This window comes from Bacillus sp. J41TS8, from assembly GCF_018333035.1.
In the GTDB taxonomy this organism is placed as follows: domain Bacteria; phylum Bacillota; class Bacilli; order Bacillales; family Bacillaceae; genus Bacillus; species Bacillus paralicheniformis.
Genome location: NZ_BORF01000001.1, coordinates 519045 through 575783, shown reverse-complemented (window position 1 = coordinate 575783; position 56739 = coordinate 519045). Strand labels below are relative to the sequence as shown.

59 protein-coding genes, 1 pseudogene and 1 other annotated feature (1 of these 61 cut by a window edge) are annotated in these 56739 nt (G+C 46.4%); of the genes and pseudogenes, 46 read left to right on the top strand and 14 right to left on the bottom strand.

The genetic code is table 11. The features are described 5' to 3' along the window. Window positions 1-664, top strand: the 3' portion of a protein-coding gene (locus tag KI350_RS03030; protein ID WP_065643621.1) for an extracellular solute-binding protein. 842 nt of this gene lie to the left of the window's left edge; the window shows 664 of its 1506 coding nt (coding positions 843-1506); the start codon falls outside the window, past its left edge; its stop codon occupies window positions 662-664. A gap of 31 nt (window positions 665-695) precedes the next feature. Here the strand turns inward: KI350_RS03030 and KI350_RS03025 are convergent, their stop codons facing one another. After that, entirely contained in the window at window positions 696-3005 is a 2310-nt protein-coding gene (locus KI350_RS03025; RefSeq protein ID WP_059231735.1) for a helix-turn-helix domain-containing protein, read from the bottom strand. A gap of 215 nt (window positions 3006-3220) precedes the next feature. On the opposite strand from KI350_RS03025, the gene KI350_RS03020 reads away from it, so the two are divergent. The 11 genes from KI350_RS03020 (at window position 3221) to KI350_RS02980 (ending at window position 10277) form a co-directional block, all read left to right on the top strand. Then, entirely contained in the window at window positions 3221-4186 is a 966-nt protein-coding gene (locus KI350_RS03020; RefSeq protein ID WP_023855849.1) for an ABC transporter permease, read from the top strand. Window positions 4187-4214: 28 nt separating this feature from the next. Continuing rightward, window positions 4215-5336 (top strand): glycoside hydrolase family 88/105 protein, encoded by a 1122-nt coding sequence (locus KI350_RS03015; protein ID WP_059231737.1) that lies wholly within the window; start codon window positions 4215-4217, stop codon window positions 5334-5336. After that, window positions 5333-5821, top strand: a complete 489-nt coding sequence (locus KI350_RS03010; protein WP_059231740.1) for a hypothetical protein — start codon at window positions 5333-5335, stop codon at window positions 5819-5821. Before KI350_RS03015 ends, KI350_RS03010 begins: the two co-directional genes overlap by 4 nt. Before the next feature lie 21 nt (window positions 5822-5842). Next, entirely contained in the window at window positions 5843-7120 is a 1278-nt protein-coding gene (locus KI350_RS03005; RefSeq protein WP_059231742.1) for a Gfo/Idh/MocA family oxidoreductase, read from the top strand. Between the two features lie 13 nt (window positions 7121-7133). Further along, window positions 7134-7781 (top strand): YesL family protein, encoded by a 648-nt coding sequence (locus tag KI350_RS03000; protein WP_023855529.1) that lies wholly within the window; start codon window positions 7134-7136, stop codon window positions 7779-7781. Between the two features lie 37 nt (window positions 7782-7818). Then, window positions 7819-8178: a DnaJ family domain-containing protein gene (locus KI350_RS02995; protein ID WP_023855528.1), complete on the top strand. Its 360-nt coding sequence runs from the start codon at window positions 7819-7821 to the stop codon at window positions 8176-8178. A gap of 104 nt (window positions 8179-8282) precedes the next feature. Beyond that, window positions 8283-8777, top strand: coding sequence for a response regulator aspartate phosphatase (locus KI350_RS22920; RefSeq protein WP_223254769.1), 495 nt, complete (start codon window positions 8283-8285; stop codon window positions 8775-8777). Window positions 8778-8825: 48 nt separating this feature from the next. Next, window positions 8826-9401: a hypothetical protein gene (locus tag KI350_RS22915; protein ID WP_223254770.1), complete on the top strand. Its 576-nt coding sequence runs from the start codon at window positions 8826-8828 to the stop codon at window positions 9399-9401. Next, complete coding sequence (locus KI350_RS23165; protein ID WP_023855526.1) at window positions 9398-9532, top strand: hypothetical protein; 135 nt, start codon at window positions 9398-9400, stop codon at window positions 9530-9532. Before KI350_RS22915 ends, KI350_RS23165 begins: the two co-directional genes overlap by 4 nt. Window positions 9533-9614: 82 nt before the next feature. Further along, window positions 9615-9929 carry a rhodanese-like domain-containing protein gene (locus KI350_RS02985; RefSeq protein WP_020452637.1) on the top strand — a complete coding sequence of 105 codons (315 nt, stop codon included), beginning with the start codon at window positions 9615-9617 and terminating at the stop codon, window positions 9927-9929. Between the two features lie 165 nt (window positions 9930-10094). Next, the gene (locus tag KI350_RS02980; protein WP_003184510.1) at window positions 10095-10277 is read left to right on the top strand and encodes a sporulation protein Cse60; all 183 of its coding nucleotides are present in this window, start codon (window positions 10095-10097) and stop codon (window positions 10275-10277) included. Window positions 10278-10311: 34 nt separating this feature from the next. Here the strand turns inward: KI350_RS02980 and opuD are convergent, their stop codons facing one another. Both opuD and KI350_RS02970 read right to left on the bottom strand, forming a co-directional pair. Further along, complete coding sequence (gene opuD / locus KI350_RS02975; protein ID WP_106070689.1) at window positions 10312-11847, bottom strand: glycine betaine transporter OpuD; 1536 nt, start codon at window positions 11845-11847, stop codon at window positions 10312-10314. A 230-nt stretch (window positions 11848-12077) separates the two neighbouring features. Then, complete coding sequence (locus KI350_RS02970; RefSeq protein WP_059231747.1) at window positions 12078-13352, bottom strand: BaiN/RdsA family NAD(P)/FAD-dependent oxidoreductase; 1275 nt, start codon at window positions 13350-13352, stop codon at window positions 12078-12080. Between the two features lie 234 nt (window positions 13353-13586). Between KI350_RS02970 and KI350_RS02965 the strand changes: the two genes are divergently transcribed. Both KI350_RS02965 and KI350_RS02960 read left to right on the top strand, forming a co-directional pair. Further along, window positions 13587-15215, top strand: coding sequence for a putative polysaccharide biosynthesis protein (locus tag KI350_RS02965; protein ID WP_020452634.1), 1629 nt, complete (start codon window positions 13587-13589; stop codon window positions 15213-15215). Window positions 15216-15255: 40 nt separating this feature from the next. After that, a complete protein-coding gene (locus KI350_RS02960; protein WP_020452633.1) occupies window positions 15256-15978 on the top strand; it encodes a pseudouridine synthase in 723 nt (240 codons plus the stop codon). A gap of 122 nt (window positions 15979-16100) precedes the next feature. Here KI350_RS02960 and KI350_RS02955 read toward each other — a convergent pair whose 3' ends face one another. After that, on the bottom strand, window positions 16101-16322 hold the full coding sequence (locus tag KI350_RS02955) for a DeoR family transcriptional regulator (protein ID WP_003184500.1): 222 nt from the start codon (window positions 16320-16322) through the stop codon (window positions 16101-16103). A gap of 271 nt (window positions 16323-16593) precedes the next feature. Here KI350_RS02955 and KI350_RS02950 point away from each other — a divergent pair, with 271 nt between their 5' ends. Together KI350_RS02950 and KI350_RS02945 are read left to right on the top strand one after the other, a co-directional pair. Continuing rightward, window positions 16594-17301 carry an ABC transporter ATP-binding protein gene (locus KI350_RS02950; protein ID WP_020452632.1) on the top strand — a complete coding sequence of 236 codons (708 nt, stop codon included), beginning with the start codon at window positions 16594-16596 and terminating at the stop codon, window positions 17299-17301. Next, entirely contained in the window at window positions 17298-18458 is a 1161-nt protein-coding gene (locus KI350_RS02945; protein WP_059231750.1) for an ABC transporter permease, read from the top strand. The genes KI350_RS02950 and KI350_RS02945 overlap by 4 nt, the downstream gene beginning before the upstream one ends. A gap of 20 nt (window positions 18459-18478) precedes the next feature. On the opposite strand, the gene KI350_RS02940 is transcribed toward KI350_RS02945, so the two are convergent. Beyond that, window positions 18479-19786, bottom strand: coding sequence for an NCS2 family permease (locus tag KI350_RS02940; protein ID WP_025810983.1), 1308 nt, complete (start codon window positions 19784-19786; stop codon window positions 18479-18481). Window positions 19787-19893: 107 nt separating this feature from the next. On the opposite strand from KI350_RS02940, the gene pepV reads away from it, so the two are divergent. The 3 genes and pseudogenes from pepV (at window position 19894) to KI350_RS02925 (ending at window position 22114) form a co-directional block, all read left to right on the top strand. Next, a complete protein-coding gene (gene pepV, locus KI350_RS02935; RefSeq protein ID WP_059231752.1) occupies window positions 19894-21285 on the top strand; it encodes a dipeptidase PepV in 1392 nt (463 codons plus the stop codon). Window positions 21286-21301: 16 nt separating this feature from the next. After that, a pseudogene (locus KI350_RS23285) lies at window positions 21302-21774 on the top strand (DUF2691 family protein). 73 nt (window positions 21775-21847) lie between these two features. Then, window positions 21848-22114: a hypothetical protein gene (locus KI350_RS02925; protein WP_052252269.1), complete on the top strand. Its 267-nt coding sequence runs from the start codon at window positions 21848-21850 to the stop codon at window positions 22112-22114. Between the two features lie 91 nt (window positions 22115-22205). Here the strand turns inward: KI350_RS02925 and cysK are convergent, their stop codons facing one another. Continuing rightward, a complete protein-coding gene (gene cysK, locus KI350_RS02920) occupies window positions 22206-23138 on the bottom strand; it encodes a cysteine synthase A (RefSeq protein ID WP_020452626.1) in 933 nt (310 codons plus the stop codon). 139 nt (window positions 23139-23277) lie between these two features. Here cysK and thpR point away from each other — a divergent pair, with 139 nt between their 5' ends. The 5 genes from thpR (at window position 23278) to KI350_RS02895 (ending at window position 28932) form a co-directional block, all read left to right on the top strand. Beyond that, window positions 23278-23883, top strand: coding sequence for an RNA 2',3'-cyclic phosphodiesterase (gene thpR, locus KI350_RS02915; protein ID WP_039072923.1), 606 nt, complete (start codon window positions 23278-23280; stop codon window positions 23881-23883). Further along, complete coding sequence (locus KI350_RS02910) at window positions 23867-24808, top strand: hypothetical protein (RefSeq protein WP_039072922.1); 942 nt, start codon at window positions 23867-23869, stop codon at window positions 24806-24808. Before thpR ends, KI350_RS02910 begins: the two co-directional genes overlap by 17 nt. Window positions 24809-24860: 52 nt before the next feature. Beyond that, window positions 24861-25781: a YegS/Rv2252/BmrU family lipid kinase gene (locus tag KI350_RS02905; RefSeq protein ID WP_039072921.1), complete on the top strand. Its 921-nt coding sequence runs from the start codon at window positions 24861-24863 to the stop codon at window positions 25779-25781. Between the two features lie 26 nt (window positions 25782-25807). Next, on the top strand, window positions 25808-27940 hold the full coding sequence (gene pulA, locus KI350_RS02900; protein WP_059231754.1) for a type I pullulanase: 2133 nt from the start codon (window positions 25808-25810) through the stop codon (window positions 27938-27940). A gap of 188 nt (window positions 27941-28128) precedes the next feature. Further along, entirely contained in the window at window positions 28129-28932 is an 804-nt protein-coding gene (locus KI350_RS02895) for a phosphotransferase family protein (protein WP_020452621.1), read from the top strand. On the opposite strand, the gene KI350_RS02890 is transcribed toward KI350_RS02895, so the two are convergent. After that, on the bottom strand, window positions 28927-29205 hold the full coding sequence (locus KI350_RS02890; RefSeq protein WP_020452620.1) for a YtzH-like family protein: 279 nt from the start codon (window positions 29203-29205) through the stop codon (window positions 28927-28929). The genes KI350_RS02895 and KI350_RS02890 overlap by 6 nt on opposite strands. 180 nt (window positions 29206-29385) lie before the next feature. Between KI350_RS02890 and trmB the strand changes: the two genes are divergently transcribed. The 3 genes from trmB (at window position 29386) to KI350_RS02875 (ending at window position 32735) form a co-directional block, all read left to right on the top strand. After that, on the top strand, window positions 29386-30027 hold the full coding sequence (gene trmB, locus KI350_RS02885; protein WP_023855521.1) for a tRNA (guanosine(46)-N7)-methyltransferase TrmB: 642 nt from the start codon (window positions 29386-29388) through the stop codon (window positions 30025-30027). 91 nt (window positions 30028-30118) lie between these two features. Continuing rightward, complete coding sequence (locus tag KI350_RS02880; RefSeq protein WP_023855520.1) at window positions 30119-30964, top strand: YtnP family quorum-quenching lactonase; 846 nt, start codon at window positions 30119-30121, stop codon at window positions 30962-30964. Window positions 30965-31037: 73 nt separating this feature from the next. Next, window positions 31038-32735, top strand: a complete 1698-nt coding sequence (locus tag KI350_RS02875; protein WP_165395384.1) for an NAD-dependent malic enzyme — start codon at window positions 31038-31040, stop codon at window positions 32733-32735. A 36-nt stretch (window positions 32736-32771) separates the two neighbouring features. Here KI350_RS02875 and KI350_RS02870 read toward each other — a convergent pair whose 3' ends face one another. Beyond that, window positions 32772-33086, bottom strand: a complete 315-nt coding sequence (locus KI350_RS02870; protein WP_020452616.1) for a PepSY domain-containing protein — start codon at window positions 33084-33086, stop codon at window positions 32772-32774. Between the two features lie 136 nt (window positions 33087-33222). On the opposite strand from KI350_RS02870, the gene KI350_RS02865 reads away from it, so the two are divergent. Continuing rightward, window positions 33223-34296 (top strand): M42 family metallopeptidase, encoded by a 1074-nt coding sequence (locus tag KI350_RS02865; RefSeq protein WP_039072919.1) that lies wholly within the window; start codon window positions 33223-33225, stop codon window positions 34294-34296. Window positions 34297-34348: 52 nt separating this feature from the next. Here KI350_RS02865 and KI350_RS02860 read toward each other — a convergent pair whose 3' ends face one another. After that, window positions 34349-34795 carry a YtoQ family protein gene (locus tag KI350_RS02860; RefSeq protein WP_020452614.1) on the bottom strand — a complete coding sequence of 149 codons (447 nt, stop codon included), beginning with the start codon at window positions 34793-34795 and terminating at the stop codon, window positions 34349-34351. A gap of 290 nt (window positions 34796-35085) precedes the next feature. On the opposite strand from KI350_RS02860, the gene KI350_RS02855 reads away from it, so the two are divergent. The 13 genes from KI350_RS02855 (at window position 35086) to motS (ending at window position 47839) form a co-directional block, all read left to right on the top strand. Beyond that, window positions 35086-35406 (top strand): thioredoxin family protein, encoded by a 321-nt coding sequence (locus tag KI350_RS02855; RefSeq protein ID WP_003184462.1) that lies wholly within the window; start codon window positions 35086-35088, stop codon window positions 35404-35406. A 19-nt stretch (window positions 35407-35425) separates the two neighbouring features. Further along, complete coding sequence (locus tag KI350_RS02850; protein WP_020452613.1) at window positions 35426-36235, top strand: DUF1444 domain-containing protein; 810 nt, start codon at window positions 35426-35428, stop codon at window positions 36233-36235. An 18-nt stretch (window positions 36236-36253) separates the two neighbouring features. Further along, window positions 36254-36859: a YtpR family tRNA-binding protein gene (ytpR, locus tag KI350_RS02845; protein WP_039072918.1), complete on the top strand. Its 606-nt coding sequence runs from the start codon at window positions 36254-36256 to the stop codon at window positions 36857-36859. Between the two features lie 184 nt (window positions 36860-37043). Continuing rightward, entirely contained in the window at window positions 37044-39950 is a 2907-nt protein-coding gene (locus tag KI350_RS02840) for a DNA translocase FtsK (protein WP_039072917.1), read from the top strand. Between the two features lie 265 nt (window positions 39951-40215). Then, window positions 40216-41514: a UDP-N-acetylmuramate--L-alanine ligase gene (gene murC / locus KI350_RS02835; protein ID WP_023855512.1), complete on the top strand. Its 1299-nt coding sequence runs from the start codon at window positions 40216-40218 to the stop codon at window positions 41512-41514. 167 nt (window positions 41515-41681) lie between these two features. Next, the gene (locus tag KI350_RS02830) at window positions 41682-42104 is read left to right on the top strand and encodes a DUF948 domain-containing protein (RefSeq protein WP_059231756.1); all 423 of its coding nucleotides are present in this window, start codon (window positions 41682-41684) and stop codon (window positions 42102-42104) included. A gap of 3 nt (window positions 42105-42107) precedes the next feature. Further along, complete coding sequence (locus KI350_RS02825; protein ID WP_059231758.1) at window positions 42108-42524, top strand: YtxH domain-containing protein; 417 nt, start codon at window positions 42108-42110, stop codon at window positions 42522-42524. A 20-nt stretch (window positions 42525-42544) separates the two neighbouring features. Then, window positions 42545-42871 (top strand): bacillithiol system redox-active protein YtxJ, encoded by a 327-nt coding sequence (gene ytxJ, locus KI350_RS02820; RefSeq protein WP_059231772.1) that lies wholly within the window; start codon window positions 42545-42547, stop codon window positions 42869-42871. A 149-nt stretch (window positions 42872-43020) separates the two neighbouring features. Next, window positions 43021-43638, top strand: coding sequence for a hypothetical protein (locus tag KI350_RS22900; protein ID WP_020452606.1), 618 nt, complete (start codon window positions 43021-43023; stop codon window positions 43636-43638). A gap of 211 nt (window positions 43639-43849) precedes the next feature. Next, on the top strand, window positions 43850-44926 hold the full coding sequence (locus tag KI350_RS02810) for a bifunctional 3-deoxy-7-phosphoheptulonate synthase/chorismate mutase (protein ID WP_003184447.1): 1077 nt from the start codon (window positions 43850-43852) through the stop codon (window positions 44924-44926). A gap of 315 nt (window positions 44927-45241) precedes the next feature. Then, complete coding sequence (gene ccpA / locus KI350_RS02805; protein WP_020452605.1) at window positions 45242-46243, top strand: catabolite control protein A; 1002 nt, start codon at window positions 45242-45244, stop codon at window positions 46241-46243. Between the two features lie 95 nt (window positions 46244-46338). Further along, window positions 46339-47157: a flagellar motor protein MotP gene (gene motP / locus KI350_RS02800; RefSeq protein WP_020452604.1), complete on the top strand. Its 819-nt coding sequence runs from the start codon at window positions 46339-46341 to the stop codon at window positions 47155-47157. Next, entirely contained in the window at window positions 47147-47839 is a 693-nt protein-coding gene (gene motS, locus KI350_RS02795) for a flagellar motor protein MotS (protein ID WP_020452603.1), read from the top strand. Before motP ends, motS begins: the two co-directional genes overlap by 11 nt. 63 nt (window positions 47840-47902) lie before the next feature. Here the strand turns inward: motS and KI350_RS02790 are convergent, their stop codons facing one another. Genes KI350_RS02790 through KI350_RS02780 form a run of 3 tightly spaced genes read right to left on the bottom strand, consistent with a single transcriptional unit; the run spans window position 47903 to window position 50358 of the window. After that, entirely contained in the window at window positions 47903-49063 is a 1161-nt protein-coding gene (locus tag KI350_RS02790) for an acetoin utilization protein AcuC (RefSeq protein WP_026579066.1), read from the bottom strand. Next, window positions 49060-49704 (bottom strand): acetoin utilization AcuB family protein, encoded by a 645-nt coding sequence (locus KI350_RS02785; RefSeq protein WP_020452601.1) that lies wholly within the window; start codon window positions 49702-49704, stop codon window positions 49060-49062. Before KI350_RS02785 ends, KI350_RS02790 begins: the two co-directional genes overlap by 4 nt. A 21-nt stretch (window positions 49705-49725) precedes the next feature. Continuing rightward, window positions 49726-50358 (bottom strand): GNAT family N-acetyltransferase, encoded by a 633-nt coding sequence (locus tag KI350_RS02780; RefSeq protein ID WP_026579068.1) that lies wholly within the window; start codon window positions 50356-50358, stop codon window positions 49726-49728. Between the two features lie 155 nt (window positions 50359-50513). Between KI350_RS02780 and acsA the strand changes: the two genes are divergently transcribed. From acsA to KI350_RS02760, 4 genes are all read left to right on the top strand, one after another. Then, entirely contained in the window at window positions 50514-52232 is a 1719-nt protein-coding gene (gene acsA / locus KI350_RS02775) for an acetate--CoA ligase (RefSeq protein ID WP_026579069.1), read from the top strand. A 53-nt stretch (window positions 52233-52285) separates the two neighbouring features. Further along, window positions 52286-52526: a binding site (T-box leader), on the top strand. Window positions 52527-52574: 48 nt separating this feature from the next. Then, window positions 52575-53840, top strand: coding sequence for a tyrosine--tRNA ligase (gene tyrS, locus KI350_RS02770; protein WP_023855507.1), 1266 nt, complete (start codon window positions 52575-52577; stop codon window positions 53838-53840). Between the two features lie 131 nt (window positions 53841-53971). Continuing rightward, entirely contained in the window at window positions 53972-54118 is a 147-nt protein-coding gene (locus tag KI350_RS02765) for a hypothetical protein (RefSeq protein WP_165395385.1), read from the top strand. Window positions 54119-54847: 729 nt separating this feature from the next. Next, complete coding sequence (locus tag KI350_RS02760) at window positions 54848-55285, top strand: DUF805 domain-containing protein (RefSeq protein WP_026579070.1); 438 nt, start codon at window positions 54848-54850, stop codon at window positions 55283-55285. 275 nt (window positions 55286-55560) lie between these two features. Here the strand turns inward: KI350_RS02760 and KI350_RS02755 are convergent, their stop codons facing one another. Next, a complete protein-coding gene (locus KI350_RS02755; RefSeq protein ID WP_065643623.1) occupies window positions 55561-55791 on the bottom strand; it encodes a hypothetical protein in 231 nt (76 codons plus the stop codon). A 109-nt stretch (window positions 55792-55900) separates the two neighbouring features. Between KI350_RS02755 and KI350_RS23160 the strand changes: the two genes are divergently transcribed. Continuing rightward, window positions 55901-56035: a hypothetical protein gene (locus KI350_RS23160; RefSeq protein WP_261379622.1), complete on the top strand. Its 135-nt coding sequence runs from the start codon at window positions 55901-55903 to the stop codon at window positions 56033-56035. A 52-nt stretch (window positions 56036-56087) separates the two neighbouring features. Here the strand turns inward: KI350_RS23160 and rpsD are convergent, their stop codons facing one another. Further along, window positions 56088-56690, bottom strand: a complete 603-nt coding sequence (rpsD, locus tag KI350_RS02750; RefSeq protein ID WP_020452596.1) for a 30S ribosomal protein S4 — start codon at window positions 56688-56690, stop codon at window positions 56088-56090. Between the last annotated feature and the right edge of the window lie 49 nt (window positions 56691-56739).

The window sequence follows — 56739 nt, the reverse complement described above, 5'->3', positions numbered from 1 at the left end:
AGGGAAAGCCGGCATTTATGTAGGAAATATGGTCGATGCCGTCAATTTAAGAGACCAGTCTGTCGATGATAAAATGGAGCTTGAGATCATCAATCGGATCAAAGGACCGGACGGAGAGGAACGAGTCTGGGCATCAGGCGGGCATAACGGAATCTTTGCCTTTCCGAAAACAAGCGTCAAAACAGAAAAAGAGCTGAAGAGGATTCTGGCCTTTTTCGACCGGATCGCCGAAGAGGATGTTTACAGCCTGATGACTTACGGGATCGAAGGGGTTCACTATAAAAAAGAAGGGGAAAAACAATTCAAACGAATTGATGAAAAACTGAAAGACTGGCAGGCGGAAATTCAGCCGCTCGTCTCTCTCGTCGGCATTGATAAACAATATTTGAAAAATACGGGAGATCCGCTCCGCATAAAATATGAAGAGCTGACAGAGGACAATAATGAGATCATCGTCTCAAATCCGGCCGAAAGTTTGTACTCACCGGCCGCATCTGAAAGAGGCGATGAACTGCAAAAGATCATTGATGATGCCACATATCAATTCATCCTCGGCAAAACGGATGAAAGCCAGTTCGAGAAAGCGGTTGAAAAATGGCGGACGAACGGCGGAGATCAAGTAATAGAAGAATATGAAGAGTCATTTAAAAAAGCAGAAAAATAGAAGGCAATCCCGGGAAGCCGGGATTGTCTTTTTATGCCGAATGAGTTTTCAGCTCGCGGTATTTGCCGGGCGTGATTCCTTCCAGCTTTTTAAATGAGCGGATGAAATTCTGCGGATTTTTGTATTTCAGTTTTTCAGAAATTTCTTTTACGGACAGCGTCGTTTCTGTCAGCCAGTTTTTCGCGACATGATGCCTGTAGGATGACAAGTATTCGCTGAACGATATTTTCATTTCTTTCCTGAAGATGCTGCTTAAATAGTTGGGGTTGTAATGAAGCCTTCCTGCGATCGATTCGAGCGTCAAGTCCGTGTCGAATTCCTGCTGGATAATATGGACGATTTTTTCTGAGATGTTTTTGTATTGCGATTCTTCTCTGATGCTGAGGGTATCGATCATTTTGACGATGATCTGCGCGTTCAGCCAACTTTCGATCTCCTCGATGGTCGTCAGCTCAAAGACGTCGTCGTACAGCATCGTATTTTCGTTCGGTTCAAAAATTTCGATTCCAAGCAAATGCATAAATTCAATCAAGTTGTTCAAGAGCCTTGCAATCGCTACCTGGCAGTGATGCGGATTCATGTTTTCAGAACAAATCGATTCAAGGAGAAGGTGAAGCTGTTCGGCCGCTTGTTTACGGTTGCACGTTTTAATAGCTTCAAACAGTTCATTTTGGATCTGCTTTGGAAACTGGGTTAAAAACGCTTTGTTACGGTCAAGATGCTCATAGAAAATCACCGCGTGTTTTCCTGATTTCAGACGGTATGTCAGCGCTTCAAGCCCTTCCAAATAAGCGCGCTTCGACATTGCAAGGCTTGTAAACGGCTGGCTGATGCCGATGCTGACGAACAATCCAAGCTCCTCATGAATTTTATCCCTGATGGATGATGCTGTATGCTCCAAGTCCTCCTGAAACCTGTCCAGCGGCTGTCCGCGGTTCAGCATGATGATGGTCTGCGTTTTATCAATGACAACCGGCGGGAGGCGCTTATTCTTGGGCACAGATCGTTCGACAAGGCTGTTGATCGCAAACAGCAGGACATCAAGATCCTTTTTATCATATGATGTGTCTTTCAATGTATCAATTTGCAAGGCAAAAAGGGACAGGTGGCTCCAATCTTCAGGGAAGCCGAGCCCTGTAAAGCGGTCTTTGATTTCTTCTTCGCTCAGCTTGCCGAGCAAAAGCCTTGTTAAAAAATACTGCTTCAGCTGGGTGACCTGCTGTTCGACGCGCACCTTCAGATCATGGTTTTTATTTTTCATCTCTTTAATATTCCGTTCAATCAGTTCAAATTCGTTTTTCGGTTTCTCCTGGCCGGAAGCGGCCCCCGCAGAAAAGCCTGAGACGGATTCGTACAAAACCTTGATCGGCCTGTAAAAATGACGAGAACCAAACCAGGAAAATAGGTATGAAAGCGCTAACAAAATGACGCAGATCGTAAACGTAAACCAGCCGATTGATGCCGTCTGCTGATAGAGTTCCGGAATGGTCGTTAACGAAATATATATCCAATTATTGTAATCTGATTTCTGGTATGTAATGTTATAGGCGGTGTCGTTGACTGTTGTATCAAACTGGCCGTTTTTTTCCTGATGCCGGCGGATCGTTTTGAAATAATCGTCTTGTTTGATCGATTGTCCAATCATTGACGGGTCTGAGTGAAGGATGATCCGTCCGTTGTCATCAAGCACCATCATGCTGTTTGTTTTTGAATGATGCGGCATGCGCTTGACAAGCGAACAAGAAGGAATGCTTGCGATCGCAAGGCCTCTGTTTTCCATGCTGTTCAGCGGAAGCTGTTTGACCAGATTGACGTTGTACAGGCAGTTGCCCGAAGCCCCTTCTTTTGTGGCGACAAGGTCGTTGTTTTTTTCAAGCACCCAGCTGGAGCGGCTTTTTAAGGCGTTGTAAAGCGAGATCGTGATGGCTTGTTTTCCTTGATCTAAAGGATATAAACCGGAATTGTTGATATACCACTTTTTTTCTTGGCTGATCAGCGTGATATCCGACAGATCGGTATCGAATGTCTGCAGTTCGTTTAATTCCTTGTTGATTTGGTTATACAGCTGAAAGCGTTCTGGTGTAATGGTGCGGCTGAGTGTCTGAATTAAAGGATAGGAACGGACGTAATTGGTGAAGGAATGGTCAACCGTTTTTAAAATATGCTCGATATTTAGCTGTGTCTGGCCAACGGTTTGGAGCTTTTCGTTTGTAACGTTTTGTTCAATGGTTTCCGCTGATCTCTGATAGGAAAAAAAGCCGACGATGATGACCGGAATGGTGCTCAGAACGAGAAAGAAGGTCACCAGCTTATAGTAAAACTTATATTGTTTTCTCTTCATAAATTCCCCCCCAACAAATCTTCGTTTGAGTTGTTCATATATAATTAATCCGACTTTTGTGTGAATTTGTCAATAATCATTTTCTAACCATCGTTTCATTTTATTAGGTTTTGCCGGCTGCCGGGCGAGGTGCGGCCGATGTGATGATATGATTGTAGATTTATTTTTTCATGGTGGGATAAAGTGAAAGCAAACATCACGAAGGGAGGCCGTTTATGAAAGCAGCCGATGTCCAGACCGGAAAAAATCCGGCCCATATTGTTGAAAAGAAACGAAAGACGCGTTTTTGGGAAAAGCTTCTCCAGCAAAAATATTTATATTTGATGATTCTGCCGGGACTGATTTATTTTTTGCTTTTTAAGTATGTGCCGATGTGGGGGATTGTCATAGCGTTTCAGGATTACCAGCCGTTTCTCGGCATAACGGGGAGCGAATGGGTGGGTTTTAAGCATTTTGAAAGGCTGTTCACCGAACCGACGTTTTTTATGCTTCTGAAGAATACATTGATTTTGTTTTTCCTCAACCTTGTTGTATTCTTTCCGATACCGATTATTTTGGCGCTTTTATTGAATGAAGTCAGAGTCGCATTGTTCAAAAAGTTTGTCCAGACGCTGATCTATATTCCGCATTTTATGTCATGGGTCATTGTGGTATCGCTTTCATTCGTTCTGTTGACGGTTGACGGAGGATTGATCAATGAGATCATCGACTACTTCGGCGGAGAAAAGATCAACTTTTTGCTGAATGAAAGCTGGTTCAGGCCGATGTACATTCTCCAGGTCATCTGGAGGGAAGCCGGCTGGTCGACGATCATTTATTTGGCGGCGATTACCGCTGTCGATCCGCAGCTTTACGAAGCGGCGAAAATGGACGGGGCCAATCGCCTGAGGAGGATGTGGCATGTCACACTACCTGCGATCAGAAGCGTCATCGTTGTTTTGCTTATTTTGAAAATCGGCGATACGCTCGAACTCGGCTTTGAGCATGTGTATCTGCTTTTAAATGCAACGAACCGCGAAGTGGCCGAGATCTTTGATACGTATGTATACACGGCCGGATTAAAGCAGGGGCAGTTCAGCTACAGTACAGCCGTCGGTTTATTTAAAGCAGCTGTCGGTCTCATTCTTGTCATATTTGCAAACAGGATGGCGAAGAAGTTTGGAGAAGAAGGAATATATTAATATTTTTTGATGAAAGGAATTGAATGACATGAATCAATCTCTCATCACAAAAACGCCTCTTTACATTGCCGAAGAAGCGGCCAAAACAATAATGAAAGCGTATACACCAGAGGAGCTGCCGCCGGCCGGACGCTGGCACTACCATCAGGGTGTATTTCTGTGCGGCTTGATTCGCCTCTGGGAAGAAACGGGGAAAGAAGCATATTTCAACTATGTAAAAGAATACGCCAATGAGCTCATTGACGGCTGCGGGAATTTTTATTTCAGGAGGGATGAACTGGACGCCATACAAGCCGGACTTATCCTTTATCCTTTGTATGATGAAACGGGCGATGAACGCTACCGTAAAGCCGCCAAAAAGCTGAAGGGCCTTTTTGATACGCTGAATCAAACAGAAGAAGGCGGGTTTTGGCATAAAGATAAATATCCTTACCAAATGTGGCTTGACGGGTTGTACATGGGAGGGCCTTTCGCACTTAAGTATGCAAGAGCGTTCAATGAGCCTGAAATGTACGATGTGGTCATCCTCGAAGAAAAACTGATGAGAAAACATACGAAAGACTGCCGGACGGGATTGTATTATCATGCGTGGGATGAAAAGAGGGAAATGCCCTGGGCCGACCCCGTTTCAGGCTGTTCTCCCGAATTTTGGGGAAGGTCAATCGGCTGGTACGCGCTTGCACTGAGCGATATGATCGAACTGCTCCCGCAGGGGCATGACACGAGACAGGAGTGGACCCGGGTGCTTCAAGAGATGGTCAAAAGCATTGCCAATTTTCAAGATGAACGCACAGGGTTATGGCACCAGGTTGTCGATAAAGGCGGACTTCCGGACAATTGGCTTGAAAGCTCCTGCTCGTGTTTATATATGTACGCGATGACGAAAGGAGCTCGCATGGGCTATATCGATTCATCATATATTGATAGAGCCGCAAAGGCTTTCAAAGGACTCGTCGAAGAGAAAATCGAGCTGAGCGCAAAAGAAGGCTTGCTTTTAAAAGATATTTGCGTCGGAACTTCTGCAGGGACATACGATTATTATGTCGGGCGGGAAAAATGCACCAACGATCTTCACGGTGTCGGCGCATTGATCATGGCTCTTGTAGAACTTGAAAAGACCGGCCGCTTTTCCCGCGAGGCAGCGAAGTGAAGAACTTCGCTTTCTCCGTCCTTCTATTTGCAGCAGTGCTTCTTTTTTCCTCATGCGGAAAGGATGGGGGCGGGGGAACAGACGTATTGATCTTTTCGGATGCACCGGCTGAAATAAAGGAAAACGTCCAGCGCGCAGCCGGGAAAGAACAGCTCAACATCACCGTTTTCCCGGCTGCACCGGAAAAACTTCTAGTTGAAATTGCGGCGAAAGAAGGAGATCTGTTTATCGTTCCAGAAGACATGTTTAAACCTTTTTACGATCCTGAAGGACTTCAGCCATTGAAAGTTGCTTCGAAAGAAAAAGAGCCATACAGCGCTCTGGGCAAAAACGGGGACGTACAGCTGTATGCGGCTGTCATTGAAAAAGGAGAAAAACGTTTGAACGGCTATACGTTTCAGCTGAATACAGACATGGCAGCTTTCATACCGGTCTATGCGAAGAAAACCCCTGAAGCGATGGAACTCATCGAAGCGCTTCGCTGAAAATGAAAGGGGGAGGAACCGATGAAAACATATGCGATATGCGGTCTGAGCGGCCGCGCTTTTAACATGTTTATCGAGCCTCTAGTGGGAAAATACGGGGAAGAACACCGCATCGCCGCGCTCCTGGACAGCGATCCGCTAAGGGAAGAAGTCTGCAAAGACAGGTTTCCGGCGCTTCGTCCTGTCCCGTTTTTCAAGGAGAAAGCGTTTACCGAAATGCTTGATAAAATCAAGCCGGACGCCATTATTGTAGCAGGCCGTGATGATACGCATGTCCGCTATATATTAGGCGCTTTACAGGCGAATATCGATGTGGTCACTGAAAAGCCGATGGTGACAACGGCACGGGATGCGGCAGCCGTATTAAAAGCCGAAGCCGCGAGCAAAGGAAAAGTGACCGTTACGTTTAATTACCGCTGCAATCCGTACCACCGCAAGATCAAAGAGCTGATACTTGAAGGAAAGCTCGGCACGATTACGTCGGTTGACTTGAACTGGTACATCGATACGTATCACGGCGCAAGCTATTTTAAACGCTGGAACAGGATGAGAGCATACTCCGGCGGGCTTTCCGTCCATAAGTCAACCCATCATTTCGACCTTGTCAATTGGTGGCTTGCTCAAACGCCTCGCGAGGTTTTTGCCTATGGAGGCCTGTACTACTACGGACCCGGCGGCGAAATGAATCCTGAAAAAGGGGAAAAACGCTATTGCGGAACATGCCATGTCAAGAAGAATTGCCGCTATTATATGAGGTGGCAGGCAGGCGACCCGCAGGACGATCATGTCAAGACCAACGAAAGCCAGCATCTGCTCTATACCGATTACAGGCCTGACGCGTGTATTTTCGATGAAGAAATCGATATCGAGGACACGTATGCAGCCGTTTTGAAATACGACAAAGGGGCGCTGCTGAATTACTCCGTCCATTTTTCAGCCCCGTATGAAGGCTACCGGCTTGCAATCAACGGGACAAAGGGAAGGCTTGAAACGCAGGAATATCATGCGCCGGCAAGGGTTCCATTTGAAGTTCCCGAACAGACCATCGATTATTATCCGCTGTTTGAATCGAAAGAAACGATTCGCGTCGTCAGGCAGCCCGGCGGGCATGGCGGAGGAGATCCGCTGCTTTTGGAAGAGCTGTTTGGCGGAGGAGACCCGTTGAGGAATTACGACATTCTGGCCGGTGCCGAAGCAGGCGCCTATTCAATTGCAGCCGGCGAGGCATTATGGCGCTCCATCAAAGAAAAAAAGCCGATGGGAATCAGTGAACTTCTGTATACCCGGCAATATACATAAAGGGGGGGAATTCGTGGAACAAAGCGTCTCCATGGGAAGGGTGCTGAGTTTTTGTGAATGGGTGCTGAAGTTTTTTTACGCCAATCTGCTGTGGTTTGTTTTTACGCTGCTCGGCCTTGGCGTCTTCGGGTTTATGCCGGCGACGACTGCATTGTTTTCCGTGATGAGAAAATGGATTATGGGCAAAACCGATATTCCGATATGTAAAACGTTTTGGCAGGCGTACCGCGGCGAGTTTTTTCGTTCCAACGTCATCGGTCTTATTCTGGCGGCAGTTGGCATCATCATTTATGTTGACCTTGCTTTTATTTATCCGGAGCATTTCCTATTGCACGTTCTCCGGTTCGTCATTATGATTTTTGGGTTTTTGTTTTTAATTATGCTGTTTTATATGTTCCCGCTGCTCGCCCATTTCGATTGGAAGAAGCGGATGTATTTTAAGTTTTCGCTGATTCTGGGCATATCGTATTTACAGTATACATTAACAATGATGGCGGTTGCTGCCGTGCTTTATATCGCTTTTGCCTTTCTGCCCGGAATTGTTCCTTTTTTCAGCGTCAGCCTGCTCAGCTATGCGGTCATGTGGCTGGCATATCAAGTATTGAAAAAAGCGGAGGCCGTAGAACAGAGGGGAACTGTCGTAACGACAAGACACACCTGAACCTTTGCTTCAGGTGTGATGAGAGGAGATGGCCCACATGAGTGAAGAATTTGAAAAACGATATCTTCACTGGATTGATCAAGCTGTAAAGGAAAGCGAAAAGAAAGACGACTTCAAGTCCCTCCCCGGTTTTGGAAGACCGCTCAGCAAAGAGGCGCTCGAAGGGGATGCGCTTTCGTCAACTCTTAAAAACGCCCGTTATCTGCCGGAGTGGCTGAAGCTGCAAAAGGAAATTAAACAAGAGATTGAAAAAGCGATCAAATCGAATCAGCGCGAAGCGCTGATCGATGCCATCAACCTAAAAATTAAAAAATACAACCTCACCTGTCCGAACCAATTCCAAAAAGGCCTTGTTTCAGCCAAAAACCTCGAAAGCCAGCTCAAATATTGGAGCTGATGCCACTCCTTGCACTTATTCATAAAAATAATTGCCAATAACAATTATTTTCTGTAAAATAAAGTTAATAAATGTAATTTTTGTGTTTTTAAAAAGAAGAAAGGATGAATGAAGAAGTGGAAGCGAAAGCGGCATACGAAAAAGCGGCCGGGCTCTTGAATCAGTGGTACACCATGATCAAGCGCCATGAAGCGCTCCAGGCTGTATCTTTGAGATACGAGATCCGAAACCTGCTCTCTAAAATGGAGAAAAACAGAGATTTGGAGCTCTATTTTCAGCTTTTGGACTACCGCTGCAAATTGATGATGGAGCAGTTTGCAGAATCAGCCGAGCTCTTCCGGAAGATTAAAAGGCAGAAGGAAACGGTTAAGAACGCGGATGACATCATTCAGTACTATTTTTTCTTTTTTTCAGGCATGTATGAGTTTTATGAGAAAAACTATCTTGAGGCGATCAGCTGTTACAAAAAAGCGGAAATGAAGCTGCATAAACTGACCGATGAAATTGAAAAAGCGGAATTTTACTATAAGCTCGCGACTGCCTACTACCAAATAGATGATCATTTCAGATCGTTGAACTACTCCGAAAAAGCGCTCTAACTTTTCAGCAAGCATAAAGAATACATAGACAAAACGATCGGGTGCGAAATGATTCTCGGGTCGGTTCAGTTTGAACTGTTCCGCATCAAACAAGCCGAGGAACACTACGGCCGGGCGCTTGATCAGGCCGTTTCCCTCCAAAACCGGCGAATCATCGGGCTGATCTATCATAATATGGGTCTGAACTACGCCAAATGCAGCATGCCGCTTTTGGCGGAGGAGCACTTTAGAAAAGCTCTTTCAATCGGTGTCCATGAGCAATCGGTCTTTGGCATTAACACCCTTTTTGAGCTGTCCCACCTCATGTACAAAAACGGTTCTCCCGAAGAAGCGAGACGTCTCTGCAAAGAGGGATTTACCAGAGCGGCGGAACAAGGGGAGGATGAATACGCGGCGAAATTCAGGCTGATTTTCGCCCTGTATGATGCGGGCCATCCGCTCGATATTGAACTTTCGCTTGAATACATGAGCGATAAACGGCTATGGCCTCATGTTGCCGAACTGACAAAAGATATAGCCGATTACTACATGAAGTCCGGCGACTATGAAAAAAGCGCGCTTTACCTGGAAAAATCGCAGCATGCCAAGAATCAAATATATAAAATGAAGGAGGGGCTCATATGAAAAAATCCATTTGTTTTTTCACCGTCATGCTTGTTTGTCTGATAGGGGGAAGCTTCACAGCCGATTCTGCAGCACAGGACGGATCGTTCCAGACATTGGGGAAATCAGTGTTTCCTGACAGTGGACGATAGAGAAAACCTGCTGAAATAGAAATTGCCTCCCGACTTTTGCTATAATAGTCTCACCTAAAGGCAATTGAAGGGAGCAGTAACGATGACGATAAAAGAGATTTCGGCTGATGAGCTGAAAGACAGGCTTGCAAAAGGAGAAACGCTGAACATTATTGACGTCAGAGAAGATGAAGAAGTGGCTGAAGGAATGATCCCTGAAGCCGTTCACATTAAAATGGGGGATATTCCTGAAAAACTCGATGTCTTCCAAAAGGAGCAGCCTTATATTTTTGTCTGCCGATCAGGCAAGCGCAGCGAAAATGTCTGCCTCTATTTGCAGGATAAAGGCTTTGATGTCACCAATATGGTCGGCGGCATGCTCGAATGGACCGGAAACACAAAGCCGAAAACAAAATAAGCGGGTCCGGCTTCTTATCTGTACAGATAAGAAGTTTTTTATTTATCACATGTCAGGAAACGCTCGGAGCCTCCTGCCGGCGACCTTCAAGGTTCTTTCGATCAGGATTTTAAGCATAACTTCGGCTGTGTGCGAATACCTTTCATTATAGAAAGGAGAGAGCGTATGCTGAAGGTAGCCGTATTTGATGAAGAACACGAAAAAGATTTGCAGCATGAGATCAATGAATTCTTAAAAAAGCTGTCGGAAGACCAGCTGGTCGATATAAAATATGACGTATCAGCCGCATGCGATCCTCAAGGCGAACAGCTTTATTGTTTTTCGGCGCTTATTTTATACAGGACATAAAAAACAGCTCTTCAGAGAGAAGAGCTGTTTTCGTTTATGCTTTTTTCACCCTTGGGCTTCTTGGCTTCTGGAATTTCTCAGCCTGTTTAATTTCTTTCCGCTCTTGTGACAGAGATTTATACAACGATACAAGCATGAAAATCACGACGACTGAGAACGGCAGTGCGGCCAGGATGGCGGTGTTTTGCAGGGCCGATAGTCCGCCTGAATACAGAAGCGCCGCAGCCATTGCTGACTGGATGATTCCCCATGATATCTTGACCGAATTCGCAGGATTCAGTGAACCGTAAGTCGTTTGCATGCCGAGAACAAATGTTGCCGAGTCTGCGGAAGTGATAAAGAATACGGCAATGAGCACCAAGGCAATGATAGATGTAATCATCGCCAGCGGATAGTGGTCAAACATGCCAAACAGCATCGTGTCTGAAGACAGTTTTGCAATGTTAAAAGTCCCTTTTTGCTGAAGATCCATCGCTGAAACCCCGAAAATTGAAAACCATAGAAACGCCAGCACAGTAGGGGCAAACAATACGGCAATCAAAAATTCCCTGATTGTGCGCCCCCTTGATACGCGGGCGATGAAAATACCGACAAACGGCGACCAGGAGATCCACCAAGCCCAGTAGAAAATCGTCCATGAATTGATCCATTCACGGCTGTCCGGATCATTAGGCGCAAGGCGGAAGCTCATTTGCACCACGTTGGAGATATACGTTCCGATCGTGTCCGTAAACGAGTTCATAATCAACACTGTCGGTCCCACGAACAGCATAAAGATCATCAGGATGCCGGCCAGCACCATGTTCGTATTGCTCAAGTACTTGATGCCTTTTCCGATACCGCTCCATGCGGAAACTAAGAACAGCACGGTAACGACTGCAATAATTGCCAGCTGCACTTGAAAGCTGTTCGGTACTCCGAATAGATAATGGAGTCCGCCGTTGATCTGCGTGGCGCCGATTCCGAGACTAGTCGCTACACCGACGACGGTTGCGAAGACAGCGATGCAGTCAATCCCTTTTCCAAGCGGTCCGTTGACTTTGTCGCCGAAGACCGGAAACAGCGTCGCGCTGATCAAGCCAGGCGCGTCTTTTCTGAATTTAAAGTACGCGATGCAAAGAGCAACGATCGCATAGATCGCCCATGCATGCAATCCCCAGTGGAAAAATGTATACCTCAGAGAATCTCTGAAGGCCTGGGCTGTTTCTGTTTCACCTGATGGAGAGCTAATGGCAAAATGGCTGATCGGTTCAGCCGCGCCATAAAATACGAGACCAATGCCCATACCTGCGCTAAAAAGCATGGCAAACCAAGATAATCGAGAGAATTCAGGTTTTTCTTCAGGTTTCCCTAATTTGATCTTTCCGATCGGACTGAAGATCAAAAAGATGCTGAATGCGACAAACAGAGAAACCACCAATAAATAATACCATCCTAGTGTGTTCGTAACATAACCTTGAATCGAAGTCGTTAACGCCTGAAGGTTATCAGGAGCAACGATTCCCCATAATACAGCTGCTGCTGTGATAACAATCACAATCCAAAAAACGCTTGAAATATTTTTCAAAATCATCCTCACCCTCTAATCATTTTTCGTCCTTACTCCCATCATTATGTTTAGTATGAGTTGCACATATAAAATTCATTCTCTCTCAGGAAGTTTGACCTAGCTTCCCCTATTACCCCACAATCAGGTGAAACAAAACTCTTTAACCGTAACATACTTTTCAAAAAAGGCACAAGTCTCAGCACTGCGCTGAAACTCTGCCATTCCACATTTGTCAAGGGTTTGGAGCAATTTTATTTTTTTCTACGGCAAAGTGAAAATCCGCCTGCATTCATGCCTGCAAGTCTGCCTGTGACAAGCGCGGATGTGATATTGTACCCGCCCGTATAGCCGTGAATATCGAGGATTTCCCCGCAGAAATAAAGCCCCTCCTTTTTTTTGGACGCCATTTTTTTAGGATCGATTTCTTTTACGGAAACCCCTCCGCCGGTCACAAAGGCTTTGTCAAGCGAAAGAGTGCCGTTCACGTTGACGGTAAACTCTTTACAGTCTTTGACGAAAGCTCTGAAACGGTCTTTGGAAAGGGATGAAAACGTTTCAGAAGGATCAATCTTGTTGCGCTCGAGAAGAAACAGCAGATACCTTTCCTGCATCCAAGGCTTCAGCATGTTTTTGAGTGATTTTTTCGGAGCGTCCTTTAATTCTTTATGCATGTTTTGAAAAAGCTGTTCTTCATGAATGTCAGGGAACAAGTCGATTTTCAGCCTGACTTTTTCCTGCTTTTTCAACTCTTTAACGACAAATTGGCTGCACCTGAGGACAGCGGGCCCAGAAAGTCCAAAATGGGTAAAAATCATATCCATTTGGTGGGTGATGACCGGTTTTCCTTTTTTGTTCAATACGCTGAGAGCGACGTTTCTCAATGATAGGCCTTGCAATGTTTTCTGCTTGATAAAAGGCTCGTCAGACGTAACCGGAACTTCTGTCGGGAACAGTTCCGTAATCGTATGGCCGGCTTTTTCCGCCCATTCATAGCCGTCTCCGGTCGATCCTGTATGCGGGACGCTTTTCCCGCCGACAGCGATAACGACAGAGCCCGCTCCAATTTGTTCGCCGCTGCCTGTCACGATCCCGCACGCTTTTTCTTCATTGTATAGGACTGTTTTCACTTTTTCGTTTGTCTGCACGCTTACATGAAGCTGTTCAAGCCTTGTTAAAAGTGCATCAACTACGCTCTGCGCCTTGTCGGAGACAGGAAACATTCTTCCGTGATCTTCCTCTTTCAGCTTGACGCCAAGGCGCTCAAAAAATTTGATGATGTCCTCGTTGTTAAATTCAGAAAAAGCGCTGTACAAAAAGCGTCCGTTTCCGGGAATATGCCGGATGATCTCATCAACCGGCAAGCGGTTCGTCACATTGCACCGTCCGCCTCCCGAAATGGCCAGCTTGCGGCCGAGTTTGTTTCCTTTGTCAATCAAAAGAACGTCCGCCCCCTGTTCACCGGCCGCGATGGCGGCCATCAGCCCGGAGGGGCCTCCGCCGATGACGATGACATCAAAATACTTCATACCAATATCCTCAACTTTCCTGTCTTGTAGAGCCTGCATTCTGTGCAGGCGGGAGGGATTTCATCAGATAATATCCGCGCTCCATCTTCTTATTATAACGAAAGATCGGCAGGATGAAAAAACGTTAAAACATGGGGATGTTAAAATTTAGCCATGTTATTATTACCTGAGTAATGCGCCTGTATGTTAAAATAGAAAAGTTGAATCTATTGAAGAAAAATGGTGATTGGGAACATGTCAAGCAAACTGTTAAGAGGCACCTTTGTATTAACGCTTGGTACCTATATTTCAAGGATCCTCGGAATGATTTACTTGATTCCGTTCGGAGCCATGGTCGGTGCCACCGGCGGTGCCCTGTTCCAGTACGGTTATAATCAATATACGATTTTTTTAAGCATTGCGACCATGGGATTTCCAGCGGCCGTGTCCAAATTTGTTTCAAAATATAACTCGATGGGCGATTATGAAACAACGAGAAGGATGCTGCGCGCCGGAATGTCGATGATGCTCGTCACAGGCATCATTGCTTTCTCCATTCTATATTTGTCTGCCCCGTTTTTTGCGGAGATGGCTCTCGGCGGAACAGAAAACAACGGGCTGACGATTGAACATGTCGTGTATGTCATTCGCATGGTCAGTCTCGCTTTACTTGTTGTGCCGATCCTGGCGCTGATCAGAGGCTTTTTCCAAGGTCACCAGATGATGGGGCCGACAGCCGTTTCACAGGTCGTTGAACAAATTGCCAGAATCGTCTTTCTATTAACGGCTACTTATTTGGTGATCAAAGTATTAGACGGAGGGCTTGTCGTAGCTGTCGGCTATGCGACTTTTGCGGCTTTGATCGGCGCATTCGCCGGGCTGTTCACGCTTTATTTTTCCTGGCAGAAAAGAAAAGGGGCGCTTTTGGCGCTGAAGCCGAACCTGGTTCCTTCCGCCAATATTACGTACCGGCAGATGTTTAAGGAGCTGTTCAGCTATGCCGCCCCATACATCTTTGTCGGATTGGCGATACCGCTTTACCAGTACATTGATACGAATACGTTTAATAAAGCGATGATTGCAGCCGGCTATCAAAACATCAGCCAGGATTTGATGGCGATCGTGACGCTGTACGTGCCAAAGCTTGTGATGATACCGGTATCTCTCGCGACGGCATTCGGCCTGACATTGATCCCGGCGGTGACTGAAAACTTTACCAACAAAGATTTCCCTGCTTTAAATAAACAGATTGATCAGGCGATGCAGATCATTCTTTTTATCGTTCTTCCTGCATCAGTCGGTATGGCTCTTTTATCGGGTCCGGTTTACACGTTCTTTTACGGCTCGGAAAGCCTGCTCCCTGAAATGGGACGAGATATTTTGTTCTGGTACGCGCCCGTGGCGCTGTTATTCTCGCTCTTTACCGTCAACGCTGCGATTTTGCAGGGGGTGAACAAGCAGAAATTTGCGGTTGTCAGCCTGATGATCGGGATTGTAATTAAAATCGGGCTTAACGTTCCGCTCATCAAGCTGTTTCAAGGAAGCGGATCGATTTTGGCAACGGCGCTCGGCTATTCAGCGTCACTCCTGTACGGATTTATTATGATTAAACGCCATGCCGGCTATTCGTATCGCAAACTGTTTAAACGGTTTTTGCTGATGCTGATCCTGACGGCGGTCATGGGCATCATGTTGCTGCTTGTTCAGGCGCTACTCAGTCTGTTTATTTCATATGAAGGCGGGCAGATCAAATCTGCTGTCGTCATTTTCATCACAACCGCGGTCGGCGGATCGGTTTATCTGTACTTGGCTTACCGTGTGAAACTGCTCGAAAAAATGTTCGGTCAGCGGTTGAATCGCTTTTTCAAAAGAAAGGCCTCCTAAAAAGGGCTTTTCTTTTTATGTAAAAAAAGGGAGTGTCTTCATGAGATTGGATAAACTGTTGTCAAACAGCGGCTACGGTTCGAGAAAAGAAGTCAAAAAAATGCTGAAAAACGGGGCGGTGCGGGTGAATGATCAACTGATCAAAGACGCAAAAGAGCATGTAGACCCGGAATCAGACGACATCACGGTTTACGGCGAACCCGTCGTTTATCAGGAATTTATTTACTTGATGATGAACAAGCCGCAAGGCGTGCTGTCAGCGACAGAAGACAGCCGCCAGGAAACGGTTGTTGATTTGCTCGATCCGGAGCTGTTGAGGTTTGAGCCGTTTCCGGTCGGAAGGCTTGACAAGGATACCGAGGGGCTGCTGCTTTTAACGAATGACGGCCAGTTGGCACACCAGCTTTTATCGCCGAAAAAACACGTGCCTAAAACGTATGAAGTACATGTCGATAAGCCGATTGATCAGGCGGCTCTCGATCAGCTTGAAAAAGGGGTCGATATCGGTGAAGGATATGTCACAAAACCGGCTGAAGCGTCGCTTTTGGCAAGCAAAAACGGCGTGGAACGTCTGCTTTTGACAATAACGGAAGGAAAATTTCATCAGGTTAAAAGAATGCTGAAGGCGGTCGGCCGTGACGTCATCTATTTAAAGCGGCTGAAAATGGGGGATGTCGATCTTGATGGAGAGCTTTTGCCGGGGGAATACAGAGAGCTCTCTGAGCACGAGCTTGCCGCATTGCAAAACAAAAAGACACTCTGATTCGTCGAGTGCCTGTAGAGCTGGTTTATGGGGCATCAAACTTCATCGGGTTTGATGCTTTTTATGTTTGATGGCTGTCCTATATGATATTCAGCGCTAAAGTTCAATTTTTCAGAATATTACTATGAGGAGATTTTCACTTTTTTTCTTGTAGTCTCCCATTTGCCTCTGCTGGGGCTGTGTACTAGATCGTTGTATGCCAACACATTCAGATCACGCTGGATTGTTCTCGGTGTAGTGCCAAATTCATCAACCAGTTCCTGGGTTGTAACGAGTCCTTTTTCTTGAATGAACATGTATACTGATTTGATCCTGGTTAGCATTCGGTTTGTTGAAGGTTTCAAACAACCACTCCCTATCGTATGATCGAATGGACTTGACTACCACAACTTACGACTCCAAAATGCAGCATGGACGGTTAGCGACCATTTCTTGAAAATGATCAATAAATATTATACACGATCTCTTTGCCAAATATCCAGAAAAAAGCCGGAGCCAAATTAATGAAAAAATGAAAATCGTGAGCAGAACATGCAGTACGATCACGTTTTTTTGCCAAAAAAATTTTAAACTTTTTCTAGCTTCATACGTAGTAAAAGAGAGGTGGTAAAGATAATGAAATTAAAAGTGCATATTGAAAAATCCGGTTATGAAGAAAAGGAATCGGCGATCGAAAATATATCGTTTACTGTGGGGGAAGGCGAGCTTGTCGGATTAATCGGACCGAATGGAGCGGGGAAAAGCACGACAATTAAAACGATACTCGGTTTAACAAGGCATATGGCCGGGCAGGTTGAATGGGCTGAAACGTCAAACTATGCATACATACCTGAACAGCCCAGTTTTTACGACGAATTGACTTTATGGGAGCATATCACGGCTTTAGGGACGTTTTTGCAGGAGGACGAGTCCTCGTTTTTGCCGAGGGCGAATCGGCTCATCGAGCGATTCTCGCTGGAGCATGCGCTTCATGATTATCCGGGGAGCTTTTCGAAAGGGATGCAGCAAAAGCTGATGCTGATCCATGCTTTTCTCATGCAGCCTGATCTATATATTATCGATGAACCGTTTATCGGGCTCGATCCGATCGCAAGCCGCCTCTTTTTGGATATGCTGAAAGAAGAGCAGAAGCGGGGAGCGGGTATTTTGCTTTGTACGCATGTGCTGGATACCGCCGAGAAGATCTGTGACCGTTTTTTGCTGATTTCAAATGGCCGTCTGATGCTGGAAGGTACGCTCGAAGAGCTGCAGGAGAAAACCGGCCTTTCGGGTGGCTCGCTGCTTGACTGCTTTTACTTTGCTGTAAAAGGTGCGCCCGCATGAGCGGCCGGGCTCTGTTTATCAGCAGGCTGAAAGCGGACTGTCTTTATCAGCTCCGGATCATCAAACTGGTCATCGATTGGACGGTTGCGCTGTATATTGTACTGCCTGCGGCTGGAATCGGCGTTTATCAATATATCAAATGGCTGAATGGAGGGTCGTTTGATAACGGATGGCAGGCCGGATTGATTGTGCTTGCTCCGGCCGTTTTTACGCTGTTTGGGTCTGTGAGGACATTTTTAATGGAAGCTGATCAGCTTTATTTGTTGCAAAAAAAGACACTCGTGCTGGACATGAAAAGGTGCGGCTATTTATATTGTCTGTTTATCCAGTTTTGCAAATGGCTGTTGGCGGCGGCCGTGTTTACTCCTCTGTTCGTCAGACAATTTGGGATTGAACTGCCCGCTTGTCTCGCCGTATTCTTTTTTTATTTCTGTCTCAATTCCTTGATCACCGTCTTGAAGAGGCGGAACATCGGATGGCAGTACAAGCTGAAACACCGGGTGCTGAACGCCGGACTGATCTTTTTCGTGTGGCTGTCGGCTTGTGCAGTTGTTTTGTTGTTTTCCTGGCCGGTTGTACTCTTGAGCGGCATGGTGCTGTCTGCGGCCGCGCTGAAGACCGCCTGCGGCACTCTCGGCAACATGTATCTATTTTATGAAGAGGTTGAATGTGATAACAGAAGAAAGCTGAGACTCGCAAAATTTTTCCTGTCGCTGAACCTGGATGGAAGCGTGCCGAAGCAGGGGAAACGAGGGGCAAAAAGGCCGCGGCTGTTCTTTAAAAAATCTCGGAACATCTTTAAAGCCCGTACAGTGCAAAATGGCCTTAAGGAAATCTTTTTTAAAGTGATGCTGCGCCATCCGGACTATAAAAGACAGCTTATGCAAATGATCGGCATTTTTACGGCGCTGATCATGGTTGGACCGATCTGGATGAAAGCGGGCGCTCTCCTGGTTTTTGCCTTCGCTTATCGAAGTCTGTTGTCCGTCCATTTTGACAAGGTGATGGAACGCGTTTTTTTGCTGGGGGCAGACAAAGAAAGCGACGCTTTTTATGAAGCCAGGCGGAATTCCATTGACTGGTTTTTCTATCCGGGGTTAATCTGGTGCTGCCTCGTCATCGCGCTCAGCCTGATGCTGAAAACCCCGTCTTTTTAAAAAAGACGGGGTTCAGTCGTTTAATGCCCTTCCAAAAAGAAGAGGTGTATGAAAAAGAGAACGGCAAACACGAAGACAAGCGGATGAATTTCGCGCCATTTGCCTTTCGCGGCTTTGACAATCGGATAAGAAATAAACCCGAGGGAAATGCCTGTCGCAATAGATGATGTCAGCGGCATTGTCAAAATGACGAGAAAGGCCGGGAATGCTTCGTCAAGCTCTTTCCAGCGAATGTTGGTGACAGCGCCGATCATCATGCTTCCTACAATGATCAATGCCGGCGACGTAATCGCCGAGATCCCGGAGACCGCGCTCACAAGCGGGCTGAAAAACAGCGCCGCTCCGAAAAGCACAGCGACTGTTAAAGACGTAAGCCCTGTTCTTCCGCCTGCGGCCACCCCTGCGGATGATTCGATATAAGCGGTCGTCGGGCTTGTCCCGAACATTGCGCCGATCGTCGTCGCTGTCGAATCGGCAAGAAGGGCTTTTCTTGCATTCGGCAGTTTGTTGTTTTTCATGAGTCCGGCTTGTTCGGCGACACCGATCATCGTTCCTGTCGTATCAAAAATCGTGACGAGCAGGAACGAGAAGACAACCGAATAAAGGCCGTAGTGGACGACATCTCCAAAAGCGGCGAAAGGGTTTGTGACGATCAGTTTTTCCGGCAGATGAGGCATTGACAGAATCCCTTTGGTAAACTCAAGCTGGCCGGTAAAAAAGGCGATCAGGCCGGTTAAGATCATACCGAAAAATAGAGCGCCGTTCACATTCATGACCATCAAAACGACGGAGAAAGCCAAGCCGATTAGTGCCAGGATCACTCCGGCCGAGTGCAGATTGCCGAGTCCGACCAAATTGGATTCATTGGCGGTAATGATTCCGGCTCCTCTCAGACCGACAAAAGCGATAAACAAGCCGATTCCGGCGGTAATCCCGTATTTTAGGTTAGCCGGAATGGCTTCGATCAGTTGTTTTCTAAGAGGTGTTAGCGATAAGATAATAAAGAGGATACCGGCCGCGAAAACAGCGCTGAACGCTGTCTGGTAAGAAATTTCGCCGTTGGACGAGCCGACGACTGACACTGCAAAATACGCATTCAACCCCATCCCGGGTGCAATCGCGATCGGAAAGTTGGCGGAAAGCGCCATCCAAAGCGTTCCGACGACGGCAGCAATGATTGTGGCAGTGAACACTTGATCAAACGGGACGCCTGTACCGGATAGGATACTAGGGTTGACCACGACGATATAAACCATTGTAAAGAAGGTTGTAATACCGGCGAGGATTTCTTTTTTGACTGTGGTTTGGTTTTCTTTTATGTTAAACATCATTTCCTCCAATAACGAACATTATAGCAAAACAATATCTATATTATTCGTTATCGGGTGTTTTTGCAAGGGTTTTTGGCTAAACTGAAAAAAGAAGGGGCGAAATTATGAACTGGGAACAGGAAGTGTCAAAAAGACGGAATGAGATCGTAGAGGATATTCAAGGTTTTTTAAAAATCAACAGCGTCCTTGATGAAGAGACGGCGGGTCCGGGTCGGCCGTTTGGAAAAGGAATTCAAGAATGCCTGACAGCGCTTTTGAATAAAGGGGAAGAAAGCGGATTTACGGTCAAAAATCTTGACGGGTATGCAGGCCATATCGAATGGGGGAAAGGCGAGGAGATCATCGGCGTGCTTTGCCATATTGATGTCGTTCCGCCCGGAGATGGCTGGACGAGTGATCCGTTTGCTGCAGAAATTAGAGACGGCCGCATCTATGCAAGGGGAGCGCTTGATGATAAAGGGCCGACAATGGCCGCGTATCATGCATTAAAAATTGTCAAAGACTCCGGCCTCCCATTATCAAAGCGAATCAGAATGATTATCGGCACTGATGAAGAAAGCGACTGGCGCTGTGTGGAGCATTATTTTAAACACGAAGAGATGCCTTCGGCCGGTTTTGCGCCTGATGCTGATTTTCCGATTATCTATGCGGAAAAAGGCCTGATTGACGCGGCTTTAAAAATTGAAACTGATCAAGCGGAAACAGGTGCGGACTTAACATTGGAGACTTTCCGGTCCGGCCGGCGTCTGAACATGGTGCCTGATGACGCCGAAGCCGTCCTGGAGGGGTCTGCCCCATCAGGTTTTGAAGAGTCATTTGTCCGGTTTGTAAAAGAAAAGCGTGCAGAAGGGCGTATTCTTCAAGAAGACGGCAGACTGACATTAACCGTGTACGGCAAATCAGCTCACGCCATGGAGCCTAATAACGGTGTCAATGCCGGCCTCATTTTGTCCGAGTTTTTACATACCCAATCCCTTGACAGAGCCGGGCTCCAGTTTGTTCAAACGGTTAGCGGGGCTTTTGCCGGAGATACGAGAGGGAAAAAAATCGGCATCGGCTGCCGCGATGACATCAGCGGAGAGCTGACGTTGAATGTCGGCCGGCTGCAGTATGAACAGGAAAAAGGCGGAGAAGCCCATATTAACATCCGCTATCCTGTGACTGAAGAGAGCGATCGGGTGAAATCCGGGCTTTCGCAAATAAAGGGCGCCCGGCTGGTGAGCTTTAAAGACAGCAAGCCCCATCATGTAGCAAAAGACCATGAGCTGATCCAAACGCTGCAGCGGGTCTATGAGGAGCAGACAGGGGAAACGGCACAATTAATTTCGATCGGAGGGGCGACATATGCACGGTCACTGGAAGCCGGCGTGGCATTTGGACCGCTGTTTCCAGGCCGTCCCGACGTTGCCCATCAGAAAGACGAGTATATGGAAATTGATGATCTGCTGAAGGCTGTATCGATTTATGCACAGGCCATTTATGAATTGGCGAAGTAGCAAAGAGAGTGATGACTTGAGTTATAAGCGAGGCGTTTTATTTGAAATCCCGAACGGGTACGGGCGCTTTCTTCTCGATATGCTGAAGCCGGTTGAACCGGCCGATTTCAATTGGCTGCTTGCCGATGGCGAATGCTATCTCGTAGAAAACGGTGAATTGTCAGATGAAAATCTTTTTCCTCAAGATCCGCAGGTGATGACAGGAGAAGCATTTAAAAAAAGGCTGGAAGACGCAAGGTACTATCTCATCTTCGCCGATCTGAAGGCTTTTCCGAAGGATGGCCATCCTGAAGATGTCAGCACATATGAATCATATATGAAAAGCAGCTGCGAGCTGATTGTGCTTACAGCCGATTCGAGTTTTGTCACGATATACTGCAAAGATCAAAAAAACTGGAGCTTCTATATCAAAATGCAAAGGACTGCGGTTTCAAGCGGATTGAATATATAACGGATCACAACGATGCCAGGACAGGAATGCATGTGTAGCATAACGAAGACGGCCGCTCTCTAGAGCGGCTTTTTTGCTGTTAAACATTGCTGTTTTCAGGAGAGGGGCTTTTTGAAGCAGGAAAAGGAATTGCTGCATGTGAGGAAACGGTCTTATTCATTTTATTTTTTGTTCTTTTTCGGTTACGGGCGTTTTATCCGCTTCTTTCCGTGTCGGCAGACCCTCGCATTCGTTGTCAGGCCTGCTAAGTCGGTGCTCACGAACAAAAGAGAAACGGCGGCTAACGGAGCAGGCGTCGTCCTGCCTGAACACTGCCGTCATCACAACCAGCTTCAATGCTCGGCCTTCCTAGACTGCAAGGGTTGCGGTTCACGCTAAAAAGATGAAAAAATCCCAAAACGTCTCTTAGCTTTGGGATTTTTTCAACAATCTGAGCCTGATTTCACAACAGAAACCAGGCTTTTCTCTCTTAATCAAATTGAAATAAATCGCTTGATAAATAGCGTTCTCCTGTATCGGCTGTCATACAGACGACCACTTTGTCGGGAGGGAGCTTCTTAGCTGTTTCAACAGCGGCGAAGCAAGCGGCCCCAGAAGAAGGGCCGACAAGGATTCCTTCTTCCCGCGCCAATCTGCGCGTCATCTCATAGGCTTCTTCGTCCTTGATCTTTAAGATTTCGTCATAGACGTTTTCGTTTAAAATGTTTGGAATAAATCCCGGACTTGTCCCGACAAGCTTGTGCTTTCCCGGTTTGCCCCCGGATAAAACAGGCGACCCTGCAGGTTCTGCCACATGAACGGTTATCCCCGGAAATAACGCTTTCAGCTTTTCGCCTGTTCCGGTAATCGTTCCCCCTGTTCCTGCTGTTGCAACAAATGCGGCAAGCGGTTTGCCGATTTCTTCTATTGCCCGGGCAATTTCCAGAGCGGTTGATCTCCGGTGAGCCTCCGGATTGGCTTCATTATCAAACTGCATCGGAATAAAGCTGCCCGGAATTTCCCGAGCAAGCTCCTGCGCTTTTTTGATGCTGCCCGGCATCCTTTCATCCCCCGGCGTCAGGACGACCTCAGCTCCGTACGCTTTCAGAAGGTTGATCCGCTCTTTTGTCATCGTATCAGGCATAACAAGAATGGCTTTGTAGCCTCTTGCCGCAGCGTTCATCGCAAGGCCGATGCCGGTGTTTCCGCTCGTCGGTTCGATGATGGTTGAACCCGGTTTCAGCAGGCCTTTTTCTTCGGCATCCACAATCATTTGGTAGGCCGCGCGGTCTTTCACGCTTCCGCTCGGATTAAAAGATTCAAGCTTGATATAAACTTGGGCTGCGTTTTCGGGCTGAACGCGGTTCAACTTGACAAGGGGCGTTTCCCCGATTAATTCTGCAATATTGTGAACGGCTTTCACGGCTGTGCACCCTTTCCAAAAAACATGATTCTGTCATTATCCTATCATAAGGCCTCGGAAAGTGGAAAATAGAGAGGTTATAAGTCCTTATATTTTTTGTTAAAATATAGAGAAGACGAATGAGGAGGAAGCCATACATATGTCAGTCAAACCGCATTACTTTATTGGAATTCCAATTCCGGCGGAGCTTAGTGAGCCGCTTTATCGAACAGTCAGCAGCCGTCCGGAATTTTCTTTTCATAGATGGGTGCATCCTTTGGACTACCACATCACCCTCGTGTTCCTCGGCTCCGCTGAAGAAGAGCAGCTGGCTATGCTTGCTGACAGCCTCAAGCTGATCTCCGCTGAGACGGCTCCGTTTCAGATTGCCTTGAAACGTTTCGGAACCTTCGGCAAGCCGTCGGAGCCGAGAATTCTTCATGCGGAACCGGAATACTCAGACGCTCTCTTTCAAGTGAGGGAACGGGTGAAGCATGCTGCAGATGCGGCGGGATTTGAAATTGAAAAACGGCCTTTTCATCCACATATGACGGTCGCCAGAAAGTGGAATGGATCGGCCTCTTTTAACGGCCGCCTGGAGCCTCTTGAAGACGCGGTGTCTTTTACGGCCGGGCATTTCACCATCTTTCAAACTCATTTAGACAGGCTTCCCAAATATGAGCATCAAGCCGTTTTCCATTTCGGTGAACGGCCGGCTGCAGAAAAGCAAGATTCGGAGATGAACGCAGATGGCACAGATTATTAAAATACAGGACTGCATTTCAAGGTATGAACAGGATCCTTATCATTATATCAACCAGTTTATCCGCTTGAAAAAGCAGCGCTGGCAGTCAATTAAAGAGATAGCTGAGAAAAAGAAAGACAGCCTTCATTACGATAAAGAAGCCGCCGATGATGAAACGGTCGGAAAAAGAAAGAAGACATTTACATTAAAGAGAAAAAAAGAAGCATCCGATATTAATAAAGGAAAAGAAGCCGATGAATGGTTTAACGGACTGGATGGAGAAACGGATGAAAGCTTGATTGCAAGAATTCCTGCGGCAGGGGAGGAACTCGTGTCGTTTTTCAAAGAATACGTGTACGAGTTTCAGCTGAAATGGGCAAGCTCGACAATCTCTGACATATCCAGGCTTTCCCGGGAAATAAAAAGCGATAAAATCCTGCACATTTTGGCACAGCAGCTGCCGGATTCATATTTCATCATGTATCGGCCGGTGCTGCAGGTGAATCAGGCTGCGGTAGAGCTCAGCGTCTTGATTCTCACACCTCTTGAGATCTACTGTATATCATTTCTCGAAGGCGAGAAGGACAGCGCATTTATCGGTTCCAAAGATCGTTTTTGGAAAGAAAAAACGGTAAGAGGAAGAGAACGGTCACTGTTAAATCCGGCTGTTGAGCTTCTCAGGACAGGCACGGTTCTTTCCGGCTTGTTAAAGGGATCGGGGATTGAACTGCCTGTGCGCAAAGTCGTTGTCAGCCGGACATCGTATATCGATTATCCGGAACCTCCTTACGGTATCAGCATTTGCGACAAAAGACACTGGAAAGAGTGGCTGGAGAAGCAGCAAAAGAACTTCGCCCCGATTAAAAGCCAGCAGCTGAAAACGGCGAAAATTCTGTTGTCGCACGGCGTCTCCGACTCGATGCGGAGACAGGAATGGCTGAGCTGACCGCCAGAACGTTATCCCGGCTTTTTCATACTATAAAATGGAGAATGGAATCATGAGCGATTGGTATATCATCATAAATCCAAAGGCGGGAAATGCGACGGCCTTCAGAGTATGGAAATCATTGCAGAAAGACCTTCAAAAGGCAAATATATCGTACCGCTCATTTATGACCCAGCATCCCGGGCATGCTGAAGTGTTGGCAAGGCAAATATCAACGATGCAGGATGACAGGCTGAAGCGTCTGCTGGTGATCGGCGGGGACGGAACCGTCCATGAAGTGCTCAACGGCTTAGTCAGCTTGCGGGATATTCAGCTGAGCGTCATCCCGTCGGGCTTAAATAATGATTTTAAACGCGGCTTTGCCGTGAAAAAATCGAATGTCATTAAAGAAATGAAGCGAAAAGGGCAATCGCTGACCCGGACCTATGCCCTCGGAAGCTTTCATACGAAAGACAGTGAAAACGAACTTTATTTTGCCAATCATCTCAGCCTAGGATTTGATGCCTGCGCCGTCAAAAAGATGACTGCTTTGCCGAAATGGACGGCTGCTCTCAGGCTGAATCATTTGATTCAGCCACTGATTTTCTTTGTTACGGCGTTTACGTTTAAACCGTTTGTTCTTTCGTATGAGAATGGGGATGACAAGCGTACGTTTAAAAAAATCTGGTTTGCGTCGGTTTCAAATCACCCCTACTATGGCGGAGACATGAAGATTGCACCGAACGCGAATCCGCGGGATGAGTTTTTAGACGTGATCATTATTGAAGACCGCTCCTTATTGAAAAAAGCCGGCCTCTTGTTTGCAATGATATTCGGCAAACACATCGGTAAAAACGGTGTTACGGCGTTTAAGACGAAAGAAATTTATTTTCATACGAATGAGCGGGTGCTCTTTCAAGCGGATGGAGAGGTGATCGGCTGGGCGCCCGTTTTCATCAAAACAGGGACCGAATCTCTTCGGTTAAGAGCATAAATCTTTCGAATGAAGGAGAGACTGAGATGCCGGGTATCAGCCGCCCGTTTGAAGCTTATCTCGATGAAATGAGAACGATCACTGTTTTAGTTCCGAAGAGCCGCGCGTCAAGCTGCAGCCCCCCTTTTCTGCTTGAAGATGATCAAGGAGGGAAGATAGAGCTTTCGGTAAAAGCGACGGAGGAGCTTGAGGAGAAATTCAAGTATGTTCTCGAAAGCAGCCGCCCCGTTCCATTCGGAAGAGTTCATAAAGTATGCTGTGAAGAAAGCGTCTGGACAGACCTGCAAATTGGTTCTGTTACGCGAAGTGCGGCGTTTGACAAGGCTTTTTTTTATGACGGCCGTCTCGGTGCTTTTTATTCAAAAGAGTGTACTTTATTTAAGGTATGGGCGCCGACCGCGAGTACGGCAGCGATCAAGCTGGAGAGCCCTGATTCGCTTCAAACAAATACTTTTCAAATGATGCGCAGAGAAAAGGGGGTTTTTGAGGTAACGGTCGAAGGCGATCTGAACGGCTGGTCCTATTTATATAAGCTTTATGTAAACGGGACGCCGTTATTGACAGTCGATCCTTATGCGAAAGCTGTTACGGTAAACGGGGAAAAGGGCGTTGTAATAGATCCTGAGGAAGTCAAAGTGAAAAAATACCGTGCGCCAAGCCTTCACAGTCCCTGTGATGCGATTATATATGAGGTTCACATCCGCGATTTTTCGATTCATGAAGACAGCGGTATGCGCCATAAAGGCAAATATCTTGCTTTTACAGAGGACGGAACTGAAACGTCCGGCGGCTTCTCAACGGGAATTGCCTATTTGAAAGAGCTCGGCGTTACCCATATCGAGGTTCTGCCCTTTCACGATTTTGCCGGAGTTGACGAGCTGTCTCCGGACCAATCCTATAATTGGGGCTATAACCCCCTTCATTTTAATGCGCCTGAAGGAAGCTATTCGCTCGATCCGCAGAACCCCAAAAGCAGAATCACCGAGCTGAAAAAGATGATTCAGACGCTGCACAAACACGGCTTCTCCGTGATCATGGATGCCGTATATAATCATGTGTACAAGAGGGAAACATCCCCTTTTGAAAAAACGGTTCCCGGGTATTTTTTCAGACATAATGAATACGGTTTTCCAGCCGACGGAACAGGCGTCGGAAATGACATTGCATCTGAGCGGCTGATGGTGCGAAAATATATTCTCGATTCTGTCCGCTATTGGCTTGAAGAATATGATGTCGATGGAATTCGTTTTGATTTAATGGGCATTCTTGATATTGAAACCGTCCGCCAAATCAGTAAGCTTGCCGAGAATGTGAAGCCGGGCGCGCTCCTGTTCGGAGAAGGCTGGGATTTAAATACCCCGCTTGAAAGCGGGCAAAAAGCAACATTGCAAAATGCCAGGAAAGTTCCGGCGGTCGGCTTTTTTAATGATCGGTTCAGAAACGCAGTCAAAGGGAGTACATTTGAGCTCGGTGACCGCGGATATGCTTTAGGGGACACTGGAAAAAAAGCTGAGCTTCAACATGGAATTGCCGGCTCACCGGGATTCTTGCTGCCGCCACAGTCAATCAATTATGCGGAGTGCCATGACAATCATACGTTTTGGGATAAGATGGCCTTCTGTTCGGAAGAAGATGCCTGCACAAAACGGCTCAGGCAAAGGCTCGCGCTGTCGATCGTCCTGCTTTCGCAAGGCGTTCCATTTCTTCATGCCGGGCAGGAATTTTGCCGAACAAAGAATGGGGACAGCAACAGCTACAGGTCGGGAGATGGCATCAACAGGCTCGATTGGGAAAAGCGGGCGGAGCTTTGCGAGGACGTCGAATATGTGCGCCAGCTGATCAGGCTGCGGAGAAGCCATCCCGCTTTTCGTCTGCAAAAAGAGGAGGAAGTCAAGGAACATCTTTCTTTTATGAGCGGTACAGGAGAAGTGACGGCCTACAAGCTGAAGAACATTGCAGCATTTGATCCCTGGAACGAAATCATAGTGGTGCATTGTCCGTCTGCAAAAAAGGAAACGCTTGAGCTGCCCGCCCAGAAACAGTACTTGCTGCACTGCGATCCTTTTACGTTCTTCAATGGGAAGGTTCAAGCGGAAAAAAGGCTTCGGCTGAACGGCATCGGAACCTATGTACTATACGAACCAAAAGGGATTTTTTAGTTTTGCTTGACGAAGTTTGGCGTCTAGCGCTAAAATTTAAAAGACGGCTATTGTTTAGCACAAATGACTCTCAATAGCCGTCTTTTTATTTGAATATAAAGAGACGACAATACAAGCGGTTTGCTGCCCGCTCTAGGGAGCAGATGCTTTTTAAAATCTTTTAATGAAATGATGGGTTGAAAATCGATATGAACTGGTTGGGACAATTACTAGGTAGCGAATGGGAGATTTCCCCCGCAGGAGGAGCTACAGGAGACGCATATTATGCAGAACATAATGGACAGCAGCTTTTTTTAAAGCGCAACAGCTCTCCTTTTTTGGCTGTCCTGTCCGCGGAAGGAATTGTTCCTAAGCTCGTTTGGACAAAACGAATGGAAAACGGGGATGTGATTACAGCACAGCACTGGCTCAAGGGAAGAGAACTGAAGCCGAAGGATATGAACAGCCAGGCGGTGGCTGAGATGCTTCGGAAAATTCACAGCTCCAAAGAGCTTTTAGACATGCTGAAGAGACTCGGCAAGCAGCCTTTTCAGCCAAGCTCTGTAATCACTCAATTGAAGCAGTTTATCCAGGCCCGGCAATATCCGATACCGCAGCTTGACCAAGCCCTTTTGTATCTGGAGCACCATCTCGATGATGTACAGTCCGGAGAAAAGGTCGTCTGTCACTGCGATGTGAATCATAACAATTGGCTTCTTACAGATCAGAACCAGCTTTATTTAATCGATTGGGATGGAGCGATGATTGCAGACCCCGCGATCGATCTGGGGCCGCTTCTTTATCATTACGTTGAAGAGCGGGAATGGGGAAGCTGGCTCGAACGCTACGGCTCTTCGTTAACGGACAATCTCAGGCTGAGAATGGCCTGGTACGTATTGGCGGAAAAAGCAATGACAACACTCTGGCAAGAAGCGAAAGGCAATCAGGAAGGCTTTCACCAAGGGCTGGAACAGCTTCACGCATTAATGAAGCGTCTCGCCGGAGCTTCATGAAAATGAGCCGATATCTTCCACCCATTGTGTGAGATGATCCTGGTGTTCCTGAATGTGGCTGTTGATTGAAGCGGACGATTTTCCCCTCTGGCTGTACAAATAAATGTCTTCGAGAACGCCTTTCAGGCCGGCGTCAAGATTCGTATTTGCCATTAAAGACTTGATAATCCGCTCCATCTGTTCGCACTCAGCGACGGTTCCGGTGCAGTCTGCCTGATGGTCTGAGAGAATATCTTTTAATAGATGAATCTGATTTTGCTGATTTAAGCCCATAATATTGGCACTTCCCTTCATTCTCGGAGTATATGGATTAAAATGTTCAGAAAGCTGTAATTTATACGCGAAAGACCCGGAGGCCGATCTTCGGTCTTTTTTGCTTTGGAAGAGGCCTTGCGGGATTCCGGGATTTCATGGTATGTTGTAAGACGATATAACAAATAGAGGTGTAAGTACATGCGAATGCGTCACAAGCCTTGGGCGGATGACTACCTGGCTGAAAACTCTCATATTGTGATCAGCGAGCCGTCTCAATGTAAAGGGAAATGGCATTCCATTTTTGGAAATGACAACCCGATCCACATCGAAGTAGGAACCGGAAAAGGGCAATTTATTTCAGGAATGGCCCTGCAAAATCCGGATGTAAACTATATCGGAATCGAATTATTTAAAAGCGTCATCGTAACCGCTGTTGATAAAGTAAAGCAGACAGAGGCGCCGAATGTAAAGCTTTTGAACATTAATGCCAATATGCTTTCAGACGTTTTTGCAGATGGGGAGGTCGACCGGGTCTATTTGAATTTTTCCGACCCGTGGCCGAAAAAACGCCATGCAAAGCGCCGTCTGACCAATCAAGCGTTCTTGAAAAAGTATGAGCAGGTGCTCGGAGGCAAGGGAGCGATTCATTTCAAAACCGATAACCGCGGGTTATTTGAGTACTCCCTTACCAGTTTTTCCGAATACGGACTCGTTTTGACGTTCGTCAGCCTTGATCTGCATCAAAGCGATTTTCAAGGAAACGTGATGACCGAATACGAAGAAAAGTTCGCCGCTAAAGGCCAGCCGATCTACAGAGTAGAAGCTGAATGGCGAACATAAAAAACAGACTGCTTCCGGCGGTCTGTTTTTTTGCTTTCAAATGAAGCTTCGGGTTGCGTTTTTTGCTACGATAGGAGAAGGAGGGATGATCATGGAAACTTTAACAATCGGACGAATCAAGCTGACATGGCTGAACGGAGGCGTCACACACATGGACGGAGGCGCCATGTTCGGCGTTGTGCCCAAGCCGCTTTGGTCTAAAAAGTATGACGTTAATGAGAAAAATCAGATCGAACTGAGAACAGACCCTATACTTGTTCAGAAAGACGGCACAAATTTGCTGATCGATTCCGGTATCGGACGCGGCAAACTGACGGATAAGCAGAAACGAAATTACGGGGTCACCGAAGAATCGTCAATTGCTGACTCGTTAAAAGCACTCGGGCTCTCAACGGAAGATATCAACGCCGTTCTGATGACACATCTCCATTTTGACCATGCATGCGGATTGACGCGCTATGAGGGAGAAAGCCTTGTTTCCGTGTTTCCAAATGCAGCGATTTACACGTCTGCGATCGAATGGGAAGAGATGAGAAATCCGAATATCCGCTCCAAAAATACATATTGGAAAGAAAACTGGGAAGCAGTTCAGCATCAAGTGAGGACCTTCGATGAGAAGCTCGAAGTTTTGCCGGGAATTACGATGCATCATACAGGCGGCCACAGCGACGGTCATTCCGTGATCGTTCTTGAGGATGCCGGCGAAACGGCCCTTCATATGGCTGATATTATGCCGACGCATGCCCATCAGAATCCTCTCTGGGTGCTGGCGTACGACGATTATCCGATGACATCGATTGCGGCGAAGCAAGCATGGCAGGCGAAAGCCGCCGAGAAAAACGCCTGGTACATTTTTTACCATGACGCCATTTATAGGGCATTAAAATGGGATGAAAACGGCGAGATTGCAGAGTCAGTAAAGAGAGAAAGGCGCTAAGCTATTTTGGTGAATGGTTTGCTTTGTAGTTATCCATCCTAAGGATAACTAACTTTTGAAAGGAAGACGACGGGTGAGCCACAATAATCTGAATGAACAAGTGATCGAGACGCAATTAAGAGGATTTGAAGTCCTTGCAACGCCCCTGCTGAACAAAGGGGTTGCCTTCCCTCCGGAGGAAAGGGAAGCTCTCGGCTTGACAGGATTGCTTCCTCCCAAGGTGCTGACGCTTGAAGAACAGGCAAAACGGGCGTATAAACAGTTCCAATCACAACCTGATGACTTGAGCAAAAACGTCTATTTAACGGCGCTTCATGACCGAAATGAAGTGCTGTTCTACAGGCTTCTGAACGACCATATGACAGAAATGCTGCCGATTGTTTATACCCCGACTGTCGGAACGGCAATCCAGCAATACAGCCATGAATACAGAAAGCCGCGGGGGCTGTTTTTGTCGGTTAATGACCCTGAAGGCATGAAAACAGCATTTGAAAATCTGGCCGCTAAAAAAAGCCGGATCGATTTGATTGTGGCCACTGATGCTGAAGGGATTCTCGGAATCGGGGATTGGGGAGTCGGAGGCATCGCCATTTCGATCGGAAAGCTTGCCGTTTATACTGCGGCTGCGGGCATCGATCCTAACAAGGTCCTTCCCGTTGTCATTGATGCGGGGACGAACCAGGAAAGGCTTCTCAATGATCCGCTTTATGTCGGGAATCAGCATTCAAGAATCAGAGGCGAGCGTTATGAATCGTTTATTGATCAATACGTTCAAATCGCAACCGAGACGTTTCCGGGCGTTTTGCTGCATTGGGAAGATTTCGGAACGCAAAATGCACGTCAGATTTTAAAAAAATACAAAGACAAAATTTGCACCTTTAACGACGACATTCAAGGCACAGGAGCAGTCACCCTTGCAGCGGTGCTTGCGGCCGTCAAAATATCGAAAATGCCCCTAAAAGATCATAAAGTGGTCATATTCGGAGCGGGGACGGCCGGGATCGGCAACGCAGAGCAAATTCGCGCCGCTCTTATTCAAGAGGGGGTGTCGGAAGAGGAATCATACCGCCGTTTTTGGTGTGTTGACCGGAACGGTTTGCTGACAGATGATATGAACGACTTGCAGGACATTCAAAAGCCGTATGCACGGCCTGCCGACGAGGTCAAAGACTTTAGCCGGAACGGCCCGGGGGATACAATCGATCTGCTTGAGGTGGTAAAACAAGTGCAGCCTACCATTTTGATTGGAACCTCTACTGTATCGGGCGCATTTACAGAAGAAATCGTAAAAGAAATGGCAAAGCATGTGAAACGGCCGGCTATATTTCCGATGTCCAATCCGACGCCGTTATCTGAAGCAAGACCAGAAGATTTGATCAAATGGACGGAAGGGCGGGCGCTCGTCGCCACAGGAAGCCCGTTTGCGCCTGTCGATTACAACGGCACCCGTTATGCGATCGGCCAGGCGAACAATGCCTTTGTATTCCCCGGTCTCGGTCTCGGAACGCTCGTATCAAAAGCAAGGCTGATTACGGACAACATGTTTTACGCTAGCGCAGCTGCGATCGCAGGTATGGTTGACACCGGACGGCCCGGCGCAGCGCTCCTTCCGGAGGTTGAGGATTTGCGCACGGTTTCCGCAACAGTGGCAACGGCTGTTATTAAAGCAGCCATAAAAGACGGAGTTGCAGAAAATGAGCCGGGCGATGTGATTCAAGCTGTACAGGATGCGATGTGGCATCCGGTCTACCGGCCGATTCGCGCCATATAAAAAAATGCGGCCATTTCAGGCCGCATTTTTTATATGCTATGCTGCGGTATCAATCACATCTACGATCATGCCTGTCTTCGCATCAACCATGACTTCGTACTGTTCAAGCTCTCCGAAAGCAGAACGTGTAATGCCTGTTTTGTACACCATGACGGTTTCGCCGTTTACGGTATAGGCTTCCGGAACGGTATATATCCATGAACCGTCGATCGGGCCTCTCTGTTTAAAAGCGGACTTGACGATGCGCAGCGCTTTTTCAGAAGAAATGTAAGGCTGCATGACATATTGTTTGACAACAACGGCCGCGGCAATGCCGATGCCGGCCCCAAGAAGAAAATGGCGCAGTTTCATCTTTTCAGCACCTCCAAAGCTTGTTTTTTTCATTATACAGAACATGTCCGTCCGTGTTAAGGATGGGCTCTCTTCTGGAAACACATCGCACACTTATGTAAAATGTAGAGAGATACATAAGAAAAGAGGGAAACAGATGAATCAGGAAACGAGAACGCTTTTTCAAACGCTGACGGAGCTCCCCGGCGCCCCGGGAAATGAACATCTAGTCCGCCGTTTCATGAAAAAAGAGCTTGAAAAATATGCTGATGAGATCCTCCAGGACAGACTGGGAAGCGTGTTCGGCGTTAAACATGGACCTGAAGACAGTCCGAAAATTATGGTGGCCGGCCATATGGATGAAGTGGGATTTATGGTGACATCAATCACAGACAACGGACTGCTTCGGTTTCAAACACTGGGCGGCTGGTGGAGCCAGGTTTTATTGGCTCAGCGGGTGGAAATCCATACGGACAACGGGCCGATCCCCGGCGTCATCGCGAGCACGCCTCCTCATCTTTTAACAGATGAGCAGAGGAGACGTCCAATGGATATCAAAAACATGATGATTGATATTGGTGCGGATGACAGGGAAGATGCCGAACGCATCGGTGTCAAACCAGGCCAGCAAATCGTGCCGATCTGTCCGTTTACCCCGATGGCAAATGAAAAGAAGATCATGGCGAAAGCATGGGATAACCGCTACGGCTGCGGACTCAGCATTGAGTTGCTGAAAGAAATGCAAGGAGCAGAACTTCCGAACACGCTTTACTCAGGCGCGACCGTTCAGGAAGAGCTCGGCACAAGAGGCGCGCAAACTGCGGCCAATATGATACAGCCTGACTTGTTTTTCGCGCTTGATGCAAGTCCGGCAAACGATGCGAGCGGCGACAAAAATCAATTTGGCCAGCTCGGCAAAGGGGTGTTGTTAAGGATTTTCGACCGGACGATGGTGACGCACAGCGAAATGAGAAATTTTGTGCTGGATACGGCAGAGACTCATGACATCCCGTATCAATATTTTGTTTCCCCTGGAGGAACCGATGCCGGTCGTGTTCACATCTCAAATGAAGGCGTTCCTTCGGCCGTGATCGGCATTTGTTCAAGATATATCCATACATCTGCTTCCATTATCCACGTTGATGACTACCTTGCTGCAAAAGAATTGCTGCTCAAGCTTGTCAAAGCTTGCGACAGTTCTGCCGTACAATCGATTTTGCGAAATGATTGAACAAAGAGACCCTGTGCCGCTTTACGCACAGGGTCTCTTTTTGATGATACAGCTACCGGCTTTCAAATACGTACGACAACGATTTAATCGCCTGATTGACAGTTTCTACGGTAATGTTCGCTTTGTTTGACAGTTCTTTTAACGGATGATGGAGTGACTCAGGACGGATGATGATCAGCGGCTTGCCTTTGGCAATCGCGTATGAAGCATCCATCGCCGTGTTCCATTGCTTGTATTTTTCCCCGAAAAGAGCGATGACCACATCCGCTTTGTTCATTAAAACGGAAGTTCGAAAATTATTCAAATCCGAGGCTGCATCATCTTTCGCGATCGAATCAGCCTGCTTGCCCATAATTTCTTCACCGATGTTGTCGGAGCGGTCGTGATTTTCCATCGGTCCGACAAACGTGATCGGCAGCTTGAGCGATTTTGCTTTTTCCTTCACTTCTTCACGCCAATTGCTATGTATTTCTCCGGCAAGATAAACGATAAATTCCATACATGCTCCTCCTGACTGTCATGGGATCACGGCGCAAGGCGCCTTAACGGATATTTTTACCCTATTACTTACCATGTTAAACGAGAATGGCTTGATAAAGCAAAAAAATTATGCTTATGATATGAAAGAGGATCGGATCGTTAAGATTTTCCCTTTTTAAAACGGGTAAGATACATAAAGAATCGTCCATCTTTTAAAAAAGCAGGTGGACAGCAAAAGGCTGGATATGGAGCCGGTTGTCTGGTATGATCCGAATGGATGATAAGAACATATATTGGAGGCGTTGAGTGATGAAAACAATCGAGACGAATGAAGAACTGCAAAAAGTTGTGAAAGACGATTTATCCTTGTTGATGTTTTCGGCTGACTGGTGCCCGGACTGCCGTTTTGTAGAACCGTTTTTGCCCGAGCTTGAGGCGAACTATCCGGAATTTACATTCTATTATGTTGACCGTGACAAATTTATTGATACGTGCGCGGAGTGGGACATTTTCGGAATCCCGAGCTTCCTCGTATTTAAAGAAGGAAACGAAATCAGCCGCTTTGTCAGCAAAGACCGAAAAACGAAAGAGGAAATCGAGCAATTTTTGACAGATTCCCTGAATAAGTAGCCGAAAGGAGAGTTCCTCTATGAAAATGACGTCAAGGAAACTTTCCGATATATTAAAAAAACGTTTGCAAAATGACAACTGGTCCTTTCATTTCGACAGGGAAAAAGACACCTTGAGAATCGAGGATAAAAATACAGGAAAAGGCATTACACTCGAACTCCCGGGGATCATCGCCAAATGGGAGCAGAAAAAAGATGATGCGATTGACGAAGTCGTCTATTATACTGAGGAAGCACTCAATGCCATGAAAGGCCAGTCGCAGGAAATGGAAGGGCGGGAAAGTCTCATCTATCCCGTCATCCGATCGACTTCCTTTCCCGAGAAATCCAGTGCAGGCGTTCCCTTGATTTTTGACGGCCACACGGCTGAAACACGAATATACTACGCGCTCGATCTTGGCAACACATACCGGCTGATCGACGAAAAAATGCTTGAAAAAGAGGGCTGGACAAAGGAAAGGATTCGGGAAACGGCTTCCTTTAACCTTCGCTCGCTCCAAACCGTTGTCAAAGAAGACGCAGTCGCCGGCAATCACTTCTACTTTTTCAGAGCAAATGACGGCTATGACGCCAGCAGGGTGTTGAACGAATCGATTCTCGCAGAGTATGAGAAAAGCGCGGAAGGGACACTGGCGGTGTCAATCCCGCACCAGGATGTGCTGATTATTGCCGACATCCGCAACAATGCCGGATACGATATTCTCGGTCAAATGTCGATGAGCTTTTTTGCAAACGGAACAGTGCCGATCACTGCGCTTTCTTTCCTTTATGAGGATGGAAAGCTTGAACCGATCTTTATTCTGGCTAAAAACCGCCCTAAAAAGAAATGATAGAAAGGAATTTTTCTCATGAACGCATTTTATAATCCAGAAGGCGTAGGCGATACGCTGCTCATCTCATTGAACGATATTCCGCGCGAAGAGATCGCTTTTGAGCGCTGCGGAGACGTCGTGAAAATTTTTCATAAAGACACAAAGGAAACAGCTGGCTATAACATTTTTAATGTCTCCTCATATGTGAGCATTGAGGAAAGCGGAGCTGTTGCGCTTTCCGAATCCTTTGTCCAGGATGTGAATGAAATTCTGGTCCGCAACGGTTTGAAAGATGAGCTGACCGTCGATCTTTCTCCGAAGTTTGTAGTCGGATATGTCGAAGAAAAAGAAAAGCATCCGAATGCCGATAAACTGAGTGTCTGCAAAGTGAATGCAGGGAGCGAGACGCTGCAAATCGTCTGCGGAGCTCCTAATGTTGAAGCCGGCCAAAAAGTCGTCGTAGCCAAAGTTGGAGCCGTGATGCCGAGCGGTATGATTATTAAAGATGCGGAACTTCGCGGAGTGGCGTCAAGCGGTATGATTTGTTCTGCCAAGGAACTGAACCTCCCAGACGCGCCGAAGGAAAAAGGCATTCTTGTCCTTGATGACAGCCGTAAAGCAGGAGAAGCTTTTACATTTTAACGGCATAAAATGAACAAAACTTTCGAATAGATGTAAAAAAGAAGCCGCTGGGTAGACAAACTTGGCGGCTTTTTTATTCGGAGGGCGGACACATGAGAAGGACTTGTCCTTTTCTGGGTGGGGAAGCAGTGGTATACTTAAAACCGTCCCCGAAAAATTTAAGGGAGTTAGAGAGTGATGATTCATGAGCTGGTTTAATAAAATGTTCAGCCTGTTTTTAGGCGATGATGAAGATAATGAAAAACAAAAAAAGCACATAGAAGAGTTTGAGGCGGATTCATTTATAGAGAAAGAAGAAGAAATGCCGCAAATTTCCGACGCAAAAGTCGTATATGAATATCCAAAAGGGAAATTCCGCTTCCCGGTTATACCTGATCAAAACTCGCGGCCGCGGGAAAAGGATGACAGCCGCGAACAAAGGACCCGCCGCCCGGCAGGCCGGCACACAGCTTCTCAGCCGAAACCCGGAAATTCCTATCATCATGAAGAGAAAGCGGCGAAAAAACCCTTTAGGCCGTCCGTCATCCCGTCACCGGTTTACGGCTTTCATGAACAGAAAAGAGCCAAACCGGAAAATTATACATATCGTGCAAACAAACAAATGGAAGCGCGTGTCACGCTGTTTAACGAAGAAATTGAAAAAGAGCAGAAGGTTGCCGGAAATAAGCAGCCGGTACGAGAAGAACCTTCCTTGCAAACTGAAAAGAACGGCCGTCCGCTGACTAAAAGCGAGAGTCGCAATCCGACATGGCGAGCCGAATTTGAAGATGTCCCGCATATGTCGGAGGAAACGGATTTCCGCCGAGAGCAAATCACAGAAGGTGGCGAAGCCGCTGAAGAAAAAGTGCTGCGGCATGAATCCGAACGAACGGAAACCCCTGTCTCAACACGTACTCCGGAAGAAACGGAAATCCGCCAAGAGCGAATGACAGAAGACTCTGGGCTCGCCGAAGAGAAAGCGCTGCGGCATGAATCCGAACGAACGGAAACCTCTGTCTCAACGCATACTCCGGAAGAAACGGAAATCCGCCAAGAGCGAATGACAGAAGGCGGCGGGCTTGCCGAAGAGAAAGCGCTGCGGTATGAAGCTGAAGAAGAGACAGCCACCGCATCATGGAACATAACGGAAGAAGAAGCAATTCCCGCCGAGCAAACGCCGGAACAAATCGAAAAGCTTTTGGATCAGATCGAGGAAACCGGAGAAGAGAAGGAAACTGCAGAGGATGCAGAAACCATCGTAGAAGAACATGGGGAGACTAACGGCTCGGACGAAATGCTGCCTGACCCGGAAGCTTCAATTCCAGAAAAGCAGTACACTGGCCGCAGTTCTGAAGTATCCGACCAGAGCGATGGTCCTTCCGATAACAAAAACCGGACAGATTCCAACACGCCGGCTGACGCTCGTGAAGAAACAAGCGGAAGCAGCCAGGCTGGCTGGAGACATGAGCATGCATCATTTTCACCGGAACCGGAAGAGACAGCGTCAAGCGCGGGTGAACCCGAAAACAGCGAACAGGACCGGGAGAGTACAGGGACAGTTGAGGGGCGGCCTGAGGCTCCGCGGAAACGGGAAACAGGAGCTGCTCCGGGATCGAAGAAAGGCTCTGTTCCGTTTAATGTCATGATGCTTGCATCAGATAAACAAAAAGAAAAAGCGCCTCAAGGATATCAGTTCCCGAATATGTCTTTGCTTGATGTGCCTCCGGCGCAAAAGCAGGATGATCAGGCCTGGATACACGAGCAGCGCGAGCTGTTGGACGTCACGCTTGAGAACTTCAATGTCAAAGCAAATGTCGTTCATGTCACCCAGGGGCCTTCTGTGACAAGATTTGAGGTGCATCCTGAACCCGGAGTGAAAGTAAACAAAATTACAAATCTGTCAGATGATATTAAACTCAGCCTGTCAGCGAAAGATATTCGGATCGAAGCGCCGATTCCGGGAAAAAATACGATCGGAATTGAAGTGCCGAATCTGCATAGTAAAATGGTTTATTTGCGCGAAATGATCAGAAGTTCGGAATTCAGAACGAATCCGTCCCCTCTGACCGCAGCCCTCGGACTCGACATTTCCGGAAAGCCCGTCGTGGCAGATCTGAAAAAAATGCCCCACGGGTTGATTGCCGGGGCTACGGGATCAGGGAAAAGCGTATGCATCAACACGATCTTAGTCAGTCTGCTGTTCAAATCGGCGCCGAGGGATGTCAAGCTTCTGCTTATCGATCCTAAGATGGTGGAGCTTGCTCCGTATAATAAAATTCCTCATCTCGTCAGTCCTGTCATCACAGATGCCAAAGCGGCAACTGCTGCATTAAAATGGGTTGTCGAAGAAATGGAGCGGCGCTATGAATTATTTGCCCATTCCGGTGTTCGGGAAATTGAACGATTTAATGAAAAGGTCCGGGAACAGAACATGGGTGAAAAACTTCCTTATCTTGTTGTCGTGATTGATGAACTTGCCGACTTAATGATGGTCGCTCCGAATGAAGTGGAAGAAAGCATCTGCCGAATCGCACAAAAAGCAAGAGCGTGCGGCATCCATCTTCTGATCGCGACGCAGCGGCCTTCAGTTGATGTCATTACCGGCTTGATTAAAGCCAATATACCAACAAGAATAGCGTTTTCTGTATCAAGCGCCGTCGATTCAAGAACGATTATCGATATGGCGGGAGCTGAAAAGCTGCTTGGAAAAGGGGATATGCTGTTCCTGGAGAACGGTTCAGGCAAACCGGTCCGCCTGCAGGGCAACTTTGTTTCCGACCGGGAGATTGACCGTGTCGTTTCACATGTCAGACGGCAGCAGGAGCCGAACTATTTATTTGAACAAGAACAATTGGTCAGACAAAATCCGGCCGGATTTGATCAGGATGAACTGTTTCTTGAAGCGTGCGAATTTGCCGTGGAACAAAACAGCGCCAGCACTTCAAGCCTGCAGCGGCGCTTTCGCATCGGCTATAACAGAGCTGCCAGATTAATCGATATGATGGAAAGGGAAGGCATGATTTCTGAGGCGAAAGGAAGTAAGCCGAGAGAAGTCCTGATTACAAAGGCCGACCTGGAACAGTTAATAGAAAGTAGTTCACTTTTCGGCTAAACATGGTATGATAGCAGATGGGCGTGTTTTTTTTAGAGCGCCGCATATTAAAGCGCCGGCAGCGGCGTTTTAATCCGTTTTTAAGAGCACTTCCGTGAAAGGGTTCAAAAAAATCCTTTACGCAGGAGGTTTATTCACTCTTGAAAATGTCTGATACTGAATATAATGATGACTTTGAAGAAAACGATGCGGCCGAGCTTAGGTTGCAAATTGAAATAAGCGTCATATACTGGGAAGCAGATAGACGTTTGTTGGAGGTACAATTATGACTGTTTATCATTTTGTCGGAATAAAAGGGACAGGTATGAGTCCGCTTGCCCAAATTCTCCATGATAATGGATATAATGTCCAAGGATCGGATATCGAAAAGTACATTTTTACACAAACCGCTTTAGAGGAGAGAAATATCCCGATATATCCGTTTGATCCGGAAAATATCAAGCCGGGAATGATTGTTATTGCCGGAAATGCTTTTCCCGACACCCATCCTGAAATTGAAAAAGCGCGAGCCGAAGGCCTGCAAGTCGTGCGGTATCATAAATTCCTCGGTGACTATCTGAAGAAATTTACGAGTATTGCCGTGACAGGGGCACATGGCAAAACGTCAACGACGGGTCTTTTATCCCATGTCATCCAGAAAGCAAAACCGACATCTTATCTGATTGGAGACGGGACTGGAAAAGGCTGCGAAAACAGCGAGTACTTTGTGCTTGAAGCCTGTGAATACAGAAGGCATTTTCTGAGCTATCAGCCTGATTATGCGATCATGACAAATATTGATTTTGATCATCCCGATTATTTCGCGAATATCGATGATGTATTTGACGCATTTCAAACGATGGCATTACAGGTGAACAAGGGAATTATCGCATGCGGCGACGACGAATATTTGATGAAAATCCATGCGAACGTTCCAGTCGTATACTACGGCTTTGCCGAGGAAAACGATTTTCAGGCGAGAAATGTCATCAAAAATACCGAGGGCACAACGTTCGATGTTTTCGTCAGGAACACATTCTACGATACCTTCTATATACCGGCATACGGCAGCCATAACGTTCTGAACGCTTTGGCCGTTATTGCACTCTGCCATTATGAACAGGTCGATGTCGATATCATTAAAGAAGGATTGCAAACCTTTGGCGGCGTTAAACGCAGATTTAACGAAAAACATGCCGGCAGCCAAGTGTTGATTGACGATTATGCCCATCATCCGACTGAAATCACGGTGACGATTGAAGCAGCCAGACAGAAGTATCCGGAACGGGACATTGTCGCAGTATTTCAACCGCATACATTTACGCGTACGCAGTCGTTCCTGAATGAGTTTGCCGAAAGCCTCAAGAAAGCCGATTACGTATATCTTTGCGATATATTCGGATCTGCCCGAGAAAATGCAGGAAAGCTGACGATCGGCGATTTGCAGGAGAAAATCCCGCAGGCGAAGCTGATCGATGAAAATGACACATCGATTTTAAAGGAGCATGAAAATGCAGTGTTAATTTTCATGGGCGCAGGTGACATTCAAAAGTATTTAAAAGCATATGAAAATGTATTAGCATAATGAGAAAAAGGCAGTGTGAGTCAATCCGCTGCTTTTTTGTACATATGGAGCCGGGAGTTTCTGTTAAAGGAATTCTCCTGTGCGTGTAGAAAAAGTAAATATAAAGGTTTACGATTTAAACAATTGGGTATACATCAATTGTAAGACCTTAGCTCGAGGAGGATAAGATGATTATTATTCTATATTTAAGCGCCGCACTCATTGCTGTCAGCTTTCTTATTCTGGTTATCTATTTATCAAAAACATTAAAATCGCTTCAAGTCACACTCAATCATGTTGCCTCAACGCTGGAAGGTGTTGAAGGACAAATGAAAGGCATCACCGCTGAAACAACAGAGCTCCTGAATAAGACGAACCGGCTCGCTGATGATATTCAGGAAAAATCTTTGAAGCTGAATACGGTCGTGGATGCCGTTCAGGAAGTCGGCACATCGGTCAGGCAGTTTAACAGCTCCATTCAGCAGGTTTCAGAGTCCGTTACATCAGCCGCAGAGCAAAACCGTGAAAAAATTTCTCAAGTTGTCAGCTGGAGCAATGCAGCTTTGGAAATTTGGAATAGATGGAAACAAAAGAAGATGAAGGAGGAATAATTTATGAGTAAAGATGGAATGAATACTAAGGATTTTTTAATCGGCACGTTTGTAGGCGGAATCATCGGGGCAGCCGCAGCTTTATTTTTAGCGCCGAAGTCAGGGAAAGAGCTTCGCGATGACCTCGGAAATCAGGCTGTCGTTTTAAAAGATAAGACTGGAAAGCTCACAAGCGAAGCGAGGGAGAAAGGTTCTGAATACGTCAGCATCGCCAAAGAGAAGACATCTTCGATTTCACAGCTTGTTGCCGACCAGTCTTCACAGATCATGGATAAAGTCAAAGACTTGCGAAACAAAGGTGCCGAAAAAGCTGATGAACTAAAGGAAGAAGCATCGTCTAAAATCGAAGAACAGGCTGAAGAAGCCAAAAATGAAATAGAAGATGAAGCAAGGGAAACAGCAGATACCGTCCAGAAATAATGGAGGAAAGGGAGATCACCGTGTCGAAACAGCTCATTCAAACAGAGGATGAATTTAAAAAGCTTGCAGAAAAAAACGATACATTTATCTTTTTGAAACATAGTGTGACATGCCCGATCAGCAAGCGCGCGTTTGAAGAATTTGAATCATTCGCCAATCAGCATGAAGACATACCGGCTTATTATTTAAAAGTGCAGGAAAGCCGACCGCTGTCAAACTATATCGCTGAGCAGTACGGAATTAAACACGAAAGTCCTCAAGCCTTCATTTTTACAAACGGGAACGTGAAATGGCACGCCTCCCACTCGCAAATTACAGCTCAAGCACTTGCGGAAAACAGCAGATAATCCGCAGGTGAAAACGGCCAAGACGTATAGCGTTTTGGCCGTTTTCTATGTTGTTATGATGCTTTTGCCTCATGGAAATGCCTTTTTAGGAAAATGTATCGTTTGATCAATGGTTGTACGCTATAATTAAAAAAACGGGAGGTGATGACTTGAACACAGAATTAAAGGACATGCTTCAATCCGTTCTAAAAGAAGAATTGAGTCCGATCAATCAGCGTCTTGATGGAATCGACAAGCGCTTAGACAAAATCGACGCACGCTTCGTTGAGGTCGACAAGCGCTTCGATGAAGTGGATGCACGCTTCGCTGAGATCGACAAGCGCTTCGATGAAGTGGACGCACGTTTCGCTGAGATCGACAAGCGCTTCGATGAAGTTGACGCACGCTTCGTTGAGATCGACAAGCGCTTCGATGAAGTTGACGCACGTTTCGTTGAAGTAGATAAGCGCTTCGATGAAGTTGACGCACATTTCGTTGAAGTAGATAAGCGCTTTAACGCAATCGACAAGCGCTTCAAAGAAATAGACGGGCGCTTAAACAAAGTAGAAAACCGCTTAAACGCAATGGACAAGCGGCTGAATCGGCTTGAAACAGATATAGATGAACTGAAAAGAGGACAGGAGAGGCTCCCGAAAACGATCATCGAGAACATCGGACAATTTACGGAGAACATTGTCGAACATGCCGATGATAAGGCGGCTGCCTTGAATGACAGGGTTTTTAGCGTCGAAACCGCAATACAGAGAATATACAGGTTATCAAGTTAAAGAATCAAACAGGATTCTTTTTTTTTATTCTTCCGACAAACACCCGCACAGCAAGGGATAAACCGCATATAATGCTTTATCGCTTAAAAGCGTTTTGGTAATAAAGAATTTTTTCGTGACATTTTAAGAAACATTGTTTATAATAAACCCTAATCAATTGAATCATTCTTATTCTCATAGAGGGTGAAGTTAAAAAGAAAGGATGGATAACATGAGCAACACTGAACTTGATTTGCTGAGGCAGCAGGCGAATGAATTAAACTTGCAAATATTAAAGCTGATTAATGAGCGAGGAAGAATCGTTCAGGAGATTGGAAAAGCGAAGGAAGCGCAAGGCATCAACCGCTACGATCCAGTCAGAGAAAGAGCGATGCTGAACGAAATTATTGAAAATAATGACGGACCGTTTGAAAACTCGACGATCCAGCATATTTTCAAAGAGATTTTCAAAGCTGGACTTGAGCTTCAGGAAGACGATCACAGCAAAGCACTGCTCGTTTCCCGCAAGAAAAAGCCTGAAAATACGATCGTTGATTTGAAAGGCGAAAAGATCGGCGACGGAGAACAAAGATTTATCGTCGGTCCGTGTGCAGTTGAAAGCTATGAGCAAGTAGCCGAAGTTGCAGCCGCAGCTAAAAAGCAAGGCTTGAAACTGCTTCGCGGCGGAGCCTTCAAACCCCGTACAAGCCCGTACGACTTCCAAGGCCTCGGTGTTGAAGGCCTGCAAATCTTAAAGCGTGTTGCTGATGAGTATGATCTTGCCGTCATCAGTGAGATCGTGAATCCGCAGCATATTGAAGAAGCCATTGATTACATTGATGTTATCCAAATCGGCGCCCGCAACATGCAAAACTTCGAGCTCTTAAAAGCCGCCGGTTCAGTGAAGAAGCCGGTTCTGCTAAAGCGCGGACTTGCCGCAACGCTGAAGGAATTCATCAATGCAGCGGAGTACATCATGTCACAGGGCAATGATCAAATCATCCTTTGCGAACGCGGAATCAGAACGTATGAGACAGCGACTAGAAATACGCTTGATATCTCAGCTGTGCCGATCCTGAAGCAGGAAACTCACCTTCCTGTATTCGTGGATGTCACTCATTCTACCGGACGCCGCGACTTGCTGCTTCCGACAGCAAAAGCAGCGCTTGCGATCGGAGCTGACGGCGTCATGGCCGAAGTTCACCCTGATCCTTCTGTCGCGCTTTCCGACTCTGCTCAGCAAATGGATATCCCGACATTTGAAAAATGGTTAAATGAACTGAAGCCGCTCGTTCAAGTAAAAGCATAAGATTCGTTTATGGACCGCTTTCGAGCGGTCCTTTTTTTAGTTGTCATCAAAAATTGTCGAAAAAATGTCTTATTTTTAATTAAAAAGCTGTTTATTCTTATTTAAATTAATTATAAAAATAAAGGGAACGTTTTCATATTAGGTAAAACCGTGTATAATTTCAGAGAGCCCCTTTTGTTTTGGCAGGTTATGAAAAATAATGTAAACTTGAGTTCTGTTTATTTTATATAAAGTTTTACATTTTGACATTTCTCTACATGAAAATGTTTATGCTATAGGAAAAGAAAAGTGTACCCAGTTGAAGGAGTGGTAAAAATGAGTAATGTGACAATATATGATGTAGCACGCGAAGCAAATGTAAGTATGGCAACCGTTTCCAGGGTTGTGAACGGGAATCCGAACGTCAAGCCGACGACGAGAAAGAAGGTGCTTGAAGCTATCGAGCGTCTTGGCTATCGTCCAAATGCTGTGGCAAGGGGCCTTGCAAGCAAAAAGACGACGACTGTCGGCGTGATCATTCCCGATATTTCCAGCATCTTTTATTCAGAGCTGGCGAGGGGAATCGAAGATATCGCAACGATGTACAAGTACAATATTATTTTGAGCAACTCCGACCAGAATATGGACAAAGAACTTCATCTTTTGAATACGATGCTGGGAAAACAAGTTGACGGTATCGTCTTTATGAGTGGAAATGTCACTGAAGAGCATGTGGAGGAGTTTAAGCGGTCACCAGTTCCGATCGTGCTTGCGGCATCTGTTGAAGAAAAAGGGGAAACGCCGTCGGTTGCGATCGATTATGAACAGGCGATTTATGATGCGGCTACCATGCTGATTGAAAAAGGCCATAAGCGCCTTGCGTTTGTATCAGGACCTATGACTGAGCCGGTCAATCAAGCGAAAAAACTTCAAGGCTTTAAAAGAGCGCTTGAGGATAAGGGGCTGACATTTAAAGAAGAGTATGTCGCAGAAGGCGATTATACGTACGATTCAGGAATGGAAGCGCTGGAGGCGCTAATGAAGCTGGATGAAAAACCGACGGCCGTCCTGTCAGCGACAGACGAAATGGCACTCGGCGTTATTCACGCAGCACAGGATAAAGGACTGGCTATTCCGGATGACCTTGAAGTGATCGGCTTTGACAATACAAGGCTTTCATTAATGGTTCGGCCGCAGCTGTCGACTGTCGTCCAGCCGACGTATGATATCGGTGCCGTAGCGATGAGACTTCTGACAAAGCTGATGAACAAAGAGGAAGTCGAAGAGCATATTGTCCAGCTGCCGCATCGCATTGAACTCAGACAATCAACAAAATGATCATGATTAAATAAACGAGAAAGAAAGCAAGTGTTCACAGCTTTTTTCGTGAATTGCTTGCTTTCTTTTCCATGAGCTGGAGAGATTATGAAAAAATGAAACGATTTGATTATCTGACACCGGTCGGTTTGATTTTGGGTATTTTCATTTTAGTAATCGGCGTTGTCTCTGGAGCGGGGCTTTCCGGTTTTTATTCATTTATCGATTTGACGTCTTTCTTTATCGTGACGGGCGGATTGTGTGCAGCTGTTTTCATCAGCTTTTCCCCGAAAGATTTAAAAAGAGCGCCGGCTGTGCTGAAGCAGGTCTTTATTTCGGAAGAAGACGATGTACGCGACTTGGTCAAAACCTTTGTCAGCCTGTCTGAACAGGCGCGCAAACAAGGAATTTTATCATTGGACGCCAATATCAATGAAATGAAAGACCCGTTTTTGAAAAAAGGTCTGCTTCTTGCCATCGACGGATGGGACGAGGAGACGATCCGTAATGTGATGAACTCGGAAATCGCCGCGATGGAAGAAAGGCACAGAAAGGGAAGAAGAATCTTTGAAAAAGCGGGGGAATTTGCCCCTGCATGGGGAATGATCGGAACCCTTGTCGGACTCGTCATGATGCTCAAAAACCTGAACAAGCCGGAAACGCTCGGTCCGAATATGGCGATCGCCCTTTTGACGACGCTTTACGGATCCCTTTTAGCCAACATGCTGTTTATACCGATCGCCGCAAAGCTTGAAGAAAAGACGGAGAATGAAATCTTTAAGAAGCAGGTCATGATCGAAGGCATCATCGGCATCCAGTCGGGAAGAAATCCGCGAAATCTGGAAAGCCAGCTTGTCGTTTTCAGTTCAAAAGAAGAATGGGCAAAAAAGCGGGCGGATCATATAAAACAAAAGGACAGGGCTCATGAAGCTTAGACATGAACGAAGAAAGCGCGAGCAGGGTCGCAAATCGTCAAACTGGATCATCACGTTTTCGGATTTGATTACGCTCATCCTCGTGTTCTTTATTTTACTGTTTTCGATGTCGCAAATCGATTTAAACAAATTTAAAGCAGCAGTCGGTTCATTTCAAGACAGGGCCGACGGCAAATCTGCCGCAGAGCTGAAAAAAGAAAACGCGGACGATCAGAAGGCTGAAAAAACGGCAAAAAGCCAAGAAGATTTATTAAAGAAAATCAACGACTATATTGAAAAAAATGAACTGTCAAGTTTGATTGCGGCCAAGCGTGATGAACGGGGCATCATCCTCGTCCTTCAGGAAGCGGTTTTGTTTGATTCGGGAAAAGCGGATCTGAAAGACCAGGCTCACCCGCTTTTGCATAAAATCGCCGTCCTTCTCAAATCAGTGTCCAACCCGATCCGTGTGGAGGGGCATACGGACAGCCGCCCGATTTCGACTTACCGTTTTCCATCCAATTGGGAGCTTTCTGCGGCAAGGGCGAGCACTGTGATCGGCTACTTTACGTCGAAAGAAAAGCTCGACTCTTCACGTTTTCTTGCCATCGGTTATGCCGATACAAAACCGGTCAAGGACAACCGCACAGAGAGCCATATGAAGGAAAACAGGCGCGTTGAAATTGTCATCGCAAAAAAATAAATGAGAAGAAAGCAAGGTCTTGCATAAAAGCAAGGCCTTTTCTGTACGCTGGGATTTTTCGCATTAAGTGGCGCGCTTGGCAGAGCGAATCGGATAAAGAGCTTTGGCAACGGTTTGGGCGTTTTTTTCCGTTATTTCGGATTTTCTTGGAATCGGAGGATACAAATCTGCCGGGTCGGACCAGTTGGCAGGAAGTCGGACAGATGCCTGCTTCCCCCACTTTTTCAGCCATTTTTCAGGCATCTTATCCTCAGGTTTCATTCCTTTCATTTCAAGCCAGATTCTTGCCCATGCCCTCGGTACGACGCGCCAAATGTCGTACCCGCCTCCGCCGACAGCGATCCATCTTCCGTTGCAATAGGTGTGTGCAAGTTCGTGAGCGAGCTTTGGAATCTCTTCGTAAATCTTCATCGTCGTGCACAAGTGTGTCAGCGGATCGTAGTAATGCGCGTCAGCTCCGTTTTGCGACAAAATAACGTCCGGTTTGAAAAACTCGGCTATTTCAGAAACAGCCGTCCGGTAGGATTCAAGAAAAGACTCATCTTCTGTGAAGGCATCGAGCGGGATATTAAAAGCGTAGCCGTAGCCTTCGCCATGACCTCTTTCCTGTACTTGCCCCGTTCCCGGGAAAAGGTAGCGGCCGGTTTCATGAATCGAGACGGTACACACGGAAGGATCATCATAGAACGTAAACTGCACCCCGTCGCCGTGATGGGCGTCCGTATCAATATATAAAACCTTCGCATGATATTTTTTCTGCAAATATCGTATCACAACTGAACTGTCGTTATAGACGCAAAATCCTGAAGCTCTTCCTCTGAATCCGTGGTGAAGCCCGCCTCCGAGATTGAGGGCGTGTCTTGCTTTGCCCGTCATGACATAGTCTGCAGCTGTCAGTGTTCCGCCCACCAAAAGGGAGGCGGCTTCGTGCATCCCGGCAAAGACAGGGGTATCTTCTGTTCCAAGCCCGTAGTTTTCGCTTTCGGCTGCCGGGAGTTTTCCCGCCCCTGCAAGCTGGACGGCCTTGATATAATCGCCTGTGTGAACAAGGGCGAGCTCGGCTTCTGTCGCTATGCGCGGAGCAATCGTTTCTCCCGGTTCAAATGCGCCGACTGTATTCAAAAGATCGTATGTTACATAGACTCGCAGCTGATTAAACGGGTGATCTTGATGAAATTGATAGGTTTGGTAAGAGGGAGAAAAAATAAATACGCTGTCCTTCATGGCAAATCCCTTTGAACAGCCGGCCAAAGAACCTGATACCCTTTGGACTTCACGTCTTTGATGATAGAGGCGGGATTCATTGTTTGAACGCGAAACACGAGTATTTTCGAATCATCTTCATCACCGGGATATACGAGCACGCTCAATATGGCGATTTGGCGCCTGCTGAAAATGGCGCTGATATCAGCGAGGCTACGGGCGATATGATCGGTTTTGATTTCGATTTGGGAGCCTGGAAAATGGGCTCCTGTCAGCTGGACGAACGTATGCAGCAAATCGGATTTTGTCACAATGCCGACAAGCTTCCCGTTTTTTACGATCGGGAGGCAGCCGATTTCGTGTTCGAAAAAAATAGCTGATATTTCTTCGGCAAAATCAAGCGGGTGACCGGTGATCACTTCTTTTGACATAATCAGTTCCACCGGCTTTTTTAAATCTTCGTCAGATCTGTTTTGGGCAAAAATACTCGGACTTGCTGTTTTGACGTCCCTGTCCGTGACGATGCCTATGACCGTTCCCCGTTCATTGATGACGGGAAGGTGTTTAATATGAAATGTTCGCATGCGTTTGATCGCTTCTTCAATCGTATCCGTTCTGGAAAGTGTCACAACATCCCGTTTCATGATTTTTTCAACAATCATATTCAGGTCCCCTTTGCTCCCTTAATACATAAAACGATTGTGGAATCTGAGTCTGTCAAAACGCTCGATCGACTCCTGACTGACCTCTTTTCCGATGCGGGCCATTAAACAGTTGGCGGGATGGGAGCTGATTTCCGGATCGTCTGTCGCAAACCAGACAAGCCCTCCGGCATTCATCATTTTCTCCATCATCTTTCTGTATTCCCAAACATCTTTATTAGTCCCCTTTAGATCCCAATGCCAGTAATATTCAGTCGTGATGATGATATATTTTTCCATCTGCGGATCCATCATGCTGACCGCAAGCAGCGTCTTCCCGACAGAGTGACCTCTGAACGCCGGAATGACTTCGATGGCTCCAAGCTCAATTAAATTTTCCATGTTTCCTTCAGACCATCTTTCAAGCGGGTCTGGATAAACATATGTCACATAGCCGACAATGGTTTGCCGGAAACGGGCGATGATGATCCGTCCTTCGGGAAGCCCTGCGATTTCGATTAATGCTTCATGTTGTTTTTGAGATGGGCGAAAGGCTGTAAGCTCGTTGTGAAATTCATATTGTGCGAGTTTTTCGGGACTGATAGGGCCCTCTATCAGCACGGAGCCTTTCTCTGTCTGCAATTCTTTGGCATGATAAGTTTTGTGATGCTCCACGTATCCACCGCCTTACATCTTAGTTGAAGTCTTTTATACATAACATACCAAAATATTAAGCGTTTTCATAGGATGGAAGAGTATTTTTTAAAAATTGAGAAAATAAAAAATCTATACTATAATATATTTTGATGAGCGAACAAAGGGGGATGGGCATGGAATTGAAAGCGTTGCCAGCAGAAAAGGGAAACTACAACTTGAAAGACTATGATGAAGCATACCGGACATTTGACTGGAAGGATTCCGAAAAACATTTTTCATGGCACAAAACGGGAAAAATCAATGCAGCTTATGAAGCGATCGACCGCCACGCTGAGTCAAATTTGAAAAATAAAGTGGCATTTTACTACAAAGATCCGGTCCGCGAAGAAAAGTACACCTTCAGAGAGATGAAAAATGAAACGAATAAAGCCGGGAATGTCTTAAAGCAGCATGCCAATGTGGGAAAGGGAGACCGTGTGTTTGTTTTTATGCCGAGATCACCCGAGCTTTATTTTATTCTTCTCGGCGCTGTCAAATTGGGAGCGATCGTCGGGCCGTTGTTTGAAGCATTTATGGAAGGCGCTGTCAAAGACAGGCTTTTAAACAGCGGAGCGAAGGTTATCGTGACGACGCCGGAATTGCTTGAACGGGTGCCGGCCGGCGAACTTCCGGATCTTGAATCAATCATTGTCGTTGGAGAAGGCGTAAAGGAAGAAGGGGCTGTCATCGATTATTACGCGAAAGCGGCTGAAGCAGATACTGATCTTGAGATTGAATGGATGGATCAGGAAGACGGGATGCTGCTTCACTATACATCGGGTTCGACCGGCGCGCCAAAAGGGGTTCTCCACGTCCACAAAGCAATGATTCAGCATTATCAAACAGCCAAATGGGTTCTTGATCTGCACGACGATGACATTTATTGGTGCACGGCTGATCCAGGCTGGGTTACCGGAACGGTCTACGGGATCTTCGGTCCGTGGCTGAATGGAGCAACGAATGTTGTCGTAGGCGGCAGATTCAGTCCCGAAGCATGGTACGAAACGATTGAAAAAATGGAAGTGACGGTATGGTACAGCGCGCCAACGGCTTTTCGGATGCTGATGGGTGCTGGCGACGATCTCGTAAACAAATATAATCTGAGCTCATTACGGCATATTTTAAGCGTAGGGGAGCCGTTAAATCCTGAAGTCATCAGATGGGGGCATAAAGTCTTCAGCAACCGGATTCATGATACATGGTGGATGACCGAAACAGGAGCGCAGCTCATCTGCAATTACCCGTGCATGGAAATTAAACCGGGATCGATGGGCAAGCCGATTCCAGGCGTAGAGGCTGCAATCGTCGATCACCAGGGAAATGAACTGCCTCCTTACAGAATGGGAAATCTCGCCATTAAAAAAGGCTGGCCGTCGATGATGCATTCAATCTGGAACAATCCTGAAAAATACAGCTCCTATTTTATGCCGGGGGATTGGTATGTGTCAGGAGATTCCGCCTACATGGATGAAGACGGATACTTCTGGTTCCAGGGAAGGATCGACGATGTCATCATGACATCGGGCGAGCGCGTCGGCCCGTTTGAAGTCGAAAGCAAGCTTGTTGAACATCAAGCTGTCGCTGAAGCAGGCGTCATCGGTAAACCGGATCCCGTCCGCGGTGAAATTATTAAAGCATTTATCGCCTTGAGGGACGGTTATGAACCGTCAGATTCGTTAAAAGAAGAAATCAGGCAGTTCGTGAAACAAGGTTTGGCCGCACACGCCGCGCCAAGGGAAATCGAATTCAAGGATAAACTGCCGAAAACAAGAAGCGGAAAGATCATGAGACGCGTCCTGAAAGCTTGGGAGCTGAACCTTCCGGCAGGCGATCTCTCATCGATGGAAGACTGATGTCTCATTGACAATGCAAAAATATTATGTTAAAAAAGATTTAGTCGAATATTCAAAAGGTGAAGACTGAGATCAGTAAAACGCATCCTTCCCTGTCTTAGAGAGCTGATGGCCGGTGAAAATCAGCACATATGGATGGTTTGAATTACACTCACGAACCGCTTTTGCGAAAAAAGCCTCCCGGGCTTTGTGTAGCAGAAGAACGGAAGCTTTTCCGTTATCATTGAGAGTGAAAAGAGCGCGGCCATGCGTTCTTTTAAGCAGGGTGGTACCGCGATTTTTATCGTCCCTTCGTTTTTGCGAAGGGGCGTTTTATTTTTGGAAAAAAGGAGCTAAATGATGATGACACACTTACTTGATGATTTGTCCTTCAGGGGACTGATTCAGCAGCAAACCGATGAAGCAGGCTTGAGAGAACTGCTGGATAAAGAAAAAATCAGCTTATACTCCGGATTTGATCCGACAGCTGACAGTCTGCATATCGGACACCTGTTGCCGATTTTAATGCTTCGCCGCTTTCAGCTGGCCGGACATCGTCCGATTGCGCTCGTAGGCGGAGCGACGGGCCTGATCGGCGATCCGAGCGGAAAGAAAGCGGAGCGCACGCTGAACAATGAAGAAATCGTCCGCGAATGGTCGCAGAAAATCAAAAACCAGCTTTCGCGTTTCCTGGATTTTGAAGCTGAAAAAAATCCGGCGATTATGGCGAACAACTATGACTGGATCGGCAAAATGAACGTCATTGATTTCCTGCGCGATGTCGGCAAAAACTTTGGAATCAATTACATGCTTGCCAAAGATACGGTAAGCTCCAGAATCGAGACGGGCATATCTTATACTGAATTCAGCTACATGATCCTACAGTCTCTCGATTTCTTGAATTTGTACAGAAACCAGGAATGCAAGCTGCAGATCGGCGGAAGCGACCAGTGGGGCAATATCACGTCAGGCCTCGAGCTTATCCGCAAATCTGAAGAGAATGCAAAAGCTTTCGGATTGACGATTCCCCTTGTGACAAAAGCAGACGGCACGAAGTTCGGAAAAACGGAAGGCGGCGCGATCTGGCTTGATAAAGAGAAGACATCGGCATATGAGTTTTATCAGTTCTGGATCAATACCGACGACAGGGATGTCGTGAAATACTTAAAATACTTCACTTTCTTGTCCAAAGAAGAAATTGAAGATCTCGCTGAAAAAGCAGAGACGGCGCCTGAAAAACGCGAAGCGCAAAAGCGCCTCGCCGAAGAAGTGACCGTTCTTGTACACGGCCGTGAAGCGTTTGAGCAGGCTGTCAACATCTCAAAAGCACTCTTCAGCGGAGATATTAAACAGCTGACTGCTGAAGAAGTGAAGGTCGGCTTTAAAGGGGTTCCTTCCATGGAACTTGAGAAAGCGGATGAACTGCCTCTTGTTGAGGTGCTCGTCCAATCCAAGCTGTCTCCGTCTAAACGCCAGGCGCGCGAAGATATCACAAACGGCGCGGTATACGTTAACGGCGAGCGCCGCACCGATGTTGCGGACGTCCTCACCGGCGACGACCGCATCGAAGGACAGTTTACCGTCATTCGCCGCGGTAAAAAGAAATACTTCCTGCTGACTTATAAATAATCAAAAAGCTCTTGCCAAACGGCAAGGGTTTTTTTGTGTCCGTATGTTTCATGTATGTTCATTCAGGAAATGTCAAAAATATAGATGTAATAGGTAGAGCATTTTCATCGTTGAAGAGGGAGGAATGTAGCATGAACCTGTTCATTGCGGCGAAAGAAAAGTTTATGGAAGATTACAACAAGCAGCTGGAAACGGAACGAAAACAAGAGGCGCAGCAGTCAGCTGACGGATACAATCAATTGAATCAGACGGAAAATGCAGCAAAGTGGCTGAAGTAGAGGGTCTTTAGGGCCCCCTTGGTATGAAGGTGTCCGCGAAGAAATTTCCGCGCATCAGCCGGACATCATAGCCGTTAACGAAGGGTACAATCAATACTTTGAAGCCGGGTCTCCCGTCATCATGAAAGAAGATAGTGCTGGATCAAGCCGACCCATTGATTTCCAGACATATGCACGGGAAGAATTGAAGAGCTTCATACAGGAAAAAGGAATGTCCTCTCCTCTCGTATGCCTGTGCCGGATGATGGAATATATGACAGATTAAAGCCGTAAAAAACAGACAGTGAATTTCTGTCTGTTTTTTTGGCTTCTTCTTCGAGAACAAAGAACAATGCCTCCGGCGGGATTCGAACCCGCACTCCTCTCGTAAGCATAGGCTAGGGGAGAACACGCTTCCCTACGGACTTTCACCGACAGGAATTCCACCTGTCTCAGCTATTTGCTTTTCGGTGCTTCTGAAACCCTTGCCTTGCGACCCGTTCCTACAATGTTTTACGGCGCTCTTCCCTTCTAGAGCTACAGAGGCGAAATGGATGATTCATATTATACAGAAGCAATGGTGAAATGAGAACTGAAATTTTGAAAAGGCACAGCTCAAATTCCAATTAAAAAAATGTTCCTCTAAGATGACTTGGGAGCATCCTTCAAGTAAATGGTTGATAATGATATTTTATGGTATAATTCATATGTTTTTCGCAAATTTATAGATTTGACAATGGAGGAACTTGTATGAAGTGGTTTTGGAAAGGCTTGAGGAATTATGCGAATTTTGAAGGGAGAGCAAGACGAAAGGAATATTGGTTGTTTCATTTGTTTAACGGTATCATATGTTTTATTTTATTTATCTTAACAGTAATGATCGTAAGTTTATTTATTTCAGGAATCATGACAGCGGAAGGATATGATGGATATCAAGTAGGATATATCATCGGGTATGGCGGTGGATTCCTCGGGTACGTCCTGATCTTAATTTATCAGTTGGCTGTTTTGGTGCCTTCTTTGGCTGTCAATGTCCGCAGGCTGCATGATACCGGAAGAAGCGGCTGGTGGATTTTAATTGGCTTGTTGCCGATTATCGGTGCTGTCATTCTGCTGATTTTTTACTGTCAGGCTGGCGAAACAAAAGAAAATCAATATGGACCAGATCCAAAAGTAAATGTATCGTAAATTGCACCCCAATTGTTAGACAATCATCTGGCGATTGGGGTTTTTTATAGTCTGAAGAAGACCGAAGGGGAACGACTGTTAACTTGATTTTTAATGAGAGATGCCCGTATTTCCGAAGATTGTTTGGCATATCAATTTCAGTGACGATTCAAGATGGTTTTGAGATACCGGAGACAGTCAAATGGGCGAGGCTAAAACAAAAGCAGTCACTGAAGTTCATGCCCCTCGTATCGCGGGACGGATCTTAGCCCTCATCGAAGCCTTCCGGGAGTTTTTTATAAATAAATCGCACACCATCCCGCTAACACCCCCATTACAAAGCAGTCGTTGCTGTCCATTTTCTTACCGTGTTTAACAAAGACATTCAAAGCCCAATTCAGTTTAGTGCCATCTTCAGTCTTTGCAACCCATTTTTTGCTGATATTGTAGTACATGACTTTGAAAATGGCGAATGCAGCTAAACAGAACAAGTAGAACAAGAGAAACTTACCAAAAAACATAAGCATTTGTTGGTCACTCCTCCGTTTTCATTCTTTAACCAACGATTTGATTTTACCGAATATATGCATAAGAGAAAAGGAGACGTTTGTCATATCTTGCTTGTGAGGAGGTATCTTGCAAGAAAAATCATCTATTAAAAACCCGACGCTTATGAGCTGGGTCCGTTTTATTCCCGGCTTATCAACAGCCCGCAATCTCCCCGAATCAACGGGGGAAGAAGAATACAACAAAAAACCCTGGAATCGCTGATATATCAACAATTCCAGGGTTTTTGCCAATGCTCTTTAAAGAGCATTTTCTATTAACGAGAGTAGAACTCAACGATCAATGCTTCGTTGATCTCAGCAGGAAGCTCAGAACGCTCTGGAAGGCGAGTTAGTGAACCTTCAAGCTTTTCAGCGTCAAAAGTCAGGTATTCAGGAACGAAGTTGTTCACTTCAACCGCTTCTTTAACTGCAGAAAGGTTTTGAGATTTTTCACGAAGTGAAATCGTTTGGCCAGGTTTAACTTGGTAAGACGGAATGTCAACGCGGCTTCCGTCAACAAGAATGTGACCGTGGTTTACCAATTGGCGTGCTTGGCGGCGAGTGCGCGCTAGGCCAAGACGGTAAACGATGTTGTCAAGACGTGCTTCAAGAAGAATCATGAAGTTTTCACCGTGTTTACCAGCCATTTTCGCAGCTTTGTCAAAAAGGTTGCGGAATTGGCGTTCGTTCACACCGTACATATGGCGAAGCTTTTGCTTTTCTTGCAATTGCAAACCATATTCTGATAGTTTTTTACGCTGTCCCGGACCGTGAGGACCTGGTGCGTAAGGACGTTTTTCTAATTCTTTACCCGTACCGCTCAAAGAGATGCCTAAACGGCGGGATAATTTCCAGCTTGGACCTGTATAGCGAGCCATAATGTGACTCCTCCTTTGGTTTTATTTTTGTGAAAATAAAACCCATCTG

What these genes read in the sequence shown, in the direction of transcription:
- tyrS (WP_023855507.1), top strand. Translation starts at nt 52,575, where the DNA reads ATGACACACTTACTTGATGATTTGTCCTTCAGGGGACTGATTCAGCAG.
- KI350_RS02840 (WP_039072917.1), top strand. Translation starts at nt 37,044, where the DNA reads ATGAGCTGGTTTAATAAAATGTTCAGCCTGTTTTTAGGCGATGATGAA.
- KI350_RS03015 (WP_059231737.1), top strand. Translation starts at nt 4,215, where the DNA reads ATGAATCAATCTCTCATCACAAAAACGCCTCTTTACATTGCCGAAGAA.
- KI350_RS02895 (WP_020452621.1), top strand. Translation starts at nt 28,129, where the DNA reads ATGAACTGGTTGGGACAATTACTAGGTAGCGAATGGGAGATTTCCCCC.
- KI350_RS02890 (WP_020452620.1), bottom strand. Translation starts at nt 29,205, where the DNA reads ATGGGCTTAAATCAGCAAAATCAGATTCATCTATTAAAAGATATTCTC.
- motP (WP_020452604.1), top strand. Translation starts at nt 46,339, where the DNA reads ATGAAACGATTTGATTATCTGACACCGGTCGGTTTGATTTTGGGTATT.
- KI350_RS02830 (WP_059231756.1), top strand. Translation starts at nt 41,682, where the DNA reads ATGATTATTATTCTATATTTAAGCGCCGCACTCATTGCTGTCAGCTTT.
- KI350_RS02880 (WP_023855520.1), top strand. Translation starts at nt 30,119, where the DNA reads ATGGAAACTTTAACAATCGGACGAATCAAGCTGACATGGCTGAACGGA.
- KI350_RS22915 (WP_223254770.1), top strand. Translation starts at nt 8,826, where the DNA reads ATGATTCTCGGGTCGGTTCAGTTTGAACTGTTCCGCATCAAACAAGCC.
- KI350_RS23165 (WP_023855526.1), top strand. Translation starts at nt 9,398, where the DNA reads ATGAAAAAATCCATTTGTTTTTTCACCGTCATGCTTGTTTGTCTGATA.
- KI350_RS02870 (WP_020452616.1), bottom strand. Translation starts at nt 33,086, where the DNA reads ATGAAACTGCGCCATTTTCTTCTTGGGGCCGGCATCGGCATTGCCGCG.
- trmB (WP_023855521.1), top strand. Translation starts at nt 29,386, where the DNA reads ATGCGAATGCGTCACAAGCCTTGGGCGGATGACTACCTGGCTGAAAAC.
- murC (WP_023855512.1), top strand. Translation starts at nt 40,216, where the DNA reads ATGACTGTTTATCATTTTGTCGGAATAAAAGGGACAGGTATGAGTCCG.
- ytpR (WP_039072918.1), top strand. Translation starts at nt 36,254, where the DNA reads ATGAACGCATTTTATAATCCAGAAGGCGTAGGCGATACGCTGCTCATC.
- KI350_RS02790 (WP_026579066.1), bottom strand. Translation starts at nt 49,063, where the DNA reads ATGAAGGACAGCGTATTTATTTTTTCTCCCTCTTACCAAACCTATCAA.
- KI350_RS02855 (WP_003184462.1), top strand. Translation starts at nt 35,086, where the DNA reads ATGAAAACAATCGAGACGAATGAAGAACTGCAAAAAGTTGTGAAAGAC.
- KI350_RS02945 (WP_059231750.1), top strand. Translation starts at nt 17,298, where the DNA reads ATGAGCGGCCGGGCTCTGTTTATCAGCAGGCTGAAAGCGGACTGTCTT.
- pepV (WP_059231752.1), top strand. Translation starts at nt 19,894, where the DNA reads ATGAACTGGGAACAGGAAGTGTCAAAAAGACGGAATGAGATCGTAGAG.
- KI350_RS02785 (WP_020452601.1), bottom strand. Translation starts at nt 49,704, where the DNA reads ATGATTGTTGAAAAAATCATGAAACGGGATGTTGTGACACTTTCCAGA.
- KI350_RS02765 (WP_165395385.1), top strand. Translation starts at nt 53,972, where the DNA reads ATGAACCTGTTCATTGCGGCGAAAGAAAAGTTTATGGAAGATTACAAC.
- ccpA (WP_020452605.1), top strand. Translation starts at nt 45,242, where the DNA reads ATGAGTAATGTGACAATATATGATGTAGCACGCGAAGCAAATGTAAGT.
- KI350_RS02985 (WP_020452637.1), top strand. Translation starts at nt 9,615, where the DNA reads ATGACGATAAAAGAGATTTCGGCTGATGAGCTGAAAGACAGGCTTGCA.
- KI350_RS03020 (WP_023855849.1), top strand. Translation starts at nt 3,221, where the DNA reads ATGAAAGCAGCCGATGTCCAGACCGGAAAAAATCCGGCCCATATTGTT.
- KI350_RS02825 (WP_059231758.1), top strand. Translation starts at nt 42,108, where the DNA reads ATGAGTAAAGATGGAATGAATACTAAGGATTTTTTAATCGGCACGTTT.
- KI350_RS22920 (WP_223254769.1), top strand. Translation starts at nt 8,283, where the DNA reads ATGAATGAAGAAGTGGAAGCGAAAGCGGCATACGAAAAAGCGGCCGGG.
- KI350_RS02995 (WP_023855528.1), top strand. Translation starts at nt 7,819, where the DNA reads ATGAGTGAAGAATTTGAAAAACGATATCTTCACTGGATTGATCAAGCT.
- KI350_RS02760 (WP_026579070.1), top strand. Translation starts at nt 54,848, where the DNA reads ATGAAGTGGTTTTGGAAAGGCTTGAGGAATTATGCGAATTTTGAAGGG.
- KI350_RS03025 (WP_059231735.1), bottom strand. Translation starts at nt 3,005, where the DNA reads ATGAAGAGAAAACAATATAAGTTTTACTATAAGCTGGTGACCTTCTTT.
- motS (WP_020452603.1), top strand. Translation starts at nt 47,147, where the DNA reads ATGAAGCTTAGACATGAACGAAGAAAGCGCGAGCAGGGTCGCAAATCG.
- KI350_RS02980 (WP_003184510.1), top strand. Translation starts at nt 10,095, where the DNA reads ATGCTGAAGGTAGCCGTATTTGATGAAGAACACGAAAAAGATTTGCAG.
- KI350_RS02905 (WP_039072921.1), top strand. Translation starts at nt 24,861, where the DNA reads ATGAGCGATTGGTATATCATCATAAATCCAAAGGCGGGAAATGCGACG.
- KI350_RS02960 (WP_020452633.1), top strand. Translation starts at nt 15,256, where the DNA reads ATGAGATTGGATAAACTGTTGTCAAACAGCGGCTACGGTTCGAGAAAA.
- KI350_RS02850 (WP_020452613.1), top strand. Translation starts at nt 35,426, where the DNA reads ATGAAAATGACGTCAAGGAAACTTTCCGATATATTAAAAAAACGTTTG.
- thpR (WP_039072923.1), top strand. Translation starts at nt 23,278, where the DNA reads ATGTCAGTCAAACCGCATTACTTTATTGGAATTCCAATTCCGGCGGAG.
- KI350_RS02860 (WP_020452614.1), bottom strand. Translation starts at nt 34,795, where the DNA reads ATGGAATTTATCGTTTATCTTGCCGGAGAAATACATAGCAATTGGCGT.
- KI350_RS02940 (WP_025810983.1), bottom strand. Translation starts at nt 19,786, where the DNA reads ATGTTTAACATAAAAGAAAACCAAACCACAGTCAAAAAAGAAATCCTC.
- KI350_RS02950 (WP_020452632.1), top strand. Translation starts at nt 16,594, where the DNA reads ATGAAATTAAAAGTGCATATTGAAAAATCCGGTTATGAAGAAAAGGAA.
- KI350_RS02970 (WP_059231747.1), bottom strand. Translation starts at nt 13,352, where the DNA reads ATGAAGTATTTTGATGTCATCGTCATCGGCGGAGGCCCCTCCGGGCTG.
- KI350_RS02965 (WP_020452634.1), top strand. Translation starts at nt 13,587, where the DNA reads ATGTCAAGCAAACTGTTAAGAGGCACCTTTGTATTAACGCTTGGTACC.
- KI350_RS02755 (WP_065643623.1), bottom strand. Translation starts at nt 55,791, where the DNA reads ATGCTTATGTTTTTTGGTAAGTTTCTCTTGTTCTACTTGTTCTGTTTA.
- pulA (WP_059231754.1), top strand. Translation starts at nt 25,808, where the DNA reads ATGCCGGGTATCAGCCGCCCGTTTGAAGCTTATCTCGATGAAATGAGA.
- KI350_RS02810 (WP_003184447.1), top strand. Translation starts at nt 43,850, where the DNA reads ATGAGCAACACTGAACTTGATTTGCTGAGGCAGCAGGCGAATGAATTA.
- acsA (WP_026579069.1), top strand. Translation starts at nt 50,514, where the DNA reads ATGGAATTGAAAGCGTTGCCAGCAGAAAAGGGAAACTACAACTTGAAA.
- KI350_RS03005 (WP_059231742.1), top strand. Translation starts at nt 5,843, where the DNA reads ATGAAAACATATGCGATATGCGGTCTGAGCGGCCGCGCTTTTAACATG.
- KI350_RS02910 (WP_039072922.1), top strand. Translation starts at nt 23,867, where the DNA reads ATGGCACAGATTATTAAAATACAGGACTGCATTTCAAGGTATGAACAG.
- KI350_RS02865 (WP_039072919.1), top strand. Translation starts at nt 33,223, where the DNA reads ATGAATCAGGAAACGAGAACGCTTTTTCAAACGCTGACGGAGCTCCCC.
- rpsD (WP_020452596.1), bottom strand. Translation starts at nt 56,690, where the DNA reads ATGGCTCGCTATACAGGTCCAAGCTGGAAATTATCCCGCCGTTTAGGC.